Genomic DNA, 57,671 nt, shown 5'->3' with positions numbered 1-57,671 from the left:
AGTGTAGGGAATCACGCTTTCGCCGATGTCAAAGGATGCTTGGGAATTGAGAAAATCAAATCCAAATGCAATCCCCAGTTGCGAGTAATTGGCACTGAGATTGTCCCAAAGAATGGCGATGACAATTATTACTAAAATTAGGGCGATCGCCTGTCCGGCTATTTTCCAGAAGCGATCGTCCCGCAGCAGTTTTGATATATCTTTAAATTTGGGCGATTTCTGCGATTTGCCCGGTTGAGGTTCTGGATTCATAACTTAAATTATATTTGATAAATCTGCTGGCAAATCCAAGCTAGATTGAGCTTTGGTGCGTGATATTGTTTCCGGTTGCATCGGAATGATTTAACCGCAGAGGGCGCAGAGAACGCAGAGGGAGAGAATACAGAGATGAATAATTCCGATGCTACCGGATTTGATATGACTTGATAGTTACTCGATTGGCGATCGGGATTTTTAAAGTCACGCACCCTACATAGCTTTGGTGCGTGACAGTTAACAGTTAACAGTCAACAGTCAACAGTCAACAGTCAACAGTCAACAGTTAACTAAAATTAACGGAATGGCGGCGAGTAAAGCAAACCGCCATCTTTCCAGAGTCTGTTTTGACCCCGTTCTAACTTGAGTGTACTTTTGGGGCCGAGGTTGCGATCGTACATTTCCCCGTAATTCCCTACTTTCTTCACAACGCGGACAGCGTAGTCGTTCGGGAGTCCGAAACCTTTACCTAAATCTCCTTCTTTTCCTAGCAAACGTTTGACGTTTGGGTCTGTAGTGCTTGCCACAATTTGGTCTACATTTCCTGAATTAATTCCCAAATCTTCAGCTTCAATCGCCGCGAAAACGATCCATCTCACCGCGTCAGACCATTTAGCATCGCCGCTTTTCACCGCTGGGGCTAATGGTTCTTTTGACATCACGATCGGCAAAACAACATTATTATCGGGATTCGGCAGAGTGGTGCGCTTAGAAACAAGTTGCGATCGATCGGCAGTAACACCTTGACAGCGACCTTCTTGATAGGTAGCAAAGGTAGAATTCACATCTTCAAACACCACAGGAGTGTATTTAACTCCTATTTTTCGCATTTGGTCAGACAAATTTTGTTCCGTGCTCGTACCTGTCTGCACGCAGATAGATTTGCCCGCAAAATCTTTTAAACTTTTGATGCCGCTGTCTTTTTTGACCATGATGCTTTGAGAGTCATAAAAGATCACCGGGGCAAATTCCAGTCCAGTAGTGCTGTCGCGACTCGCGGTGTAGGTGGTATTTCGGCTGAGAATGTCGATTTCTCCCGCCTGCAAAACTGTAAATCTATCTTTAGCATTCAGTTTTCGGTACTCGACTTTTTCGGGGTCGTCAAATATTGCTGCTGCGACAGCCCTGCACACATCCACATCCAGTCCCGAATATTTGCCTTTTTCGTCTACAAAGCTAAAACCCGGTAGTTCGCCGCTGATGCCACAAATCAGTTTGCCGCGGCTCATAATTGTATCTATCCGGCTGGAACCTTGTTGCGAGTTGCCGCCTGCTGCATTTGTTGCTGTTGTTTGTCCGGTTTGTGCCGATCGATCCCTACAAGACGCCAACGGTGCCACAAATAACACGCTTGCTAGTAGCAGAAATCCCCATTTACGCATAGATTTTAATAGAACGCTTTCCTGACAATCCTACCTTGTAGCTGTCAGAACTGTGGCGATCGGCGATCTACACAGCCTCCGGTTTCAAATTAGCCGTTCTGCATCCGGTACTGCACAGCGGCAAGTGGCCCGACTACCCGCCTGTTTTTTTTGAGCAAGCTGGGAGTCCAGAGTTAGAAACCCGGTTTCTGGCTGGAGGTGTGGTCGTCAAACCTCAGATTTATCCCTGAAACCCGGTTTCTTTTCTGCTATTTCTGCCCAGCGCGAGCGATCGTCGCCCTTCCCTGGAATATTTATCCGATTTTGATTGAATCCCCTCACAGTAGCTCTGGTGCGAGCCGCTGCTCAGCTAAATCGCGGATTAGGGACAGCCGAGACTGGATGTATTCGTCCAACAAATCTGCTTCTTTGCCATTGAGCGCAGAGTTCGTCTTTAACTGCTTCAGCAGCCACTGTACCAGGGTGGCATCGTCTAAATTGACTAACAGAGTAGCTTGGGTGGTCTCAATTAATGACCAGAGTTGGCGTAACATGACTGGAGTCATAAAACCTCGTTGAGCGTAAATACGCACTTAATGGGCGGGCATAGCGAAAAGCTGGTCTTGGTGTCTCAAGCCGATCGACGAAAAGCACCCTCAAGTCGATCGGCTTAATGATTATTTTATATTTGACCACACTAACTTAATGTAGAAGTGTCATAAGCTACAACACACAAGATGTTATAAGAGTTCCCAATTCCTTCACATTGAGATAAATATCTTGATAAAAAATTAAAAATCTTTACATGTGATCGCTCGCAGGGGCTGCCAAGAGCTGTCCGCGATCGGGTACTCCTGCCCGGTTCGCCAGAAAATTAATTAAATTAAAGGGAAAAGCCCGGATAGCCTATGTGGCAGTTCGGGTTTTTGGGTTCTTACTGGCGGAAATTTCGGCGATGGTGCCGATCCTATATCGGAAAAGTCTAATATCCTGACCTAGCTGTAGCGGTTCCTATTTTTTGGTAGCAGCCTGCAGTCGCTTCTGAGCAAGCTTCTCGTAAGACGGCAATTTGTGTTTTTTGAAAAGATTAGCTGCCTGCTGAAAGTCTGCCTTAGCTTTATCAGTGACTCCCATCCTTTCATGGGCATCACCGCGATTTAGATAGGCGATCGCATCATTGGGTGGGAGTATGCCGACTTTTAAGGTTCCGTTAAAACAGTCAATTGCAGATTCCAGTTGTCCTAGCTGTGCGTAACTCTGGCCAATTTTAAAGTTAAATTCTGCCGATTTTTGAATTAGTGGACGATGCTTCTCTCGAAAATCGTCAATCTCATCCTTGCTGTAAAGCGAACTGTCTACGTCCATTTCCTCTGCGCGACCATCTGCAATCGCTTCGTTTAACGCAGAGGCTCCCGCTTCGTTGTACTTCTGAATGGCTTCCTTGTGTTTTCCCGCTGCTGCTAATTTGTCTGCTGAGGCCTCCAGACTATCAGAACTTTCGGTGATTTTTCGCCCTTCGCTTTCGGTTAGCGCATCTGCGTAGCAAGTTTTTTCCAGACCTGGCTCAAGCTGAGTGGTTTCAGCTTCTTTGTCCGAAGTTACTGGAACTGGGAGTGGGACTGGAACGGGAACGACTAAACAGCTATGACAAGTTAGGAGTGCGATCGCGAATGCCGTTGTTTTGCCAAAAGTGGACAGGTTGATGTAGGCGGCCATGTTTTGAGGAGTGATAGGGGGTATCAATATTTTCTCAGAACACCAGACAAAGCAAAATAGCACTCGCAGCCCGCCAAGTATTTTATTTTGGGCTGGCTAAACATTTAAAACCCTATTATTTAATTTGGCTGCATTTAGGATGCCTCCAGCTTACTCAGCCGCCACCAACTTTTGAACCCCCGCCAGAATTATTTCTAATTCAGCGATGATTTTTGTAGCCCCCTCCCAATCATTAGATTCGGCCAGACTTTGAAGCTGATCTGCCAGATCGGGCATTAACCGCACCGCCGCCGTAGCGCTGACACCTTTAATTTGATGAGCGTGGCGGGCCAGTGTCTCCATATCTCCCGAGGCGATCGCCCCCTTAGCAGCTTCTAAATAACTACCAGTATCCACCACGAAAGTTTGCAGTATTTCCCGCTCAAACTCTAAATCAGCGCCCGAAATTTCGTGCAAACGTGCCATATCGACTACCGATTCGATATCTGGCTCAGAATTTTGAAGTTCCTCGCCATTAAACTTGGGAGTTTCAATTTTTAGCTTGGCCGACCAATTTTCTAGTACCGATTTTAACTTTTCGATCGCAATAGGTTTGCTAATATAATCGTCCATGCCCGCCGCCAGACACTTTTCCCGATCGCCCTTCAAAGCATTCGCCGTCATCGCAATCACCACCGTCTTTTGATGCGGCTGCATCTTCCCAGCAGCATCTGCCGCTTCCCGGCGGCGCAATTCCAGCGTTGCTTCGTAACCGTCCAAAACCGGCATCTGACAGTCCATCAAAACAATGTCATACTTTTTCAGAGCAACCATAGATAGCGCCTCTGCGCCGTTATTCGCGACATCGGCAGTGCATCCCAAAACTCTGAGTTGATTGAGACCAACTTTTTGATTGATTGGAGTATCTTCAACTAACAAAATCTTTAAACTTGCTAACTCCCGGTTGTCAATAGCTGAGGCTCGATTCGACGTTGAATTTGCCAGCGGCTCATCCATCAGCGTCATCGGGGCGATCGCATTCGCCAAGCAATCAAATAGTCGGTGAGCTTTAACAGGTTTAGTTAAATACCCGCTAAAACCGCTATTTACCAAGCGTTTAGCCTCGGCAAGCTGATTCATTGAAGTCAGCACCACCCAATGCGTCTGCTGCATTGCCGGCTCAGAAATCCTCAAGCGTTCGAGACTTCCCGCCACCATTTCCGGCAACTGAATATCAACCAAAACGATATCGTAAGGGGTATTAAGGCTGACAGCTTTGTACAGAGATGCGATCGTCATCCAACCGTTCTCAACCTCCTCAACCTCCATTCCCCACAAAACAGCCATTCTCACTAGCACTTTCCGCACTGTCGGCTTGTCGCTGGCAACTAACATTTTTCGCCCCGCCAGCACCGTTTCAAAATTAACTTCGCACGCTGTCCCGACAGCAGTTAAATTTTCCGTAACTGTCGGCACAGTAAACCAAAAAGTCGAGCCTTTGCCAGGGGTACTTTCCACACCGATTTTGCCACCCATTAACTCCACCAACTCCTTAGAAATAGCCAGCCCCAAACCTGTGCCACCGTATTTTCTTGTCGTAGAGGCATCAACTTGAGTAAAAGATTGAAACAGCTTTTTTTTGTCTTCGGGAGCAATCCCAATTCCTGTATCTGTCACTTTAAACAGCAGGAGCATCGAGTCATTGTTTTCTATTTTTACCGGCTCGATATTCTCTAAAATTCTCTGATTATCGCTGGCTGCCAATAACTCAGAATTACTAGCATTAGCAACCTCAATTACCACTTCTCCTGCTTCTGTAAACTTAATAGCATTGTTGATCAAATTAGTGAGTATTTGCCGCAACCGCGCTGCATCACCTTTAATTTGCAGCGGCACGTCGCTGTCAATCAGGGCCACCACTTCTATACCTTTTGCTTGTGCGGGAGTCGCCAACAAATCCAGCACTTCATTCACACAGATACTGAGGTTAAATTCGATTGTTTCTAAGCGCATTTCTCCTGCTTCCAGTTTGGAGAGATCCAAAATATCGTTAATGATGGAGAGTAAATTTTGGCCGCTGAGTTTCAGCGTCTGTACAAAGTCAAGCTGTTCTGGAGTAAGATTCGTTTTCAGCAGCAAATCAGTCATCCCCATCACTCCATTCATCGGAGTACGGATTTCGTGACTCATATTTGCTAAAAATAGCGACTTCATTCGAGACGCTTCTAGGGCTGCTTCTCGTGCCTGCTGCGCTTGTTCAAAAAGAGTAGATTGCTGAATGGCGATCGCCAACTGCACGCTCAACCTTCCCAGCAAATCCATCTCAGAATCAGTCCAAACACGCGGAGCGCTACACTGATGGGCAATCAGCAATCCCCACAACCGATTGTGACTCGTTTCCAAACTCCTTCCCGGCAGTTCACTTCGAGTTTCCGGCGAATATTCTGCTGCCAAACCCTGACTTTCATCGCCTATAAAAATTGGTACAACTACATTAGCCCTTACCTGCAAACTAGCAAGTAAATCTCGGTGTTCCTCGCTCAAATTTGCAGTATAAATATCTGCCATTGCTTGAATTGTTTCTGCACTGTACAGCCATACATAACTTTCCCCAAAGGATGTTCTTTGAACTTTTCTTCCCAGCAGGGGCATCCAATCATCCCCTACAGATTCCACAACCACAATCGCTGTTTCCTCGGAATCAAAACGATAAATTACCGTGCGGTCAGTTGCCAGCAACTGCCGCACTTCTTGTACAGCAGTGCTCAGAGTTTGAGTGAGGTTGAGAGACTGCCGGACTCGCTGGGCGATCGCCGAAACCAGCCGTTCCCGTTCTGCTTGTTCCCGCAGCATTCTCTCAGCTTGCTTGCGTTCGGTGACATCGCGAATTACCGCAGCAAAGCACAGCGGTTCGGTGGTTTGAGGGTGCTTGACCAGAAAAGCATTCATCACAACATCAATGGGCTGTCCGGTGGCCAAGTGCTGCATTTGACCTTCGCCTTGCCACTGGCCCTGACTGATAATTGTTGGTAAAATCTCTTGACTGAATTTCTGTTGAAAATAGGGCCCAATATAATCCCAAATCTCCGTATAAAGCACTGCCGAAAGATTCTCTACACCCACCAGTTTTCGTCCGGCTTCGTTGACAAACAGCGTTTTGCCTTTCAGAGTAGCCATACTGATAAAATCGCTGCTGTTTTCAATCAGCGACACAAATTTTTGCCGTTCTTCTTCTCCTTTTTTGCGTTCGGTAATGTCGCGCTTGACGCAGACATGACAAATTACATCGTCGGCGTTGTTAATCACAGAGTATGCCGCAACGTCGATCGCCAGCGTGTGGCCTTTTTTAGTGGAGTTAATAATTTCGCCCCGAAAACTTCCTGTTTTTGCTAAACTTTGGGCAATTGCCAAAAAGCGATCCCCCGCAACCAGCGGCGAAGCTTCTGCTTCTAATTCCGCGTCTGTGTATCCTAGAAGCGTTTGGTGAGCAAGATTTTGTTCGACGAAAAACCCGTCAGCATCGATAATGACGATCGCATCATTGGAGTTTAAAAATATTTCTCGGTAAAGTTTTAGTTTTTCCTCAGCTCGCTTGCGTTCAGTGATGTCTCTTTTGACACTTACGTAACAAACTACATCCCCAGCATCATTTAAAACCGCAAAAGCCGAAACCTCCACCTCAACTATTCCTTCTTGCACAGCCTTAATACAGGTCATTTCGCCTCGGTAACTCCCTGTTTCTGCCAAGGTTTGCAGCACAGACGTAAATGCCTGTTCTCCCATGTGAGTTGCAGGCGTTTTTCCCCACAATTTAGACGAACTGTAGCCCAGCAAAGCCGTATGAGCTTGATTTGTTTCTAAGTAATAGCCTTGGGGGTCTAAAATCGCGATCGCATCGTTGGATTTCAAAAAGATTTGTTGATAAAGTTGTAGCTTCAGTTCAGCTTGTTTCCGGGCGCTAATATCCGTGAATAAGCCGTAGTAAACTATCTCCCCCGATGCTTGAAATTCTGGCTGGGAAGCTCCTTGCACCCATTTAAGTTTTCCTGACGGAGTGACAATTCTTCCTTCCCACCGCCAAGGCTGCAAATTTTCAGCAGAAAGCGTCACCGAGTTAAGAAAATCATCTCGATCTTCAGGATGAACCATGTCAACAATTACATTAAAATCCTGCTGAGCAGCCTCTGGTTCTATTTCATACAATTCTCGGCAGCCCGCGCTCACAAACGAGAAGGCCATCGAGCCATCTGGATGTAAGTCAATTTGATATACCGTACCCGGTACGCTAGCAGTAATTTTTTGCAGTTTGGCTTGGCTTTGATTCCTGGCTTCCTCTGTGGCCTGCAATTGACCAATCTCTCTAGAAAAACCCAAAACCCCAAATATATTACCATCTGCATCGCACAGTGGCACTTTTTGCGTGTCAAAGATGTGCTGTTTGCCACCTTCAAAGACGATCGCCTGGTAGGGATTGCGAACCCTCTCCCCGGCCAGCACAGCGCGATCGTCCTCGCGGATGCCCCTAATTTTGCCGTTGCGATCGCCAAATACTAATTCGGCACAAAACCCTAATTCAATGTCATCTTTGCCGATAATTTCCTCAACATTTTTGCCCACATATTCAGCAAAACTTTGATTTACAAAAATGTATCTAAAATTTCTATCTTTCGCAAAAACTCTGTCCGGGGCCTCGTCCATTACAGCCCGCAACAATAGTTCTTGACTTGCCGAATCCAGAGCAAAATTATTTTTAATTTTATCCTTGACAAGGGTCGTTTGACGTGCTAATATCATTAACTGTTTTGCACAAATTTGAGCTACTGTGTGGAGCAAACAAAGCTGTTCCAAATTAAAAGCATTTGCCTGCTCTGCACCAATGAAAAATACTCCCAACAATTCTTCACTTTCATCCAGGTTGGCTGGTGCCATCAATACCGACTGAAACTGAGCAATTGGTGGCGGAGTGATGTTGTCCGCCCAGTCCCGATTGCCGGCGAGCCATTCAGCGCGAGCAACCTGCAAGCGCTCTTCAATTTCGGCTGTGGTGCTAGCACTTAACGGCTGTAAGTGTTCCAGGTATATTTGATCGTCAGGTAGCGTCAAAATTGCGATCGCCTCTGTGGGAATGAGGCGATCGAGATATGCCCGACACGCAGACCAAATTTCATCAGCACTGAGACTGGCTTGAACTTTTGCAGTAAGTTCGTTGAGAACTTGCAGTTCCAAGGTACGCTGGCGGACTTTTGCTTTGAGGCTGGCGGCTAGGATTTGCATAGTGCTCACCACACTGGTTTGCTTATATTATAATTATTGATTTTCAAATTTTTGTAAACAATCATCTTAAAATACATCCGGCGAAAAGACAACGGTTTTATATTTATATTACCTTCAATCGCTAAAAAACAATGACGCGATCGGGAGCAAAGAGAGACTGCTCAATGCAAGCTCTCGCTCCCGCTGCTACTTAACATCACACCTAAAGATAGATGCGAGATCCAGACTTCCGTGGGTTAAACCCAAAAAAATTAGACCAAAGTTCAAACCCTCAAATTCATCTGTAGAGTCAATCAAAAATCGAAAATCGAAAATCAATGGACGGTAAAACTACCCCATTAAAATCACATTATCGATCACATGGATGACGCCGTTATCAGCTTCGATATCCGCAGCGACAACTGTAGCATTTTTCACCTCAAAACCGTCAGAACAATCAATTTTAATCGGCGAACCTTCCAAGGAAGTAACAAAACCGAGTTTTGCCAAATCAGCTTTCATAAACTTGCCGGAGACGACATGAAACATCAAAATCCTAGTCAGTTGGGGAACGTTCTGCACTAGGGTTGTGATAGTTCCCGGCGGCAATTTCGCAAAAGCATCGTCATTGGGTGCAAAGACAGTAAAAGGGCCTGGACTTTTGAGCGCATCTACTAAATTAGCTACTTGCACCGCCGTTACCAGGGTTTGAAACGAACCCGCACCTACGGCAATATCAACAATATCAGGCATTGTGTTTTACCTCATCTGGGAAAAAAGTTCTATTAAGTATCCTAAACTGAGGCGGGCAACAATACCTACTGTCTTTTTTGAAAAATTGGTAATTCTTTTGTAATGAGGACTTCAATCCTCAGATTTTTGATGAGGACTTCAGTCCTCATTACCAACTTAATAATATAGGACTTACATATGGGGGCCCACAAACCCGGTTTTTTACGAAAATACTTCGTTAAAACCCACAGATTAGGTAAAAAACCCTTTTTCGAGGAGTCGGAGTGCGTAAGTCCTGTAATAGTTATTTTACCAGATATAATATTACTAACCGCTTGGCTTTTTAACCGCGCGGTGCTTTTAGATTGCTACAAGACTGCTGGCGATTGTGATACCAAAACCTCTGTTTCTAAATCTGCTACTTCAGCATTTAGGTTTTCTCCCTTGTGAATGCTAAAGCTGCCGTACAAAATTGAAATTTCAAAAATATCCGTATGAATCAAAGCTGCTTTCCGGTGCGCGTTTTCACCCAAATGAATGCCAATCAAGTCAGCTTCGGAATCTTTTACATCTTCAGGATGGAACACCTCCCAACTGATGTCTCGGCAGTCGTGAAATACTATACTATAAGGCAATCGATCGCCTGTCGGATCGTAAATACATTCAAATAAAATTTCATTCCCCCACAAAGACACATTGACATTTGCGATCAGGGATGTAAGTCCACCTAAATTAAGCAAGTTGTAGTCATCGGGCATATTAATTACTCACTTTTTCTCCAGTATTGTGCGTCCCAGGAATCTTATTGCCAAATTCATCGCGTGTTTTGACCAAGCTGCCATCTTTGTCAAGACGCAAACCTTTGTTTATTTTTCGGCCATCTGAACTGTATCTGGGAGCTGGGGTGCGTACAACTTCACCATCAGGACGGATATTGACTCGCGAACGATCGGCAAATTCGTATTCAAGATAACCCCCTTCAGTAGTTCTGATTTCGGCACCCAATCCGCGCAAAAAATCATCGACTTCTTGGCGAGTCATCCCGGTTAAGTCTCCAAACTCAGATGCAATTCCATTGCCTCCAACTCCCTGACTCGGCACAGAACTCTCCTCGTCAACCATTGCCTTTTCGAGTTTAGCACATTACCTTTTGCAAGTAGCTACGCAATACGCTTGTGATACCAAAACCTCTGTTTCTCAACTCATTCCCAAGTCTTTTATCTAAAATCTCACAGCTCAAATCGAAATTCCTAAACGACTGCTTGCGCTTGTGATACCAAAACCTCTGTCTCTAAATCTTCAGCATTTAGGTTTTCTCCCTTGTGAATGCTAAAACTGCCGTACAAAATAGAAATTTCAAAAATATCCGTATGAATCAAAGCTGCTTTCCGGTGCGCGTTTTCACCCAACTGAAAACCAATCAAATCAGCTAATGGTTCTTTTACTTCCTCTTCATCATGCACCTCCCACATAATTTCTCGGCAGTCTTGAAAAACTAAAGAGTAAGGCAATTGATCGCCTGTAGGATCGTAGATACATTCCAGTAATACTTCATTCCCCCACAAAGACACATTGACATTTTTCACGAGGGATGTAAGTCCACCTAAATTAAGCAAGTTGTAGTCATCAGGCATATTAATTACTCACTTTTTCTCCAGTAATGTGCGTATCAGGAATCTGATTGCCAAATTCATCGCGTGTTTGGAGTACGCTACCATCTTTGTCAAGACGCAAACCCCAGTTTATTCTTCTACCATCTGAGCCATATCGCGGTGCTGGCAGGCGAACAACTTCACTATTAGTGCGGATGATGACTTTTGACCTGTCAGAAAATTTGTATTCAACATAATTTCCTGAAGAATTTTTTACCTTAGCACCCAGTCCGCGCAAAAAATCATCGACTTGTTGGCGAGTCATCCCGGTTAAGTCTCCAAACTCAGATGCAATTCCATTTCCTCCCACTCCCTGACTCGGCACGCAAGTCTCCTCATCAACCATTGCTTATTGGAGTTTAGCACAGTTGAAGAATCGGAACAAGGAAGTTCGGCAACGGATTCGCTTTCTGAGGATGTAACGGATGGATGGAAGAACGAAGAAGGAAAAAAGAAGAATCATTCCTCAAACTCGCAATTGCCAATTACCAATGCCCAATGCTTTTCGGCCCCATTACCAATTACCAATGCCCAATTCCCAAAACAAATAGGGCGCGCACCGCACGCCCTATCTATCAGCAATTAACCAACAATTATTTATTAGCCGATTTGAACTTTAACCACGCGGTTCTTTTCTGCTTCCGCTTTGGGCAAATTCAGGTTTAAAACTCCATTTTTGTACTCAGCTTCTACGCTGTCATTTTGAACCCGTGCGGGTAGGGGAATCACCCGGCGGAACGAACCGTAGCGGAACTCAGAGCGAGTCATGCCTTTATCTTCACTCTTAGTTTCCTGACGGCGTTCGCCACTGATAGCAACAGCTTCTGCGGTTACTTGTACGTCCAAATCCTTAGCTTCCATGCCCGGAATTTCTAACTTAAGGTGGATGGCTTCGGGAGTTTCTTCGAGTTCGGCGGGGGGTAGAAAAGCAGAACCGTTAGATGCGCGATCGGTTGCCGGTGTCAAGCTATCAAACAACCGATTCATTTCTCGTTGCAAGGAGTCCATTTCCCGCAAAGGTTCCCAACGAATAAGTGCCATAACTAATACCTCGACTATCTGAAGTTTTTAGGGGTTGAGAAACACTTGACTCAACCTGTATTTAATATATTCCAGCTTCCGAAATAGGGGGATTCGGTTTTCCGCAAAAAGGCCGATCGCATTTCCGAACATTCGCGATCGGTATTGTAAAATCATCAAAAGGGGCGGGTATCCGATCCAACCCGAACCCAGCAATTTTAGATTTTAGATTCGATCCAGGAATTCCCATCTAAAATCTAAAATCGAAGCTTCGATTAACTCCACCGCGAATGCTGATAAGAAGCGTAGGTATCAAACAAAGCACCCACCAAACTAAAAGTTAGACCGATCACGAAAAAACCCTGGAGGGGACAGCCGCTGCCGAAAGTAGCTAAGAACTGCAAAATCAGGTCTTCTCCAGAACGACCAACTCCTTGGAGAGCAGGGACGAAGCCAATCAGCGAAAAGCTCGTCAATCCCGCGCCGATTAACAATAAGGGGGCGACAAAGCTCAACAGGCCCGTCAGGAGTACAGAGCGAAGAAAATTGGGAAAAATGCTCATAAGAGTAAGTAAATTCAGCTAAACTGCCGAAAGGTACAAGCAAACAAAACTTGTCCTTTTCTACGATAGGCAGCGATCGCCCTCAGTGGCCGGTTCTGTCAGAAATCTTAAATGTTATAGAAAAAACTTGTTTAAGATTTGTAGATAGATTTCATTTTTGGCAGTTGTTCTACACTCGAAATCCTCTTGAGCACCACTACATCTTCGAGCCTCAGTTTGTGGAGTCAGCGGTTGCTGGCAGCAGCTTTATTGGGCGGCCAAGTCATGCTGCACTTGCTGAAGGGCAAAATTCACCGCCGCAACACCATCGACCAAATGGCAGCAGTCGGCCCGGAATCTCTGCTGATTGCTTTGCTGACTGCGGGTTTTGTCGGCATGGTATTTACTATTCAGGTAGCGAGGGAGTTTATTAACCTCGGTGCCGGCAATGTCGTAGGTGGCGTTTTGGCTTTGTCTTTGACTCGCGAGCTCGGCCCCGTCTTAACAGCGGTAATCGTGACGGGACGGGTAGGTTCGGCTTTTGCGGCGGAAATCGGCACGATGCAGGTAACAGAACAGATAGATGCCCTGCTGATGCTCAAAACAGACCCGATCGACTATTTAGTAATTCCCCGCGTCATTGCTTGCTGCTTGATGCTGCCAATTTTAACCATCATGTGTCTCGTCACCGGCATCCTCGGTGGACTGCTGATTGCTACGACAATGTACGGCATCTCTCAAAGCGTGTTTTTAGAATCAGTCCGCAATTTCCTGAGTCTGTGGGATATTTGCAGCGCGGCAATTAAGGCTTTTGTGTTCGGTGGTTTGATTGCTGTAATCGGCACTAGCTGGGGTTTGACCACCACCGGCGGGGCAAAAGGCGTCGGTCAATCGACTACCACAGCGGTGGTGACGGCTTTGCTGGCTATTTTTATTTTTAACTTTTTGATGACTTGGCTGATGTTTCAGGGGACGGGCTCTAGCGTACTCAAAGGCTTGTAAGCTAAGAAACGGATAAAATATGAATAATTGGCAACATTAGTTTACTACCCTTGATTTAAAACCGTGACTACAACTGCCTCTTCGACTGCGCCGACAAGTACGATCGAACTCGCCCCGAGTTATGCGATTCCCCTAGTCCTGGTACTGGCGGCCCTACCGCTGCTGTTCGTGCAGAAGTGGGCGAGTTTGCCACTTGCGCTGTTCGGCTTGTTTCTGATGTACCAAGCAGCCACCATCCGGCTGCAATTTACCCCAACAGATTTGGACATTTATCGATCGTCCAACTTAATCCGGCGCTTTCCTTACCGAGAATGGCAAAATTGGCGGATATTTTGGCCTGCGGTGCCGATTTTGTTCTATTTCAAAGAAATTAACAGCATTCACTTTCTGCCGGTTCTGTTCGATCGTAAAATGCTACAGACCTGCTTAGAACAGCGCTGTCCCCGTCAAGACTAAAAAAGTTGTTAATTTTAAATTTTTAACTTTTCCGTGCCCCACGCCGAACAAAATTTCCCATGAATTCAGACGAATCTCCAACCCAAGAACCGCAACCACAACCAGCCGCCCCAAGCGGTGACGGCGAAGTCGATTTACCCGTGAATGAGACGGAGTACCAAGTTCTATCTCAAACACAAGATTTGTGGATCGACGAAAATGAACTGCCCGCCCAACTCCCGGCAGAAACAGACCCGCCGCTGGACGAGGAAGATGCCGAAATTGCCCAATTCGTGGACGAAGCAGGCGCAATCGCCCAAATTGCGCCCAACACCGACGATTCCGAATCAGAAAGTCCGATCGCTCAAATCGATCCTCCCACAGACTCCCAGCCAACAGCAACCGCAGAAACGGTAACGCACATCCCAGAAAATGTTACCGAACAGTTGGCCCTGAGAGTCAAAGAATTGCAGCAGCAAGAACAAGCTTTGACTGAAAAAATTGCCGCATTGGAAGCCGACAAAGCCAATGCTATAGAAGCGTTGGGCCAGGCTCAAACATCGATCGGGCGTTTAGTACAAGACGGCTTGATTCAACTAGATCAGCGCAAACAAGCGCTACAAATCGAAGTAGAAAAACTAGAACGTCGGCGCGATCGAATTCAGAAGGAAATGCGAACCACTTTTGCCGGCGTTTCCCAAGATTTAGCAATTCGAGTCCAAGGTTTCAAAGACTATCTAGTAGGCAGTTTGCAGGATTTGGCCGCTACCGCCGAACTCTTAGATTTGACACCGCCGGTGCAAGAGACACCACAGCGAACTGCTGCTGAGGAGTCTCAATCCTCAGCACCGGTAAATCCCAAATTTGCCGAACAGGGATTTCAAGAACAAGCCAAACAAATTCGCCGCACCCTCGATCAATATCGCACTGTCCCCGACTACTACGGCCCGCCTTGGCAACTCCGCCGCACTTTTGAACCCATCCACGCGGAACGAGTTTCTAACTGGTTTTTCACCCAAGGAGGAAGGGGTGCTTTGCGGACTATGGGTTCGCGCTTGCAAAATATCTTGATTACTTCGACAATTATTTCTGTACTCAGAAGCGTCTACGGTGGACGGGTGCGGACTTTGGTGCTCGCGAACAGTCCCGAACGTTTGGGAGAGTGGCGCCGGGGTTTGCAGGACTGTTTGGGCATTACTCGCAGCGATTTTGGCCCGGAAAGGGGGATTATTATGTTTGAGTCTGCGGAGGCTTTGGCTCAAAAAGCCGATCGACTGGTGAAAGATGGCAAATTGCCCCTAATTGTCATTGATGAAACTGAGGATTTAATTAGTTTGTCAATCCTGCAATTTCCGTTATGGTTGGCCTTTGCTGCAGATCCGCAAACTTTGACGACTGCTAAGGATTTTTGATTGGTAATTGGTAATTGGTAATTGCTAATTAGTAATTGGTAATTGCTAATTGCTAATTATGCTAGGGAAAGGTTGCAAATTTTAAAAGTACAGGAAATCTCAAATTAAAAAATGGCTAGCTGGATAATTTTAAATGGCGCATTGCTAATAGCAGCTTATCTGCTTGGTTCTATTCCTACGGGGTACGCCTTGGGGAAATGGATGCTAGGAATTGATATTCGAGAGGTTGGTTCGGGTTCGACGGGTGCGACTAACGTACTGAGGACTTTGGGGAAGTGGCCGGGGTTGGGGGTGTTGCTGGTTGATGTGTTGAAGGGGGTAAGTGCGATCGTCCTAATCCGCTATATTTACTCTCTCACTTTTACCAGCCAGCTAGCAACCGCCGCAGGTTTAGAAAATACTGCAACTCTCCTCCCGTGGATGGCAACTTTGGCGGGTTTCTCGGCTGTTTTGGGCCACAGCAAATCAATCTGGCTGGGGTTTACGGGGGGTAAATCTGTGGCTACGAGTTTGGGAGTTTTGCTGGGTTTGTACTGGCCCGTTGGTTTGGGAACTTTCGGAATTTTCGGGATAGTATTTGCGGTTTCGCGAATTGTTTCTTTAAGTTCGATTATCGGGGCAATTAGCGTGGCTGGATTGATGTTTGCTTTACATCAGCCGCTGGCTTATGTATTGTTTGGAATTGCGGGCGGTGTGTTTGTAATTGTGCGACACCGCAGCAATATTCAGCGGCTTTTGAATGGTACGGAACCGAGGATTGGAGAGAAATTGGAAACAGCAGCTAGCGATTGATATTACCCACAGTCAGGACACGGCACTACAATTAATCGGGTGATGGTTACATCTTATATCTTGCACCATTCTCAATTACTTCTTTAGGAACAGGCTTTTCGGCCTGTTCCACAAGAAAATTTATCTTTTGTGGAACGGGCCGAAGAGCCCGTTAAGCGAGAATGGTGCAAGATGTCAGTTACATCCAAGCCAGGAAGATTGATTATTTTGCGGTAGGGAAACGGCATTGCCGTTTCCTCCGTTGCTGAATTAGTCATATATACAGAAACCTGGTTTTTTACGGAAATAGTGCATTTTAGCCTTTAACACTGAGGAAAAACCCGGTTTTTTTGGTATTGATGCGTAATATTATGTCCGATCAATCGCCCATAATACAATTGCCGGGGCGGGTTTGTGAGATTGTCCGTTTTTGGCAAATATTATTGGTGAACCCGCCCCTACAGGAATCAGGGTAATCGACCGGACATGATATAACTCCTGTAAATGTAAAATGCGATCGCCGTTTTAGAATCCAGACAACTTCGGCGAAGTCGGGGATTTGGGTATAGCGCTTAATAAAATCCCTAAAATTTTTCCGACATCGCTCAGATAATACTCGATCGCATCAATAGAAACAATATTGCCCTCTAGCTTCAAAAATCTCCACACAGTACCCGATGTCACGGCTCCATAAATGATGGGAATCTGATTTCCTTCTTCCTCATTAAATAACTGAGCCGCTAACATCTCCGCTGCACACTGCCCGAAACCAGCCTTAATATCTTCTTTTTTAGCTTCAACAAGGGTAATAACAGGGGCGCTGATAAACAGCCGTTCCGCTGACAAACTCATTAAAAAATCGCAGGTTCCATTTAATCCTTTTTCAGGAGCTACATTAAACTCGGAACCTGAAAATAAACCAATTTGATAATTTAATTGCCGCCTAACTTCAAGTAAAATTGGTGCGATAATTAGTTCGGAACGAGCTTTTTCCGTATTTATATCTACTGCTAATGCTGCGTTTTCTTTCAACGCTAATTTCAGGATTTCGCTAGATTCTACTTCTGATATATCGGCAAATAAATCTTGATTTTCGTTAAGAGTTAAGTCAAATTGCTTGACAAGTTCCTTCAGCTTGAAGTCGCTATAAGCCATCTTAAATTCTCTGTTTTTATTTACCCAATTCTTGAGAACGAAAACAAGCTGCTTTCACTGCTTCGATTAGGGCAGAACGAAAGCCGTTACTCTCTAGTTTAGCAATTCCGGCAATAGTTGTGCCGCCGGGACTCGTAACTTGATCTTTCAATTGTGCCGGGTGCATTCCCGTTTCTTGCATTAGCTTCGCCGTACCGAATACTGTTTGCAGCGCTAATTGAGAGGCGATCGCCCGTGGCAGTCCAGCACAAACTCCGCCATCTGTCAAGGCCTCTATCAAAATTGCTACATAACCAGGCCCGGAACCCGAAAGCCCAGTCACCGCATCGAGCATACTCTCAGGTACTTCTACCACTTCTCCCACGGCCTGAAAGATGCGCTTTACCAATTCTAAATCAGCCGGTTGCACGAGTTTTCCCGGAGCGATCGCACTCATTCCCGCTCCTACCGTCGCCGGAGTATTCGGCATCACCCGCAGCACTCCCCGCCCCGGAAACGCTGGTTCGAGCTTGCTGAGTGGCACTCCTGCCAAAATCGACACTACCAGCGCTTCTGGCTGGGAATTAGCCGTTTCTCCATTATTTCCCTGTTTGCGATCGGCCGCCACCGCCAACTCCAAAGCTACCGTATCAAAAACTTGGGGTTTAATCGCCAAAAACAGCACTTCTGTAGCGGCCGCAACTTCTAGATTGCTGGCTGTTGTTCCAATCCCGTATTTCTCAGTCAAAAACTCGCGGCGCTTTACCCCAGGCTCGCTCACCAATATTTCTGAAGGTAAATAAACTTTTTGTGCTATTAAGCGGGATAAGAGAGCTTCTCCCATTACCCCACCGCCGATCGTACCAAATTTTATGTTTGTCATTAGTTAGTTGTTATTTGTTAGTTGTTATTTGTTATTAGTTATTAGTTATTAGTTATTAGTTATTAGTTATTAGTTATTTTTCAATAGCCAACAGTCAACCGTCAACAGTCAACCGTCAACAGTCAACAGTCAACGGTCAACAGTCAACAGTCAACTGTCAACCGTCAACTGTCAACTGTCAACTGAACTACTGAGCGATGGTAGCTTGTTCTGCCGGCCAGACTGTCGGTGCAGGAGCAGCAGCACGAGGGCGTCCTTGAGCAGGAGGCACTTCGTGAACCACACCAGACTGAGTTCTCACCTGCACGCAGCTAGGCGTAAACAAGAAAATACTTTCACCAATTCGCTCTTGATGACCGTCAAGGGCATAAGTACCGCCCGCCACAAAGTCCACAGCTCTTTGCGCTTGGTCTGGATCCATCACCGTCAGGTTCAAAACCACAGACTTCCGTTCCTTAAGGGCTCGAATTGCTGCCGGCATCTCTTCAAAAGTGCGCGGCTCCATTACTACTACTTCCGAAATCCCGTTCATAGCTCCAGGCATTCCAATCACGTTATTCATTACTGACCCTACTCCCCCGGTTGGTGCAACGACATCCATACCTGTCGATCCTACTACTGACCGCTCTCGCATTCTACGATTTTGACGACGTTCTTCTTCGGCTGCTGCGACGGCAGCGGGGTTGGGTTCAGGCGCTTGGTAAAAGTTCTGATACCGCTCCCCTTCAGTTTCGTCGTATACGTCATCGTACTCAGGCTCATTGTTGATGCCTACAAAATCTCGCAGTTTAGAAAAAATATTCATGATTTACGCTCCTTCACGACTTTGCTGCCCCGACTATACTCGCGTTGCGCGTTAGTCGCGGGTGGCTGACTATTCTATATTTAACCCAAATTGTCTTTATCAGAAGATTTCAATTATTTATCCCCTCCTAGAGCCAAATAAGGTTTGTCCTAGCCGTACCATAGTAGCACCTGCTTGAATTGCCAAATGATAATCTCCCGACATCCCCATCGAGAGCTGCTGCATTTGAATGTAGGGCAAATTTTGCTGCTGGATTTTGTCAGCAAGTTCGCGGGTGCTGTTAAATAATTCTAGGATTTGCGACTCATCTAATCCCAGCGGAGGAATTGTCATCAAACCTTGAATTTTGAGATGCTGACATTTGCTGAGTTCTGGAAGGTCAGCCAGCAGTTCTGGAACGCTCCAGCCGTATTTGTCCGGGTCGGGCAACATTTTGACTTGCAGGCAGACTTGGGGAGAGCACGACTGTTCCCCGGCCAAGCGCGAAAGTCGCTGAGCGAGTTTTAAATTGTCGAGAGAGTGAATCCACTGGAAATGCTCTAGGGCTTTGGCGGCTTTGTTGGCTTGCAAGTGGCCGATCAAGTGCCAGTTGATATCCGGTAAATCTTGCAGTTGGCTTTGTTTTTCGGCAGTCTCTTGAACCTTACTCTCGCCAAAATCCCGGATACCGCCGTCGTATGCTTCGCGGATAGCATCAGTCGATACCTGTTTGGTAACGGCAATTAACCGCACTGATTCCGGCAAGTGTTGGCGAATGCTGTTAATTCGAGAGGCTATGGTCATGGGTGCTCAACGCTCTTGACGGGAGGGAAGGAAAATTTAGACAGTTACCAATTACAAAATTACTGATTGTCGTTATTGAAATGTGCGCTGGTGAATGGTCTGCAATTGGTCGTACTCGTGATATTGACCGCTGCGACGCAGGGTTCGCAGGCGAATTTCGACCATGAGGCGAGCGTCGGAGCGACTGATTGGTTCAAATCTCAGCCCGCCAGGGCCGTTTGTCACCAAAAAAAACAGGCGTTGGGCGTATAGGGTGGTAAATAATTCTTGGCTGTCTTCAACCTGGGATACCCTGAAGAGGAGGCCAAAGTTTGGATGATTCAGGTAAGTTTCGGTAGTCATTCACACTCACAATCTATCAATTTTAGATTAAAGATTTAGATTTTAGATTTTAGTTTCGCTCGATCGCCCGACGGCGTTGTTTGACGGCGGGGTACAAAGGGCGATCGCCGTAGCCGTGCAATAGTCTCCGTCGTGGCTGAGGCTTAATTGCCACTGGCAATTTCCCCAAACAGAGGCTTGTGCTGCTGCGGTTCCGTGCAGTTGCACGTTTGGAGCACCGTTTTCGGAGCGCCGAATTTCCACATCTGCATACCGTATTCCCCGCCATCCCGTGCCTAGAGCTTTGACAACGGCTTCTTTTGCTGCCCAGCGGCCCGCTAGTTGGTTGCAGGAAACTCGATTCATTTTACCTTTAATGCTGCTGTGTTGAGAATTTTGTTGTCCGCAATCCCTTTGTTCGGCGGGCGTGTAAACTTTTTCGAGGAAGCGATCGCCAAACCGGTCTAATGCGGCTTGAATGCGGGGAACATATACGATATCTGTCCCAAGATAGATGTTCAAGGTCTTGGTTCTCTAAATATTTGTCTCCATTACTTTAGCAGGACTGTCGCGCACCAGACAAAACTTACTCAAATGTCAATACGCTTGGGCCCGTGGAAAATTGTAGCGAAAATGTTGGGCGGAGTGAAACGGAGGGTTCGTTCCACGGGCCCAACCTACGCACGATCGGTTTTTTTAGCACTAACCCAAGCGTATTGACTCAAATGTATGCCCGTGCTTCAAAGCCCGCTCGAATCTTTCCTTCCCAATTCTTCAATCTCAAATCTAATCAATCTAAAATCTAAAAACTAAAATCTAAAATCGCAACATCTGTCCCAAGATAGATGTTCAAGGTATTGGTTCTCTAAATATTTGTCTCCATTACTTTAGCAGGACTGTCGCGCACCAGACAAAATTTACTCAAATGTTGGCCTGTACTCCAAACGACGAGCTTCATCAGTCATTCCCAATTCTTCAATCTCAAATCTAATCAATCAATCAATCAATCTAAAATCTAAAATCTAAAATCTAAAATCTCAACTGTCCCAACCCCAAACAAAGCGGGCGCTCCAGAGGAGGAGCAAGCAGCCGAGGGCGATCCAGTCTCTGATTTTCAATTGCAATTGGTGCCATTCTACACGGTGTCGATCGGGACTGGTGAAGCCGCGAACTTTCATGGCGCTGGCAATTTGTTCAGCTCGCAGGAGCAAGTTTTCTAACAGCCGCTCGGCTATCATCAACCACACTTGAGCGGCGCTGCGAAATCCTAGTTTTTTCCAGTTTATCGCTCTGGTTCTGACCGATCGCACTAAATTTTGTATTTCTTCCAATACTAGGGGAATGAATCGCAAAGATAAAGTTAATGTTAAGGCTATTTCGGTAATAGGCCAGTTCAAACGGCGCAAGGGCTGCATTAAGTTTTCAAGGGCGGCGGTAATTTCTTCGCTGGCTGTGGTGAGAAGGTAGAGGTTGGTGCTGTAAATTACTGTGAAAAATAGGGTGCTGACGTTGATAGCTAAATCTAGGGATTTGCGAGTGATTTTAATCGGGCCTTGTTTGAATACAACGTAACGGTAGTTTGTGGGTTGGGGGAGTTGATTTGGGCTTTGGGCTTTGGGATTGGGGATTGGGGAGTTTGAGCCTAAGTTAAAAGATTTGTACCAGGGTTGGGGCTTTTGAGGAGGTGGAAGGGTTGCCGGCTGTTGGGAAAAGGTTAATTCGTCGGCGGGGATGCGGGGCTGGTGTTCTGCGGGGAGTCCGTCGGGGGCGATCGCGCTGAGGCAAAATACTAATAGGCAGAATAGCAGCAGCAGTCCCATTTGCTGTTTCCACACGCGCCAAGGAATTGCTGCTGTTAGTGTCAGTACGATTAACATTCCTACTAGCATCAACCGCCAGATGGGATTGGCGAGTATTGGTGCAATCAGAAATGTCATCAACCACGCTAGTTTGACGCGGGAGTCTAGCCTGTGCAGCCAGGTTACGGGTTGTTCTAGGTAAAGTCCTATGGGGAGCGATCGAAGTAAGTCCATCTTGTCGATTTTAGATTTTAGATTTTAGATTTTAGATTGAGGGATTGATTGATTGAGGGATTGAGGGATTGATTGATTGAGGGATTGAGGGATTGATTGAGGGATTGATTGAGGGATTGAGGGATTGAGGGATTGATTGATTGATTTTTGAATGGGATTATTTGATTGAGCAATTGATTTTTTGAGTGGGGATTATTTTATTGTTTGATTTTTGATAGGAAATTTTTGTTGAATTTTGACATTTTTTTATTTGCGATTTGCTGTTGGGTTTTTAGCAATTAAAGTTTTGATCGACGCAACTGTCATCGCTAAAATCTCATTTGTTTCTGACATGATACTTTTCAATTTAGTGGCATCTACCAATTCAGCTTCAACTATTAACTCCATCCAGTAAAGACTTTCATCCGCTTCTTCTTCCACTATCCTGAGTTTAGAAATTAAGTCTGCTGTTGACTTAGCACGACAAGCCGCTCGATAATTGGCTCCTACAGAAGTTGCTGAACGTATTAACTGCTTGCCAATTACCTGAGAAGCGGAGCCTTTGGGCAGCGCATCTACTAGCTTAATAACTCTCAATGCTAGCTGCTTTGTTCTTCTTTTAAACTCTTGTTCGTCCACCTTGCGATTTGAGATTTTAGATTGTTTGATTTGGAATTGTTTCAAATACCAAGTAATTGAATTGCCAAGAGGCGAAGGAAGACAAAAGAAAAAAATCGCAACTTAATTATACCATTAAACTGCGTTTTCTCTTCAATCTAAAATCCAAAATCTCAAATCTAAAATTACTTGACGCGCAGTGCTCTATTGGTTGTGCTCATTTCGGTGGCACGAACTTTTTTGCCTCTCCAAAGTAGTCGCATTGGTGTACCGGTAAAGCCGAGGTGTTTGCGGAATTGGCTTTCCATGTAGCGGCGGTAATTTTCTGTGAAGCGTTTGGGATCGTTAACAAATAGGGCGATTGTCGGTGGCTGCGATCGCACTTGAGTACCGTAATAGATTTTGCCTTGTTTTCCTTGGCGGGTAACTGGGGCTGAGTGCCAGGTTGTGGCTTCTTCTATGACTTCGTTAATCACGGCGGTAGTGACGCGGCGTTTGTGTTCGTCGGAGGCTTTGTCTACTAATTCAATGATTTTTTCAACTCGCTGTCCACTCATGGCGCTAACAAAAATCATTTCTGCCCAGTCGAGGAAATAAAGTCGGGTTCTTACTTCTCTTTCGTACTCGTATATTGTGTCGGAGTCTTTTTCTACGGCATCCCATTTGTTGACGACTATGATGCAGGCTCGACCTTCTTGGCTGATGCGATCGGCTAATTTTTGGTCTTGATCGGTAACGCCGTCTATTGCGTCAATTACTAATAGTATGACGTTGGCGCGGCGGATGGCTTTGAAAGCGCGGTTGATGCCGAAAAATTCTGCGCCGTATTCGACGTTTTTCTTTTTGCGAATTCCGGCTGTGTCGATCAGGCGGTAGGTTTTACCGTTCCGTTCTACTAAGGTGTCGATCGCGTCGCGGGTTGTGCCGGAAATCGGGCTGACTATGGCGCGGTTTTCTCCGAGAAATGCGTTTAACAAACTCGATTTGCCGACGTTGGGACGACCGATAATTGCTACTTTAATTTCCTCAACTTCGGGTAATACTTCCGTGGGAAGATAAGTAATTAATTTGTCTAGCAATTCGCCGGTGCCGTTGCCGTGAATGCCGGAAACTGGGAAAGGTTCTCCGAGCCCCAATTGCCAAAAGTCTGCTGCTTGGGTAAGCCCTGTATTTTCGGATTCGCATTTGTTGACGGCGAGAATGACTGGGACTTTTTGCAGTCTCAGCCAAGATGCGATCGATTCGTCGCCGCCGGTGAGCCCGGTTTTTCCGTCAACTACGAAAATGGCTGCGCTGGCTTCTGCGAGGGCTGCCATTGCTTGTTCGCGAATTAAAGGCAGAAATTCTGTCTCGTCGTCGAATACTAGCCCGCCGGTGTCTACGACTTGATATTCCCGATCGCCCCAGTATGCTGGTCTGTAAGTGCGATCGCGCGTGATTCCTGGTTCGTCGTGGACGATCGCGTCTTGGGTGTTGGCTAAACGGTTGACGAGCGTCGATTTGCCTACATTGGGGCGTCCAATAATAGCAACTATAGGTAGAGACATAAAAGTAGCAGCAATTAGGCTGCGCCGTGATTTTGAGGTTTAGCCTTTTATTGTAAGCGAAGCTGGCCCAGATTGTATGCGATCGGGCTGCATCGTGTATTATACGCCCTCCGGGGCTGTGCTGCCCGCGCCGCGAACTCATGGCGACCTCTGGAAACGAGATCAAGTACGATCGGACTGTTAATCTGGATTACCAGAGCCTGGTAACGATAAATGCTTGCTGCACCTTCTCTAAAAATTGCTAAATGGAACGACTTATTTCTGTATTCGGGTTAGCTGTTTTTGTCGGTTTGTCCTACGCCTTTTCAGTCGATCGGCGCGCTGTCAAGTGGCCGCCCGTATTGTGGGGAATTGCTTTACAGCTAATTTTTGCTATTTTAATTCTCAAAACTGCTCCTGGTTTGGCTGTCTTTAAATTTTTGGGAGATTTGGTGACGCAGTTTCTGAATTTTTCTGATGCGGGGGCAAAGTTTATCTTTGGAGATAATTTTGCTGAACATTTTATCGCTTTTAAAGTGCTGCCGACTATCATTTTCTTCTCTTCGTTTATCACCATACTTTATCACTACGGCATTTTACAGCGAGTTGTGCAAGCAGTGGCATGGTTGATGATTAAAACCATGAAAACTTCGGGCGCAGAAACGCTTTCTTGTGCTGCGAATATCTTTATCGGGCAAACGGAAGCTCCTTTGTTAATTAAACCTTATTTGGCGGCGATGACGCTCTCGGAACTCCATGCTGTCATGACGGGAGGATTTGCCACAATTGCCGGCGGAGTCATGGCAGCTTATATTTCTTTTGGAGTACCGGCTCAACATTTAATTGCGGCGTCGGTGATGTCTGCACCAGCAGCTTTGGCTATTTCTAAATTGCTGTACCCAGAAACTGAAAAGTCGCTGACTGCTGGGGAGGTGGAGGTGAAGGTGGACCAGGTTTATGCTAATGCGGTGGATGCGGCGGCTTCGGGTGCTAGCGACGGGTTGAAGTTGGCGGCGAATGTGGCCGCTATGCTGATTGCTTTTTTGGGTTTGTTGGCTTTTTTTAATGCGCTTTTGGGGTGGTTTGGAGGGCTAATTAGTTTGCCTCAGTTGTCGCTCGAATTAATTTTTGCTTATTTGATGGCTCCGGTTGCTTGGCTGATGGGGGTGCCTTGGGCTGATTGTGCAGAGGTGGGGATTGTTTTGGGAAAAAAAACGATTTTGAATGAGTTTATTGCTTATTTAGATTTGATGAAATTGGTGAAACAACAGGCGATTTCTGAACGATCGCAAATTATCTCGACTTATGCTTTGTGCGGGTTTTCTAACATTGGTTCGATCGGGATTCAGATTGGGGGAATTGGTGCGATGGCCCCGCAGCGGCAAGGCGATTTGGCTAGGTTGGGCGTGAGGGCGATGATTGCTGGGTCTTTGGCTTGTTTTATGACTGCTTGTATCGCGGGGATGCTGATTTGAAAGTTGTGAGTTTTTAGTTAAGCTGTGCGGTGCTTATGGTGCACCTTACATTAACTCCAGTAAATCTTATTAAATAAAAGTTAAAAAATCCACAAAATTCTTTGATGGGTGGTATTGCTTTGATGATTGGTGAGGCAGGAGATGGAATTTTAGCGATCGGCTATTATTGAAAATAAGCAGGAGTTTAGTTTTTGACGAAAGCTTAAAACAGCAGCTTAAAAATGGAAACTAAATTTCCCTCAAAGCTCAACACATTAGGTGGTAATATGGCTGTTCTGCAACTAGAAGACGGTAGAACATATACGGATATCCGGGCGATCGCCAGTCAACTGGCAGTTTTAAATATTGAGATCGATTCCCTGCCCACCAACGAAAATCCGGCGTTTCAAGAACTGCTAGTTCAAGACATTCTCAATGTAACAGAAAAACAGCAGATTCTCGCAGCATATAATAGCGAGTTTGAACAGTTTAAGCGCGCCAGCGGATATCGGTGGTGCGACTTAAAAGTGCTGCATCCAGGTTCGCAGCAGATTTACGCGCTGATGACTCAAAGCGATCGCACTCACACCCACACCGATGCAGAAGTTCTTCACATTTTAGCTGGGGAATGCGTTTTTGGGTTTGTGTATTCTAACGGCTCTCAGGTACAATTAATGCTGGAAGCTGAAGAATACATTAAAGTGCCGGCTAATACCGAACATTGGTTTTATCTCACTCCGTCGCTGTACTTGAAAGCCTTGCAGTATTACACCAGTGCTCAAGGCTGGGTTCCTAAGTATACCAACAGGAAACTAAAAATTACAAACTAAATCTAGGGTGCGCTTCGGCGCACCTTCCTCTATCAAAATAGGCGATTGAAATGGCGAAACTACAAACAAAGTCTCTCTATAAAAGACGAGGATTAAATGCTTTCTACTTCATTAGGTGCGGCCATTTCAATTTCTTCGCAACGCTGCAAAAGCGCTTCTATTTCCTGAGCTAAAAAAATAACTTCCGGCCAAGAAGAACCGTTAATTAAATCTTGAGCGTGAGCTAATTTGTTTCTCAATGCCTCTGCTGACTTTAAAAAACGCTCCCCGTAGCGTTTGGATTTGAGCCCCAGCCGATCGACTATTTCAGCAGAAGTCAGGATTAAATCTCGCTTGTCGCAGAATTGCAGGTAATCGATCAAGTCAATTGCTTCATTTCGCGATCGCCCCAATTCCCAAAGGTGTTTTGCGGCTAAAATACGATCGCCCTTAAGGAATTTCTGCCAAGAATCTTGGGGAAAGTAAATCCGCACTATCCGCAATAAATTCATTTCCAGAAGCGTCACCAATCCAAACAGCAGCATCCGCACCGGTGCTTTTTGCAAATCGCCACAGGTAACGATCCCGTCGATCCTGTTGCTTTCCAATACAAATAATCTGGGTTTTTCTCGCAGCAGCGGCAGCAATTCCATCAAAGGAGTCGAGGCGGCAATTAATTGGGAGGGGTGAAAAATTTGCTGGTAGTCGCTGCACTTACCTGCGATTAAGTGCGATCGTTCTACATAGCCGCAAACCGTGCCATTTTCTTCGATACCGAGCACGTCAAAATCGCGGGCCTCCATCCACGATCGCAATTTGGCCGCGTCTTCGCAAGCGGGGACAGCTTTCAGCGGTTCCGCGAGGTATTTAACTGTAATGCTGTCTTTGAATAAATCCCGCAAGTCGGCGGAACTTGATTTTAAATGTTTCATCTCATGTCCGGTAATTTCATCGATCGTTGCGCGACAAGAGGACAATTCATATTGTAGCTGCAAGTGAAGACGCCGTATTACCGTGGGAGAATCTCAGTTTTGTAAAAAGGGTTTTTTAGAAGTGCGATCGTTCCCCCTTGCACTCCTGTAAAATCCAAACTGAGATGCTGCTTTACCCAAGGCGTGTCAACTTAACGTTAAACCCTCAGTCCCGCAGCGGTTGAAACCCCTACCTCAAAGCGAAAGTCCTCGCTACGAGGACTAATGAGTTCTTCAGTCCTCTTTGAGAGGACTTTAGCTATGAGACAGGGAATTCATTCCCTGGCGGACTGCCGGTGAGCGGGAGGACTGACAGATTTCATGATATTACTTACTGGCTAATTCCGGGCAATAATGATTGGCGGCAAGGGTGGTAATAATATCGGCATCGGCGAGAAAACTTTCTTTGGCAGTTGGATTTTCGATACTGACAGCTTGCCCGATCGCTCTTAATTTAACTTCCGGCAGAGAAACTCCCGATTTTGCTTCCGCACACATTCTTTTAGCGGCCGCAATTTTTTGACCAGGGGCCCTTCGGATTGCTTGCAGTAAATTGTCCGTTGCTTCGGGAGAGTAGCTTTTTGCTAAGCGTTTGTAGTCTTCGAGAAATTTTCCATCATTTCCTGTCAGCTTAATGTCGGATTCTTGAGGCGAACACAACAAATTTAAGTTAATTACTTCTCCCACTGAATTAACAAGAAAACATCCTTCGCGTTCTTGGGCGATCGCGCTTTGGTTGCTGGGTACAAATTGTATAATAACGGCGGACAGAACAGCAGTTAAACGCGAGTAATTTAGCATGGAAATTATGTGATATATTTGGCATTTCTAACCGCCGAATGCTGAGCAATGCGGGTGTTTTTGAGTTAGAGCGTGTCCGGTAAATTAACCGAAATAATTGTAGGGGCGGGTTTCACCAACCATCTATACTTCTAACTAAAAATCTACATAAACCCGCCCTCCAAGCTGTCGGCAATTCAACAAAAATAATATCACACGAACATTTCGTTGTCTAGGGAAGTTTTCATTAACAGCAAACATCCCCCTTCTGTGAGGGGCGAATGTGTGGAACCGGGAACCGATCGAATGTAGTCGCCTTGATGGCAAATTTCCCCTTCTACAATTAAGTCTCCTTCTAATACAAGCACTTCCTCCGAGGCAGCGTGTCGGTGCATGGGAAATGTTACTCCCGGTTCTAGGCGCATCAAGCAGGTAATTTCGCGCTTTTTTTTGTCAATATAAAGCTTGCCGAACGAAACTCCCGGAACTCCATAAGATTTCCATTTGAGATCGTGCGATCGCACTATTAAAGATGGAGTATTGTTCTCGGTTGGGGAAGTAACAATTGGCTTTATATTGGCTGATTCTGCCGGGATTGACGGCAGTTCGGCTATACGCTGGAACAGGCGGTTTTTGAGGTCGGGGGCGACAGGAACTGGGGGGGCTGTGTAGGCGATCGCGGCAATTGTGGATTCAAAAGCAGCTAATTCACTTGTAAGTTCTGGGGACTCTTTCAATTTCTCTGCAAATGCGCCGCGTTCTGACTCGTCGAGGATATCGAGAGCTTGAAGGGCTGCAAGGATATTAAACTCCTCGTCTGGCATCATTTCCATCTGTTTTCCGCCATTAATTGTAATTCAGCCTAGGTTAATTTTAAACTTGAAATTGGTCTGCTGCCCTCGCACTCAAGATGGATGATGAGAGATGCCACAATTTTAGATTGATGTTAAACAACTTAAATTTTGTTTTTTGACTCTCTAAAATTCTTCGCTCAAAGCTTGACGCAATTTGGAAATACCCAACCGAATTCTGGTTTTGATTGTACCTGTCGGGATACCAGTTTTAGCTGCGATCGCCGCGCAAGTCAGCCCTTGGTAGTAAGCGAGTTCGATCGCCTCTTGCTGTTCCTTTGGCAGTTTTTCTAAGGCTGCTTTGACTTGTTCGCTGCGTTCTTTAAAAATTGCATCTTCCATCGGTTCTGCAACGCTAGAGATGGGTATTTTAGCCTCTTCCAGACAAGCTTCAGCAGCCCGGACTGTTCGCTGCATCGCTCGGAGCCGATCGAGGGAACGGCTGCGGGTAAGCATGAACAACCAGGTATCTGCTCGACTGCGAGAAGGATCGTAAGTTGCTGCTTTTTGCCAAATTTGGGAAAAAACATCGAGTACCACTTCTTCAGCTTCTTCTACCGAACCCAGGATTTTGTAAGCGAGAGCATAACTTGGGCGACCGTAGCGATCGTAAAGTTTAGCTAATGCCGTTTGGTCTTTCCGGGCAATCTGCACTAAAAGCAGCGATTCATCGCCTGACTTCTGGCCTGTCATTTCAGTGTACCCAAAATTTTTGTTTTGACTGCACAGATCCAAAATTAAAAATTCGGCGTATATCACTACAGAACATAATTGTAAGTTTGAAGTTGGGGTACAAACTGGAGTATGCCTTTTTAGGCTAATTTTGTCGTGCTTTGAATTGTAAAAATCCCAAGTCATCTTGGATTTTACCACCTAATTAATTATTTGGTTGAGACTTAGCAATCCGCTTTATGCAGAACAAAAAAATCCCTGAGCGTGAAGAGTCAATCGATTTTCGATTTTCGATTTTCGATTTTCGATTAAAGAATTGAAGCATTGACCAGACGGATAAATACGTTCGGCAAGTTTCATCGGATACAGGTTTTTTATTTCTGGACGGATGAATCACGTGGCGGGTATCCTGGATGCTTGATTGTCAAAACAGCGCCATTCACTCGTTCCCAATCTCTGTCGGCTCGCTCCCAATAAGAGCCGGGAAACCCCTCTAAGCGAGGCTCTGGCTCCGCTCTATCGAGGGAAGCCGTGTCTGGGAGCAGGCATTCCCAAGGATAGTCCGGGAACGAGTAAATCCTCAATTAGCCACTTTTTTACATAAATTAGTCTGGCAGCACAGATCCAAAATTGCCAAACCTTCGTATACCACCAATAGGAGACGGCTCAGCAACAGCGCCAAAGCCCGACAGGTTGACAGATTGCAACCTGTTGCTACAAAAGTCCAACCCGCGAATGCGGGTTATTTACCATTGATTTGTGCAAAATTATCATTGAAATAAAGGTGCTAACTGTGAAGCTCACAAAAAAAATTCGCCGAACCATACTAGCTATTGAAGTAGCTCTAATTGCTCTATTAACTCCAGGGATAATTGTCGCTTCTGACCACGACGACGGCGAAGTAGATATCAAAGGTCGCGCGGTCAATTTAACTGACCTATATGTATATCGCGAAAAAGACCAAAACTCCGGTGCTGCGGACGGGGATTTAGTATTTACCATGAATTCAAATCCCAGGTCTGTCGCCCGTTATCAATATTATTTCAGCACTACAGCCCTCTACCAATTTCACATCACGCAGGTAGGTGACGTGAATTCTACACCTACTGGACGTTCGGATATTATCTTGCGGTTGGCCTTCAGTCCGCCTAACAATAGAGGTATGCAAGCGGTAGCTGTAACTGTTGTTCGCGGTGGCTCGGAGACTGTTGCTAAGACTACAGTTAACGGCGGGCTAATTGCCACAACTCCGCTGAATTCTAATGCTGTTTTGAATACAGTACCTGTGGGCGGTTCTAACTTGACTGTATTTGCGGGTTTACGCGAAGACCCGTTTTTCTTTGATGTGGAACAATTTTTTAGAGTTCGCGCCGCAGCTTTGGGAACGGGGCCGCGCACTGCTTTTAAAGAACCGAGTCAAGCGATCGACTTTACTAAAGGTTACAATGTCAATACAATTGCTGTGCGCGTTCCGAAAGCGTTTTTGCAAGCAGGAACAGGGGCAAATACTTTTGATGTTTGGTCAACAGTTTCGATCCGGGATGGAGCTGGCGGTTTTAAACAATTCGAGCGTTTGGCAAGACCTGCAATTAATGAGGGTTTGATAGTTACTCCCGCTTATCTGGAAGCATTCAATAATATTCCTCCGAGATCGGATTTGAGCGCTGCTGCTGCTCCGGTGCGGCAGGAAGCTGTTGCTACTCTGAATGCTGTCGATCTTTTGGACGGTCGGGATAATGTCGATCCAAATGCGATCGCCGGAGCTTTCTTACCCGATGTCATGCGGATCGATACCACAAAAACCAGCGGCTACGCTAGCGCTACAAATGCTCAAGGAAGCTTGATCGGAGGTCGTATGCTGATGGACGACGTTATTGATATCACTCTGGGAGCTTTGGTGGGTTCTCCGGTTGGCGATAACGTTTCTTATAACGGAACTCCGGGAAATCCGGCTCAAGGACACAAACCTTTAGAACCGACTTTTCCTTATTTGGCTTTGCCTAATTAGTCAGTTGACAGTTGACAGTTGACAGTTGACAGTTGATGGTAGTCAGCTCTATGAATGTAGGGTGCGTCGCTATGAGATTTTTAATGAAACTTGCAGATTATAGATGGCGACGCACCTTACCACAATAGAAAAGGCTTTTTTAAACCGCAGATGAAGGCTGATTAACGCGAATTTATGAAAACAAAAATAGGACAAGGAATAAAATCGGATGTTTTCTCGTGGTGGCTGCTGATAGCAGTTCCTTTATTTGGAATGGTATTAGTGAATTCACCTCCTAATTTGCGTTTTATTTCCGATAAATTTTCTAACAAAAGCCCCGAAAATCTCGATACTAATTACCGCTATCATTTTTCGGAAAGTTTGAGAAATAATCCCAATCAAAAGGAAGCTATTCAGCAAGAGATTGCTTTTTACCAGCAGCGGTTGGCTGTTGATTCCCGCAGCGGTTTGAACCGGGCGTCACTGGCGGGATCTTATTTGAAAATGGCTCGCGCTACTGGGGAGGGAGGTTGGTTTTTATTGGCAGAACAAGCGGCTCAAAGGTCGATCGCCGATTTGCCTTTTGACAACCAAGGTGCGTTGTTAGTTTTAGCTCGAATTGCCGAGGCCAGACACGATTTTGCTACTGCTTTGCGCTTTGCTAAACAGGCGGGTTCTGACAATGAAGATGCGATCGCCCTTTCAGTTACATCTCACTTAGCGATGGGAAAAGTGAGCGAGGCAAATGCAGCAGCAGAAGCCTTAGTTAATCGGATTCCTAACTTGGGTTCTCTCACTTTGAGAGCTTTAGTGAGAGAGTCTCAGGGCCGAGATGCTGAGGTTTTGCAGGATTACCGGCAAGCAATGGCGGCTGAGGAACCGGGAGAGGTTGCGGGTTCGGCGCGGGCCCGATCGCTCTTGGGTCGATTTTACGCGCGTCGTGGGCAGTTTGTGCAGGCGAAAGCGCTGTTTTTGGAGGCGCTGCGGTTGGTGCCGCGATACCCGCTGGCGCTGATTTATTTGGCGGATTTGGAGACGCGCCAGGGCAATTATCGGGAGGCGGAAGGTTATTACAGCAAGGTTTCTGCGTATTCTGGCGGGGTTGAGACTGTGTTCGATCGCATTGTCGATCGCGGTATGGCGAGGGTGAAGGATTTGCAGGGAGATGCGATCGAATCCCGGCGACTTCGCGACAAAGCAGAAGCGGGGCTGCGACAGGAACAGGTTTCTGGCGGTTTTGGCCACCGGCGCGATTTGGCAAGTTTGCTGCTGGAAAAAGGTCGATCGCAGGATGTCACCGAAGCGCTGGCGTTAATGCAGGAGGAGGTGAAAATTCGGCGGGATGCGGTGACGCTGGATACTTTGGCTTGGGCGCTTTCCGCCACTGGGGAATGGCAAAAGGCTGATCGAGTGATGGCCGAAATAATGCGATCGGGGATTCGGGATGCGGGGATGTTTTACCGGGCTGGTGCGATCGCCCGGACTTTAGGTAAGGATGCTGAATCTCGCGCTTATTTTCAAAAGTCCAAGGAAATTGATCCGACTTTTGACGATCGATCTCGCCAAGCATTGGGTTCACAGCAGTTGACATTTTACCTAGATTAACCTAGGTTTTAGTTACTAAATTCTCGGTAAATTGACTAACAGACTAATTAGCGTTGGTGATGTCGATCGAAAGAGAATGTGTAACTTTTGAAAAAGACCTCGCCAGCGACGTTTCGGAAATAAAAAACTCATTGAAACACTTGCAAATCCTGCGCGAAGCGATTAATATACTAGGATGCAACCACATTGAGAGGTCGAATCAATGGCTACCTTAACTTATTGTAAAGGCTTGCCCACGCCAGCAGATGAACTCAACGAACTTGGATTTACAGATTTCGAGATGTTCTTGGAAGCTTACGCCCCAATTTTCAGGGCGGCCAGTATTGAAACAGTCAACCACTTACTTTTAAATACAGAATTCAAGAAGTCCGACTGGAACACACACTTACAGCACACCTACGGCATCAATAAGCGCCATGCAAATGGCGTAATTAGTGCTGCCAAAGGTCGTGTAGACGGCGCTAAAGAACACAGAATTTTACACGTAAAGACTCTTGAAGGAAAGATTAAATCCATTAGTGCGTGGCTCAAGAAAGCCGAGCGTAAGTTGGCATTAGCTCGTAAATTTTATGCCAACAAAAAATGGCATAATTCAAAGACAGGTTGTAATTTACCCATAGCTTGCTCGCTCCCATACAAATCTACCAATTGGCAGAGTTTACGCTTTCAAATACACCATAAAAAGCGTAGACTGACCCGGTTAACGAATAGGCTCGAACACTTAAGAGTCAAGCCAATCAAAGTCTTCGTCCCTCACAGTGATATTTTCGTTGTCGGTTCCAAGGACGAGTCTTTCGGTAATCAAGTCTCCCAGTGGAATGGGAACACAATAACTTTTAGAGTCCCCAAATGCTTAGAGTCACGATTCGGGAAAGCTGTATCTTCCGAGGTTGGTGATTTCAATCGCAACATAAATAGACTACCAGAATGCGGGGCTAAGACCTGGCATTTCTACCGTAAAAACGGAAAGTGGGTTATTGCCTTGCAATTTACTCCCAAGCCTGTGAATCAAGTTTCTAGAAATAGGATGTACGGTTGCATTGGTATCGATATGAATCCTGGTTCTATTGGGTGGGCGTATGTTGATACTGAAGGGAATCTCAAAGCCAAAGGGCAGATTCCATTGCAGATGGGCTTACCGAATGGCAAACAGCAGGCTCAGATTGTTTATGCTTGCCTGCAACTGGCAAAAAAAGCCACCGAGTTTGAATGTTCTGTAGTCTGCGAAGAACTTGATTTCTCGGCAAAAAAGCAATCTCTAGGGGAGGAAGGTAGAAAGTATGCCCGAATGTTATCAGGTTGGGCGTATAGCGAGTTCTACAAACAACTCAATTCTATTTTGTCGAATCGCGGAATTGAGTTAATTGCAGTCAACCCGGCCTATTCAAGTATTATCGGCTTGGTAAAATACTTAAAAATGTATGGATTAGCCAGCGACGAATCGGCTGCACTGGTAATTGCTCGCAGGGCTATGAGATTAAGTGAAAAAATACCTCGCTCCTTAACCGCCTATTCCGAGATGAACCCGGAAAAGCACGTAGGTCGCGAGTGGAGCCAACTGAATAGAAAAATCAAACGTTCCGCTGTAATATCACGTCGTTGTGATTATTATAGCGTTTCTAACTGGAGTTTCTTGGTCAACCTCGACATTGAGGAAGCGTAAGCGCGCTAAGAAAGAACGTTTAAAGCTTATACCGCAGAGCTTACCCAGGTTTGCCTAGGTTTTTATAAGCGGTTTGGGAAGTTATGAATTTTGAGATTAGCTAATAGCAGCCATTCGGCAAAGTTCGCTATTCCGTCAATCCGCCAGGGGTTGAAACCCCTGGCTAAAAGCTTAAGTCCTCTCAAGAGGACTAAAAGATTTCACTAAAAAGTAAAAAATCTTTTAGTCGGTTTCAACCGACTTTCGCTATGAGACGGGGATTTCAATCCCCGGCGGGCTTGCGGGTAAGCGCGCTGGAAAAATCACAACAAACACAAATAATTCATCCGAAAATCACTAAAAAAACAGGGATTTATGCAGTACAAACTGAACCGAATTTCACAATTATTTATCCTATTCTTCCTGACACTTTCCTTGTTACTAACAACCTCAACTCGACCTGTTTACTCGCACTGGTCAGACTTATCCGTAGCAGAAATAGTAGTCAACGATTTGCAAGCCGAAATAACATTAACTTTCCCAACCGGCTTAACAAACTTCGCCGACGACAATCGAGACAGCCAGCTACAACCTGCTGAAGTTCGCAGCCACCAAACACAGCTAGAAAAGTTTTTTAGCCCACAAATCCGCCTCACCAACAGTAGCAACATTCAAGGCTCAGTAGCAGTAAACCCGCTAGAAATAGCAACTGAAACCTCCAGCTTAATACAGCAGCCCAATACCCACAGCACCTTAATTTTAAACTACACCTGGCCCGCACCTTCTCAAGATAAAACTCCCGCTTTACCTGATGCAATTTCCATCTCCAAACCTAATTTTCGGATTAATTACAATCTGTTTTTGCCCGGAGTTCCGACAGCTAGCTGTCAAGCTACGATTGTGCAAGCGGGTGCTGTAAAAAGCTTTGTGTTTACGCCGCAAAACCGGGACTTTTTGTTAGCAGGAAAGGAATCTATCTGGGATTCAGGTTGGAGTTTGCTGCTAGCAGTAGCGGGAGCATTTGCTTGGGGATGTGTGCACGCGATGTCGCCCGGACACGGCAAAACCATAGTCGGCGCTTATTTAGTGGGTTCGCGGGCTACTCCGATACACGCTTTATTTCTAGCAGCGACGACTACAATTACTCACACTGCCGGCGTGTTTGCTGTGGGCGGAATTACTTTGTTTGCTTCTAACTTAATTGACCCAGAAAAATTAGATCCTTGGCTGAGTTTAATCTCTGGTTTATTAGTAGCCTTCATCGGCCTTAACTTACTCTTATCAAAAATTAAGACTAGGTTGGTAGTAAAAAAGGAAGTTCTCAAAAAAATCAAAAGTAAAATTTTTAATAAAAACTGGTTTCTCAGGAATAAAGTCTTTACTGCGGAATGTGAAGAACCAGTGAATCTTTTGAGTAGGGGAAGTTGGGAGCGAGAATTTAAACCTGTAAAACCAGATATATCTCACCACTACCACCATCACGGAGACGGCAGGATTCACTCGCATTTGCCTCCCGGTACTGACGGTTCTGCTATTACTTGGAAAAGCTTATTAGCGTTGGGAATTTCCGGCGGTTTGTTGCCTTGTCCTTCCGCTTTGGTGATGCTGTTGAGTGCGTCGGCTTTGGGCAATGTTGGTTTGGGAATGACGTTAGTGGTAGCCTTTAGTTTGGGATTGGCTTTGGTGCTAAGTGCGATCGGATTAATCTTAGTTTATGCCAAACGGAATTTTGATAAATTGCCAAAACAGATAACAGCAGTCAAATTTCTGCCTGCGATTAGTGCGATGTTTGTAATGTTTTTGGGGTTGGGAATTACCGGACAGGCGATGTTGAAAATATTGGCTACAAATCAATGGGTAATTGGCAATGGATAAGCATAAAATTAGGACTCTCCCTCCTAACTACAAACTTACGAATAAGTCTGATTTTTGATACCCGATTTCTTGAAGAAGCCGGGTATCTGGGTATTCTGTTTTTTAGCCGTTGCTCACTTATCAGGCCGCACTATGTTTATTAATAATTTCGGCTAAACCCGGTACTCCGTTTTCCACGTAATTCTTAGCTGAGGGGCGGAGTTTGGCATAGGCGCCTTTAACCATCGCTCTTGTGCTTTTCTCGACCCTTTTGTCGCTGATTTGGAGCAATTCGTCTGCTACTTCACCTTTTCTTTGGGCTAGATATTCTACTGGGTTGCCATTGTTTACCCCTTCAGCCCACATCGGATCGAGTGCGATCGAGATTTCTGGCAGAAGTTGATCGACGACTTGGGCGCAATAGTCAGCCCGTATCCCTTTGACAGTAGAGTAGGCAGCTTTAAGAGCCAAACCACCCAATCCCGGCGCTGCTGCAACTTGTTGGTCTATCAACTTTACACAGTCATCTACAAAAGTTTCTCTGTTGTTTTCATTCAAGAGAATATCGCTAAGTCCCATTTTCGCTTTCCTTAATTTAATAGTCAATGTGCTTATACCAATTTTTTATGCGGCTGCATAGAATCCGATCACCCTGGCGCCCCCCGCGGGAGGGGGGAACAAGATTCTTATCAAAGTCAACCCCTACTCCCCAACAACCAGGGGGATTTAGGGGGATCGAGATATGTGCAACTTTACAATAAATTGGTATTATTAGCTTCGATCTCAATCTGACATCATATATCTATTTTGAGCCATTACTCAAGGTTTCCCAAGTTTTTTAAGGTTTGAAAGTCTTTACTTGACAAGCTGATGTTGAGATTTGTTTAGTATTTTATGGGAATTAATGTTCTATCTGCTACTCATTATTAGCCTACGGTTTGTAGTCAGGGCTTTAGTCCTTATTAGGTGAGATTAATGAGGACTAAAGCCCTGACTACAAACTGATGAGTTGTGAACAGCCACATAGAAAAGAGGACTGATCGAAAAAAATATTAGAAAGGCTCTGTCTAAGTCCGATCGCACTTGCACGTATGAGCTGGCACGTATCATTAGGATTGGACATTCGGCTTGATGCCTGCAGGTACTGAAACGAGGGGAAGTTTCACGGTTTGAGCCGGGCGATCGCTCGATCGCAATACCAAATTTTTCGGTAATTTCGCGGAAGTGCTTAGTCCGGGAAATATTTGAAGCGATAAGGTTAAGCCGGCCGCTAATAATAATTTTTCTAACATGGCACTCTCTCCACTACATATGCCCTAGGGCATAATTCCTCTTACACCTACAACATATAAACATCCTCAGTCGCTTGGTGCGATCGCATGGGCATAGTTAAGTGACATATATCACCACTGAGGAGGGGGTGATGGGAATAGGGGGTGTGGGCCTAGGGGGTAATGGGCATTAGGGATGTTGGGGAGAGTGGGAAATCTTGACTCGCACTTGAGGCGTCAACATCCGTTGAACGTGTTAAATTCCTTACACTACTTCCTTGCCAAACTTCCCTACAAATCAAGAATTGTCCTAGAGAAAGAAGCCGTTGAGTCTCTCTCAAAGGTAGAATTAGCGCGTAGAAGTTATTTGACACAGCGGAGGTACCGACAATATGCTTGCATACTTTCTGGCGTTAGCGGTCGGTCTAGGCAGCTTCAGTATTTACATGGCGGCCTTCTTTTTTCCAGAAGTGCACCGCAAAAGTGATTTTACCTGGAGCGGGGTAGGGCTTTTTTATGCGTTAATTTTATGGGCTTGTGCGGGACGAATTACTGGTGCTCTCCTGCTTGGTCAAATGGCGGGCGTGGCGATGTTGGGCTGGTTTGCCTGGGAAACTCTGACTTTGCGCCGGCAGGTGACGCCCGTTGCTGAGCAAACGCCGATTCCTCAGTCGGCGAATTTGGCTGCAGCAGGCGTGCCGTTTGCTGGCTTGTTTGCCAAGAAAAAAGAACCCGCTGCAGCGAAAAAACCTAAGTTTGTTCGATCGCCCAAACCGAAAACTGATGTGGTTCCAGCACCCACTCTGGATAAGGGCGAGGTAAAGCTAGAGGAACAGCCAGCGATTCCCCCCATAGCTGAAAGTATTGCTGAAAGTGCGATCGACGAGGCAACGGCAGAAAGTGCGATCGCCCCTGACTTGAAAATTCCCGACTCGAAAGCACCTGCAATTGCAGAAATACCAGTGTTTTCAGTCGAAACTCCTGCTGCTGAGACTTCACAACCTCCAGCAGAATTAGCCAGCAACTTCACTCCTCTACCTCTACCTCTAGAAATTTCAGAAATAGCCGTTGCACCAAGTGTGGAGCCAGCAGAGGCTCAGCCAGAGCCTCAACAGCAGGCAGAAGTCGATGATTTTGACGAGGAAACAGAATGGAGGACAGCCGTTAAAGAGTCGCAGGCGGCAGCGGCAGCGGCTGCCCCAACGGCGGCCCCAAATCCTCCTACTCCTCCTAAACCAGCTAAAAAAGCCGGCGGTTTCGGTAGTCTGTTTGACAATATCAAAAATAGTCTCGGCGGTATGTTGGGACGGGGTGCGGCTAAAAACAAGTCTGATGCAACTCCCCAGACGCCAAAACCTTCAGCGACTCCAGAATCGATCGCACCTGAATCTAAAATAACGGCAACTCCTGCACCGGGTATCGACCAAATTCTCGAATCCGAATTAGCCCAGGCGGCTGCGGAAGTGGCTGCCGAAAGCAGCAACACTGCTGTGGAAACAAGCCTTGGAGTGCCGTTTCCCACCAATGTTGAAGCAATGGCCGCGTTGATGGCCACAGAAACCGCGAGTTCTGACAAAATAGGGGACGGGATGATCGAAGATCGATCGTCCGCTGAAATTCAGACACCGCTGGCTGCAGTTGGTGAACCGGAAGCAGCAGCCCCTGCTGTATCTCTGGAAACCCAGACACCGCTGGCTGCAGTTGGTGAACCGGAAGCAGCAGGCGTACCGGAAGCAGAAGCCCCTGCTGTATCTCTGGAAATGACTGTGGTGGAAATGGCAGCGCCTGTAGAGATAGAAGTACCGGGAGAACCTGGGTTGAGCGTGCAGGTGGAAACGGTTTCAGTATCAGTGATCTCGATCGAATCTACAGGTGAAGAACTCTCTTCTGAGGCAGAACCAACTGAATTGAGTCCCCCGAATCACCCCGATCCGAATCTAGTCGAAACTGCTAAACCGGCCACTGAATCCAAGTCTGAGAATGTATCCGGCGAAGATAAGCAATCATCTTGAGCCAAAAAGCAAAAGGTAGAAACCAGAATTTTTTTGATTCTGCCTTCTGCCTTCTTACTTTTTACTTATTACTTTTTACTTATTACTTCTTACTTTTTACTTCTGCCTTCTGCCTTCTGCCTTCTGCCTTCTTCCTTCTTCGTTAATATTATGAAAGCAATTATGGTCGTGGGAACAACATCTCACGCAGGGAAATCTTTACTCGTGGCAGCTTTGTGTCGAATCTTTTCTCGGCGAGGCTGGCGGGTAACTCCGTTTAAAGGTCAGAATATGGCACTGAATTCCTATGTCACAGCCGCCGGCGGAGAGATTGGCTACGCTCAAGCAGTGCAAGCTTGGGCCGCGGGCGTCGCACCTTGGGTAGAAATGAATCCGATTTTGCTCAAGCCACAAGGAGACATGACTTCTCAATTAATTGTCAAGGGCCGGGCGATCGCCAATGTGCGAGCATCTCAATATTATGAACAGTATTTCGATATCGGCTGGCAAGCTATTCGGGACTCTTTAGAATTTCTAAAGCAAGAATTTGACATGATTGTGTGTGAGGGAGCCGGTAGCCCTGCTGAGATTAATCTCAAACACCGCGATTTAACAAATATGCGGGTAGCTAAATATTTAAAGGCTCGAACTTTGCTAGTAGTTGACATCGATCGCGGCGGTGCTTTTGCTCACATCATCGGTACTTTGGAATTGCTCGATCCAGACGAACGAGCTTTAATTAAAGGATTCATTATTAATAAGTTCCGAGGGCAAAAATCGATCTTAGATCCGGGCCTGACTTGGCTAGAAGAAAGGACGGGAATCCCGGTAGTTGGGGTGATTCCTTGGATAGACGAAGTGTTTCCCTCAGAAGATTCTCTCGATTTGCTCGATCGGCGTTCTCCCAATTCTCAAACCGACATAAATATTTCGGTCATCCGCCTGCCCCGAATTTCCAATTTTACCGACTTTGACCCCCTAGAGTCGGAAACTTCCGTCACCGTCAAATATGTCAGCCCAAAAGACAATTTAGGCCATCCAGACGCCGTGATTTTACCAGGCTCTAAAACTACAATTTCCGATTTGCAGGTGCTGCGCCAAACAGGTATGGCAAAAGCTATTCAAAATTATTTAGTAGCTGGCGGTACAGTCATGGGAGTTTGTGGCGGCTTTCAGATGCTGGGAGAAAGTATCACCGATAAAGAAGGCATTGAGGGAGAAAAGGGAGAATTTCCCGGATTGGGATTGCTACCTTTAAAAACTGCGATGGCACCGAACAAAATTGCGCGCCAACGAATCGTAACATCTAACTATCCTCAACCGGGTTTGCCAGTTTCCGGTTACGAAATTCATCAAGGAAAAACGCAAATCCTAGAGTCAGATTTGACTCAACCGCTATTTGACGATGCTAGTTTAGGCATTGTCAATACTTCTCAATCAATTTGGGGTACATACCTGCACGGCATCTTTGACAACGGAGCTTGGCGGCGAGCTTGGTTAAATCACTTGCGGCAGCAGCGGGGACTCCGCGCATTGCCTACAGGTATTCCTAATTACCGAGAACACCGCGAAACTCTGTTAGACTCTCTAGCAGATACAGTGGAAAAGCATTTAGATATAAAGCATATTTTAGGTTAATTAGTTAACTGTTGACTGTTGACTGTTGACTGTTGACTGTTGATTATTGTTTATTAGAGTTGAGGTTCAAATTCAATGACAAAAGTTTGTTTTTTACCTGATAACGTGACAGTTGAAGCTGAACCAGGAGAGCTTTTGCTAGATGTAGCCAAACGTGCAGGGGTTTCTATTCCTACCGGCTGTCTCATGGGTTCTTGTCACGCTTGCGAAGTAGAAATTGATGGCGGAGATACGATTTGTGCTTGTATTTCCGGCATCCCTTCGGGGAAAAAGCAAGTGACAATTAATCTGTATGTTGACCCGACTTGGTAATTTGTTAGTTGACGGTTGACTGTTGACGGTTGACTGTTGACGGTTGACTGTTGACGGTTGACTGTTGACGGTTGACGGTTGACGGTTGACGGTTGACGGTTGACGGTTGACGGTTGACGGTTGACTGTTGACTGTTAACTGTTGACTGACAACTGACAACTGACTAATTCTTTTGCCATTCTTGCTGTTTCTTGCGAGCAGATTGCAGCCATTTTTGGGATTCGGGATAAACAGTTGTGCCGGGTTTGACGGATTCTAATTGATTGATAATTTCTTGCAATTGGCCGAGGGCGTAAGCGGGATTTTGACGGGGAGAATTTACATTATTTTGCAAGGAAGCAAACAAGCTCTTAGCCTGGTTCAAAGCTTCCACTGACTCTCTCTCTGCTGTCAGTCGAATCTTTGTAGTACCTAAATTATTTTGATATTCAGCTAGTTTTGTTTGAGCGTCAAGATAGCCCGGATTATCAAATGTAATTTGGCTGAGTCTCTCAATGGCAGCTTGCCACAAATCTGCTATTTTTTGCCAAGTTTCTGCTGAATGAGGCGGTTTCTGGGATGCTACAGCCGCAGTTAATGCAAATTCTTTTGCTGCTTCGATTAAGTTGTCCGCACGCACCGATCCGGTGGCTACACCGCCCATTGCTTTAAAATCTCTCTCTGCTGCTTGGAGTTTCTGCTTAGCCGTTTCTCCCGCGAGGGTTTCGGCGGGAATTTGATTGAGTTGGTCGATCGCACTTTGCCAATTTACCGTCGCTTTTTGTCTATCTGCAGCGGTTTTGGCTTGCTGATACTCCTGTTTCGCGGCCTTTAGCGTTTGTTCGACTTGATTTAACTGAGTAAAAGCATTTTTTTGCTGGAAAATCTGAGCCTCCATCCGCCCCACATTTTTGCGGGCGGCTTCAAATTCATCGACTGTAAACCGCCAACTGCAGCGGAAAAAAGAGCAGTACCTCTGTGGGTAATAGCCGAGGAACCACACTGGTAAGGCGTCGAGGTGTTTTTGCGCTTGTTTTGCTTTAATTTCGCCCAAGTCAAAATCAGCGACAGCCGTCGCTTTATTCACCAGTTGATCGGATTGTTCCACAAGGGCGATCGCCTGCCGATAATTGTGATCCATACTCATAAAACTCGGCAGCAACAATATCGGCATTGTTTTGGCCACGGGCCAGCGAATCATCGGAAAAGGTAGGTTAATCAGCCAAATTATCCCCGCAGCACTTCCCAACAAACTCCCAGCAAAGATGATTTTACCGAACAATCCGGGCGGGCGGTTGGCTTTGACGGCAGCTTTGAGAGCTTGTTCGCTGAAGTTGGGAAATTCGTCTTTGAAGGTATCGCGGATTTCTTCTCTTGAGGCGAATGTGCCGTTTTGCAAGCGCAACTTCTCCAACCGCTTGATTACCATCCGTCGGTAGACATCACCGGCTAGACTATCAGCCGCCGCGCACTTGTCAACTTCGGCCCGCAAAATTTCAAAAGCTCGATCGGTAAGACGCGCCATAAAACTCACCTATTCCCTTTTAATTATTTTACAGGCTCCAGTCAAAATAATTGTTAAAATATATAAACTTTATATCAAATAATCCGAATTAAGTTCATGCCCACTGCTTTAATCACCGGTGCTTCTGGCGGAATTGGTGCAGCCTTTGCCGCCGAATTAGCCAAACGCCAGCACAATCTAATCTTGGTAGCTCGTTCCGAAGACAAATTGCAACAGCTAGCTGCTCAACTGCAACAGGAATTCAATATTTTGGTCGAAATTATCGTTCAAGATTTGACGGCACCAGGAGCCACAAATGCTGTATTTGACGCGGTTGTTAAAAAAGGTTGGACGGTTGATTTGTTGGTGAACAATGCGGGTTTTGGCGATTACGGTGCTTTTGCTGATCGCCCGCTTGCGAAACAACTAACCATGGTGCAACTAAATATTGTAGCATTAGTTGAACTATCGCACTTATTTTTGCAGGGAATGCGGCAGCGAAAATCAGGAAGTATTATCAATGTTGCCTCCATCGCAGCTTTTCAACCGATGCCGTACTTGTCGATGTATGCAGCGACTAAAGCCTTTGTTTTGAGTTTCAGCGAGGCACTTTGGGCGGAAAACAAAGATTTAGGAATTCGCGTTTTGTGCCTTTGTCCAGGGCCGACAGAATCGGACTTTTTCGCAGTAGCTGAATTTCCTCAATCAATGGCATCCAGCAGCGGGCAAAAACTCGTTCCCGCAGCGGAAGTAGTGCGAGATGCTTTGAAAGCTTTAGAAAAAAATGAGTCTAATGTTGTAACAGGGGGAATTCCCAATCAAATCATCGCCAATCTGCCTCGATTGATGCCGCGAGAACTGTTGGTGAAGTCGGTAGAAAAGGTGTTTCGGGCGAAAGAGGAATAGTCCGCCGGGGGTTGAAACCCCCGTCTCATAGCGAAAGTCCTCGCTCAAGAGGACTCAATAGCAAATTAAATAAACCATCGAGTATGTGTCACCATCATCGAGTATTGTTCACCATTCTTCAGTCGGTTTCAACCGACTTTAGCTATGAGACAGGGGTTTCAACCCCTGGCGGAATCGCGGAATCGCGGACAAACAAACGGCCCCGTGGACAAATAATCGCACCCACAAACAAATGAACCTCCCAAAATTTTACCAAAAGGTCGATCGCACATTCGGGCCACCAAAATCCCCGCCACCAAAATCCCCGACGCTACCCCACAAGTCCGCCGGGGGTTGAAACCCCCGTCTCATAGCGAAAGTCCTCGCTCAAGAGGACTCAAAAGCACATTAAATAAACCATCGAGTATTTGTCACCATAATCGATTATTTTTCACCATATTCTTCAGTCGGTTTCAACCGACTTTAGCTATTAGACAGGGGTTTCAACCCCTGGCGGACTCGCGGACAAACAAACGACCCCCAGGACAAACCATCGCACCCACAGATAGATGAAGGTTCTCCAATTTTGCCAAGCGTCCAGGACTACCACAGAAACCAAAGAAACCGGGTTTTTCGCAGTTTTTACGCGGTGTATCCATATTCTCGGAAAAACCCCGGTTTCTGGGCTATAAATTACAAATATCGAGTTAACTGGACTCGATAGCGTTCCTTCTTAGTAACAGCAACTTCCCCAATTTCCAATCTTCCCTTGCCCGTAACAGCAATTAAATCTCCAGACTTGACATTATAACTAGCTTGAGTAACGTCTTTCCAGTTAACTCGCACGTCGCCGCTGCCAATCAAATCGGCCATCTTGCTGCGAGACATTGCGAACCCAGCCGAGGCGACAGCATCCAATCTCATGGATGCTTCAACGGTTGTCATTTCTTTCTTTTTGGGTTCTCTAATTTTGAGTTCGCTCAACTCAATGCGCCGCGTTTGCACAGGAACCGATCGCACTTGCTGCAAACTCATCTCCAAATACTCTACCATCTCCGGCATGACAATCGCTTGCGCGCCGCGTTCACCCAAAACAATCACATCGCCAGTTTTCTCGCGGACAATTCCCGTACCCAACATCGCCCCCAAAAAGTCGCGGTGAGAAGCTGTATCGAACAAGAAATTGCCAGCGATTTCTACCGCAGCAACGTTAACGCTAGCAGAGTCGATCGGGATATCCGATCGCGCGATCGCAATTCTTTGTCTTTCAGCTTGCGGGTAGCCGCCCCAAGCCACTAATTCCACGTCTGTTAAGCGTTTAAATACCGTCAGAGTGTCCGCCAATTCTGGAGGCGACAGAAAATCAGTCAGAGTAATTTCCCAAGTTTTAATTGCTTGTTCCGCTTGGTCGATCGCCCGCGCCACACATTCGCGGTTTTCAATGCCTTTTAACAGTTCTTCTCTTGGTAACATCAGTCAATTTTAGATTCTAATTTGAAATTGCCAAAGCTTGCTGTAACTAAAAAGTCTACTTTTTTAACAGTCGCACTAATTTAATTATAGTCTAAAATCATCAAATAACCATCGTATGATTTTAGTTGCTGGTAAAGCTGATATGATGAGCACGATTATTGTACCAAATCTATGAAGTCTTCGAGTTAAAGTTTTTGCAAGAGATCGATCGAGTATGGCAGCAAAATTGTCCACCCAACTACTTATTCTTCTTCACCCGCAAATACAGTTCTTCCATCGCCTCAATAAACGAACCATCCTTGTGCCAAAACTGTGGAAAATCTCCCTGTTTCTTCACCACGATCGCACTTACCCCACTTTGCGCTGCCACCTCAATCGTCTGCGGCAACCGCTTCGCACCGTGCCAAAACTCTTTCAGGCTGACCGTTTGCGCCTCACTGGCGATCGCCCGCGTGTAATAGGAATCCACCGCCACAGGGGCCGCTGCATCCGCCGTCAACTCGGCAGAAAGCGCCAAACCCAAAGGCGTTTTTGCTAATTCGCGGTGCAGCACTTCCTTAGAAAGCCCCCGTAATTCAAACAGTAAAAATGGATCTTTGTCCAATTCGGCCGCCACCAAATAATAAACTCCGGCAATATGTTTGCAGGGATTGCTATAGTCTGGGCAAGAGCAAGTAGTCTTAAAGTCCTCGCGGCTGCTGGGTAAAAGGTGCAATCCGAGGGGTGAGAAAGCATTTTCAATGTTGTCGGGCATTTCGTTTATTAGCAGCCGAGAAATGAAGCTGGCTTTTGATGCCATTTGGGCGATCGCCACTTTCCACTTTGCCTGACTAATCGGCTCAAACTCAATTTGAGTTGTGTACAGAGGCTCCTTATAAACCCCAAAATAAGGATTAACCGAGCCTCTCACCTGTGCCATCACTAACCCATCATTCATGCCAAAGCTTTTTACCTTGCCGTTTCGTGCATAGGCACGTCCCCGCCCAAGTCGCCCAGAATCTGTAAATCTTTCTAACGCATCGATAAATTTATTGCCCCACCAAGTCCGAGTAAATTGTGACATAAGCTGTTCTGCATTTAAATTGTATATTTCGATGACAATCAAAAATCCTCTCCCTCTCTCCCCCTCTCTCCCTCTCCCTCTCTTATGTTGTTTCTCCTAATCTAGAACCGCATTTTTATTGAGCCTAATTAATTTCTTAAATGCCTCATTATCCAACTCAGTCAACCACGACTCATCCGCACCAATAATTGACCCTGCCAATTTCTTTTTGTCCTCAATCATTTGGTCAATTTTTTCTTCCAAAGTGCCAATCGCCACAAACTTATGCACAAACACATTTTTTTCCTGTCCGATCCGAAACGCCCGATCCGTCGCCTGATCTTCCACTGCCGGATTCCACCAGCGATCGAAATGGAACACGTGATTGGCTTTTGTCAGCGTAATTCCTACACCGCCGGCCTTCAGTGACAGAATAAATACCGACGGTTCAGACTCTGGATCTTGAAACTCTGAAATCATCCGTTCCCGTTTTTCGCGACTGGTTCCCCCGTGGATGTAGTAAGTGTTGTAATGTAGCGTTTGTTTAATGTATTTTTCCAAGGCGCTTCCCAGTTCTGTAAACTGCGTAAATACCAATAAACTTTCGCCCTCTGCTTTGACTTCCTCAATCATCTCGATCAGCCGTTCCAGTTTGTGCGATCGCTCTGGTGTAAACTCACTTTCATCTTGCAAAAACTGGCGCGGATGGTTACAAATTTGCTTCAGCTTCAGCAGTGTCGCCAAAATCATCCCCTTGCGCTTCATCCCTTCCGCCGCGTCAATTTCTTGTTCTACCTCTTTCACAATCGCTTCATAAAGCGAAGCTTGCTCGCGGGTGAGATTGCAGTAGAGTTTTTGCTCAACTTTGTCGGGGAGATCCTGAATAATCGACTTATCGGTTTTCAGACGGCGCAGGATAAAAGGTTCTACTAATTTTTTGAGCGCTGCTGATTGTGTGCGACTCCCATGTTTTTGAATCGGTAATTCAAACAACTTCCGAAACTGCGCCTCTTTACCCAAATATCCGGGATTGAGAAAATTAAAAATTGACCATAAATCCAACAATCGATTTTCCACGGGTGTTCCAGTCAATGCTAGTCGATGGGTAGCGGGTAACTTTAAAATCGCCTTTGTTTGCGCCGCTTTCGGATTTTTAATATTCTGGGCTTCATCAATTACCACGCGATGCCACGCTACGCTGCTCAACAGCTTCTCATCTTTTCGCACCAAGGTAAAGGAAGTGATCAACATATCACAATCTTGGACGGCGGCTTTGAATGCTTTGGCATCTTGCAAACGTTGAGGGCCGTGGTGAATCAGCGATCGCAATTCTGGAGCAAATTTTTCCATTTCCTTTTGCCAGTTACCAACTACGGATGTAGGCGCAATTAGCAGCGTGGGTAAAACCGAAGGTGCGATCGCTTTTTCTGTCTCTTTTTCTGTCTCTTTTGTAGTAGATAAAATTTTCCGCTCTTGCAATAATCGAGCAATTACCTGCGCCGATTTACCCAAACCCATATCATCGGCAAGACAGCCATTTAATCCCAAACTTTCCAAATAACTCAACCAAGAAACGCCGCGCTTTTGGTAATCCCGTAACTTGCCCTGAAAATTTGCTGGATCTGCAATTAACTCTAACCGACTCTTATCGTTCAGCTTCTCCAACATATCCGATAAAGCCCGATCGCGCTCAACCTCCAACTGTTCGCTCGCTTCTCCTTCTGCCGTCAACTTCATAAAGTCAATCAGGCTTAAATCGGGGTTTTCTTGGCGATGTTTTTTCCAAAACTCCAGCATCTCCTGCATCTTGTCTTTGTCCAGTTCCATCCATTGTCCTCGGAACTGCACCAGCGGTGTTTTGCTATTTACTAACGCCTGCCATTCTTGTTCGCTAACCCGTTCACCCCCGATCGCCAATTCATATTGATATTCCACCAAGGAATCCGCCGAAAACAATCCTTTGCCCTTGATTGCAGCGCTCTTGCTGCCCTTCCCTTTGACTTGCAGGCGAATCTTCGCCCGTTGTCGTCCCTTCGGCGTCCACCAAGCGGGGACAATCACTTTGTATCCAGCATCTTCTAATACCCAAGCGGACTCACTAAGAAAGGTGAAAGCATCATCTAAGCTGAGGGTAATGTTAACGGGTTTGTCGGTTTCTAGCCCTTGCCAAAGTTGGGGATAAATGCGGGCAGCGTAGCCGAGATTTGTCAGCAAATGTTGCTCAAAGTTGTCTCCGAATTGTGTTTGCAACTGTTTTTGTTGAGTCGATCGCGATCGCCAATAATCCTGCAACGGCATCCGCAGAGATGGGTCTTTTTTCGCAGCCACCTGAAACTCTAAAACCCAAGGCTGTTCGGGGTTTTCGGGGGATTGTAGTTGAAAGCAGAGGGAGAATGAGTCAGCAGATTGATTGCGCGTAATGCGATCGCGCCAGGTTTGCCATTGCCGGTATTGTTCAAGGCTTACTCGCGCGATTTTTCGTGTTTGGTTGAGGCAGATTTGGAGTAAAGAATCCGCAATCTTATTTTCAAACGATGCTGGGATGGGGGTTTGAGTGACAATTTCCGCGATCGCACACTCGGAAAAATGCCGCAGCAACCGTTCGCGATCGTAGAACTTTGGTGTATCTTGTAGCTGGATCTTCCGAAAACCGGACACACAAACTAAAGGCATCCATTCAACATAGCGTTGTAAATCAGTTTCGTACTGTGTTGAAACAATTTCCCATCCCGGATAAATCTCAAAGCTGGGTGCAATTTTGGGAGGTATTTTTGGAGTTTTTGCAGTTGTTTTGGTTTTTGTCTCGCCCGCTTTCTTACGCCCGCGCGTGGCTTTCTCAGCGGGTTCGGATGTTTCGATGGGTGCGAGCGCGATCGGAGCAGTTTCTCGATAGCGCAACGCCGGAATATAATGATCTTTCAGAACAATTTGCTTAAAATTTTGGGTGTAGTGATACCAAAATAGCAAGTCTGAACCAAACTGAACTTCTGCTAAATCGTAGAGGGCAAAAAAATGCAGATCGTTCAATACTTTAGTCAAAGTGTGGGTGGCGATGCACACACAATCAACTTGCCAATACTCCAACTCAAATGTTTCGGGTAATTCTGTCTCTAAATATCGCGCTAGTTCTAAAGATGGTAACGGCTGGTTGTCGGCAGTGGGCAGTAAAAAATACCGAGGGACGATCGCGTATTCTCGCCCCATCGCACTTGTATTGCTGACTGCTGACAGTTGAATCCCGGCTTCTTTCGTTAGAAACTCTCTTAACTGTGCCGTCTCCAATTGTCGGGGATGAACCTTAGCAGGCTGTTTTTTCTTTTGAGTGGTTTCAACCCACAGACAAAAAGTTCCACCTTGAACAAAACTCTCTTCTGCTTGAGGAATCCAAGTCCCGTGGAGGATTTTCATAGGTTATACCAAACGCAACCTTTGGCAGCCTATCATATCATCAATGAGTGGGAAAAGATAAGACGGCGGTTGAAAGCAGGTTTATACAAACCATGTCTGCTGGATGCCGAATAACGTAATTTTACCCCAGTTGTCCTCTTTAACCACCCTCTGCGGGTTTGGACTTGATAGATGCGGTTTCAACCGCCGAGTCTTCTTACAAATTTAGAAAATATCTGTTAAATCCAACACAAAACCGGGTAATACATCTTCGCCTGACAGAGTTGCAGGCGAGTCTAAAATTTCCACATCTGAACCTTGACGGGAGATTTCTACTTTTCTATTTTTGCGATCGAGCAACCATCCCAACCTCGCTCCATTTTTCACATACACTTTCATTTTAGCCCGCAATTTTTCTAGAGAGTCAGTTGTCGATCGCAATTCCACCACAAAATCGGGACAAATCGGCGCAAATTTCTTTTTTTCTTCAGCAGTTAAAGCATCCCACCTATCGCGCCGAATCCAAGCAGCATCGGGAGAAATATCTGTACCGTCGGGCAGTTTAAATCCAGTGGAAGAATCAAAAGCAATTCCCAAATGCTTATTTTGTCTGCTCCAAGATTGAAGTTGATACGATAAGTCAATGTTGAAATTACCAGTCTCGCTACCTGTAGGTGGCATAATAATTAATCCTCCACTAGCAGTCCGCTCAAATCTTAAATCCCGGTTGTCTATACACAACTGAAAAAACTGCTCGTCAGTTAATTCGAGCGTTAATTCTAGTGGAGAATGTAGGGGGATAGTTTGTAATTCCATAACTGCCTTCAAATATTACACGAGTTGAATGTCAACAGTCAACAGTCAACAGTCAACTGTTAACAAACAAATAACTAAGTCTCTGTATAACCTTGGATATTTTCCGGTTCAAACTGCTGCAAAATCTTCGCAGCTTTCCCAGTCAAATCATCAGTACCCTTAACCGCAATCAAAAATTTACCCGCATTCAAACGGTTGCGGTAGGGCAAAGCATCGCCGCTACCAAAAGCCATACCGCCCGCGCCTCCAACAAACACACTGCCCATTGCAGCGGCGATCGCACCGAGTACACCACCGATCGCGTGATCGCCAATTTCCCCCGCCCAGGCAAAAGTCTTCAACTCAGTAATCAAGCTGAAAGTAACCCCAGCAATAAAGCCAAAGGGAATCAGCCAAATAGCCATGAGTTTAGCTTGTTTCTTCGCTTGCTGGTTCGGGTCGATCAAGCCAAATTCATCAGCAGTTTTGTAGCCACGGCCCAAAATGCTCACTTGCTTCATAGGCAAGCCTTCTTTTTCCAGAGCACAGTAGGCAGCTTCGGCTTGCATTCGATCGGGCAGTACGGCGATAAGATAATTCATTGACAATAATTCCTGATAGTTAGGCTGGAATAGCCAAAGTCTATTATAGACCGAAAAGACATACTAGCTAAGCACTTGGGGGATTTTCAGACGGTCAGAGAGTCCGATCGCCCGCAAAGCTAAAATATTTCATGCAAAAAACGGCCGACCTTGACCGAATACAGATACAATTCAAACTGCACAAAGGCAAGCTTGAGCTGAGCTGTTAGATACTGCTCTAAGTGTAAGTCTCAACTTTGAGCTCGCCAACGCTCGGTCTATTTTTACTATTGCACTCAATTGCTTGCTATGCCTAAAGTTCTAGTATCCGATCCGATCTACCAAGCCGGAATTGACATCCTCTCCCAAGTCGCGCAAGTTGACGTAAACACAGGACTCTCAGCCGAAGAACTGGTACGAATTATTCCAGATTACGACGCTTTAATGATCCGTTCTGGTACCCAAGTTACCAAAGAAATCATCGAAGCTGGCAATCTACTCAAAATCATCGGCAGAGCCGGCGTCGGCGTAGATAATGTCGATGTACCCGCCGCTACCCGCAAAGGAATTGTAGTCGTCAATTCCCCCGAAGGCAACACGATCGCCGCCGCCGAACACGCGATCGCCATGATGCTCTCGATGTCCCGCCACATCCCGGAAGCTAACGAATCCGTCAAAGCGGGTAAATGGGAACGCAACCGCTTTCTCGGCGTAGAAGTTTACAAAAAAACCCTCGGCATCGTCGGTTTGGGCAAAATCGGCTCGCACCTCGCCGCCGCAGCCAAAGCAATGGGCATGAAACTGCTGGCTTACGATCCCTTCATTTCGACCGAAAGAGCCGACCAGTTGGGCTGCCGCTTGGTAGAACTCGAACTGCTGATGCGCGAATCTGACTACATCACCCTGCACATCCCCAAAACGCCGGAAACCCTGCACTTAATTAACGCTGAAGTGCTGTCGAAAATGAAGCCTACGGCCCGCATCATAAACTGCGCCAGAGGCGGCATCATCGACGAAGCAGCCCTCGCAGAAGCCATCAAAGAAGGCAAGATCGCCGGCGCAGCTTTGGACGTTTACGAACACGAGCCGCTGGAAGCTGATTCCCCGTTGCGGAGTGTCGGTCAAAACATCGTGCTGACGCCCCACTTGGGAGCATCCACAGCGGAAGCTCAGGTGAATGTGGCGATCGATGTGGCTGAACAAATCCGCGATGTACTGTTGGGGCTGCCCGCGCGATCGGCTGTTAACATACCAGGAATTTACCCAGACTCGATCGAAAAACTCAAACCCTACCTGCAACTCGCCGAAACCCTCGGCAACCTCGTCAGCCAGCTAGCCGGAGGCCGAGTCGATTACCTCAACGTTCAACTGCAAGGCGAATTGGCCAGCAACCAAAGCCAGCCCGTAGTCGTCGCCGCCCTCAAAGGCCTGCTCTCCCAAGCCCTGCGAGAGCGCGTTAACTACGTCAACGCCAGCATTGAAGCCAAAGAACGCGGAATTCGCGTCGTCGAAACCAGAGACGCCTCAATTCGCGACTACACCGGATCCCTGCACCTCTCGGCCAAGGGAACTCTCGGCGAACACACAGTGACAGGTGCAGTGCTCGGCGAAAGCGAAATTCGGATTACCAGCGTTGACGATTTCCCGGTCAACGTTTCCCCCACTCACCATATGCTGTTTACCCTGCACCGCGATATGCCGGGGATTATTGGCAAAATTGGTTCCCAATTGGGCAGTTTTAATGTCAATATTGCCAGTATGCAGGTAGGCCGTAAAATCGTGCGAGGCGATGCGGTGATGGTTTTGAGCCTCGATGACCCTCTACCAGAAGGGATACTGGCGGAGATCCTAAAAGTTCCGGGAATTCGGGATGCTTACACGGTAAATCTTTGACGGATTTTGGAGTTTAGATTTTGGATGCCAGGGCTGATAATTGGTAATGGGTAATTGGTCATTGGTAATTGGCCTGAAAGCGGGAATTTTTCTATTAGCCAATCCTCCTTCCTCACTCCCCACTTCCCAGTCTCCAGTTCCCCTGGGCCAATCTAAAATCTAAAATCTAAAATCTAAAATCGTTATGGCACATAGCTGGTGGGAAATTAGAATTCTTTGCGATCCGGCGCTGGAAGATATCATCTTTTGGCGTCTGGAACGGTTTAACTGTCGGGGAACTGCTACGGAGATCAAAAGCAATTCCTGCCTGATGTCGGCTTATTTGCCCGAAGAACAGGCAGGATTGCTGGATTTGGCCGCTCTGTCTCTGTGGCTGCGCCAAGATGCTCTGTGTGCAGGTTTGCCCCTACCTGCGATGCAGTGGGATTTGATTGAAGACGAAGACTGGGGCAGCACTTGGAAGGAGCACTGGCAGCCTCAAGAAGTGGGCGATCGCTTTTTAATTAATCCCGCTTGGCTGCCCCCACCGACTGATACCGATCGCATTATTTTGCGTTTAGATCCCGGTGTGGCTTTCGGTACTGGTGCTCACGCTACTACTCAACTGTGTCTGGAGTCGCTGGAAATGCGGCTCGGTTTTGATGACAGCAAGTGCGTAGTTGCCGATATCGGCTGCGGATCGGGTATTTTGTCGATCGGCGCGGTGTTGTTGGGCGCTACAAAAGTTTATGCTTTGGATACTGATCCTTTGGCTGTGCGATCGACCATTAGCAACAGACTACTCAACCGCGTTAATTCTCAGCAGTTGGTTGCAGAGCTCGGAAGTATCGATCGCCTGAAAGAAATGGTCGATGAGCCGATCGACGGTTTGATATGCAACATTTTAGCAGAAGTAATCATTGATTTAATTCCGCAATTCACTGCAATTAGCAAACCGACTACTTGGGCCGTGCTCAGCGGCATTTTGCTAGAACAAGCTAAGCCAATTGCTGACACTCTCGAACAGCATGGCTGGATTGTCGCTACTCTGTGGAAGCGCCAAGATTGGTGTTGTTTTAATATTCGGCGTAGTTAACAATATGGTAATTGCTAATTCCTAATTGCTAATTGGTAATTTTGAATTCATGTTTCATCTTTGGGAAGTGAATTTATTTAAATAAATGTCGCACCTGAAAATAAACCGCGCCAGCCCAGTAAAAACCATTCACCAAAATCAACAACGTTTTTCCAACATAAGAATTAACAAAACCCAAAACGCGGTAAGTTGACAGCAGCACTAACAACATTTCCACCACAGAAACAATTGACCCGTAGTGCTTCCTATCCCAATAAGAAAACGGACTGATAAAACGGTAATTGCTGAACGGAAAAAAGTGCCTGTGAGCGTCGTCATTGTGGACGGGCAAATCCCCCAGAGAGTGTAGTATCATACTGATAAACAAAATTTGCACACTTTGCCAGCCAAAGTAATAAGCAATTAGCAAACCAATAACCGCAAGGGGAATTGAATGAAACAGAGCCACAATATCTTGCACAAAAGGCTCATAATATGCTTTTGACCAAATTGTAGCTGCGGGCAAGCGAGCAATGTATTTCGCCCAAACGTAAAATAAAAATATCGGAATATCCGGCAAAATTCCGCCGATCGCAATAATGAGATTAGCTTGCGGCAGTTGCGGTTTGCCAAGAATTGCCAGATTGATAATAGCGTGGCTGGGAGTCTTCATCAGTAGGGAGCGTCAACTAGGATTATCTTATTCATAATGAATCAGATATTAGACATCTCCCATAATTGTTGTGGAACAGGCATCCTGCCTGTTCTTGAATATCATTTTGGGAAATGTCTATTGGCTGACGCACCCTACGTGTGAGATAATTGGCTCCGGTTACAAGAAAGGTTGCACTCGATCAATCAACTGCGCCGCTTGCACCACTCCCTCAATGCGATCGACCTCAGCGCCATTTTTGAACAACACCAAAGTCGGCAAAGCATAAATGTGATGCTGCGACGCCAACTGTTCGTACTTATCGGTGTCAATTTTGACAACCATCAGCTTGTCTTTCATCTGACCACTCACTTGTTCCAAAATCGGTGCCATCATCTGACAAGGCCCGCACCAAGTAGCGTAAAAATCTACCAACACCGGCAAGTCAGAGCCCGATAGTAACTCTTCAAAACTGCTGAACTGTTTTTGAACTGCCATAAGACAAAATAATTTTTTGGGTTCTGGCTCGATTTTAGTGCAAAATTCTCTGGTAGATTGCGAGGATACAATTATGGAACTATTACCAGAGACTTTTCAGAGATTGCGGGGTCAAGTTGCTGTCGTGACCGGTGCGTCGCGGGGAATCGGTCGCGCCGTTGCTTTAACCCTAGCAGCAGAAGGCGCTAAAGTCGCCGTCAACTATGCCAGTTCGAGTGCTGCTGCTGATGAGGTGGTAGCAGAAATAGTCGCTGCTGGAGGAGAAGCTGTCGCACTTGCAGCAGATGTCTCGAAAACTGACCAAGTAGATTTACTCACCAGTAATGTCATGCAAAAATGGGGACGAATTGACATTTTGGTGAACAATGCCGGCATTACTCGCGATACTTTGCTGCTGCGGATGAAGTTGGAAGATTGGCAAGCGGTAATTGATTTGAATTTAACTGGCGTGTTTTTGTGTGCGAAAGCTGCCAGTAAAATCATGCTGAAACAGCGAAGCGGCCGAATTATTAATATTGCTTCGGTTGCTGGGCAAATGGGCAATCCGGGACAAGCTAATTACAGTGCGGCGAAAGCTGGGGTAATTGGGTTTACTAAAACTGTGGCGAAGGAGTTGGCGAGTCGCGGGATTACTGTGAATGCGGTTGCACCGGGTTTTATCACTACAGATATGACTAAGGATGTCAAGTCTGATGAGATTTTGAAGTATATTCCGCTGGGGAGATATGGGGAAGTTGAGGAAGTTGCGGGGATGGTGAAGTTTTTGGCGGCAGATGCGGCGGCGGCTTATATAACCGGGCAGGTTTTTAATGTGGATGGGGGGATGGTGATGGCTTAGATTTGGGGATTTTTTTAACCGCAGATATCGCACAGGTAAGATGCCCAGATATCGCACAGGCAAGATGCCTGTGCCACGATGAAGGCGGATATCTGCGGTTAATAATTACTTTAAGGCGGCACGCAACTGACTGAGGACTTTTTTGTATTTGGCAATGCGTTGAAAATCTGCCTCTGTCGGATGGGCGATGCGACGCAGATCGAGATTATGAGTAACATCAACGATTTTGACTTGCAGTGCGATCGGGTTGGCAATCACACGTTCTAAATAAGCTGCATAAGGTTCTCCTTCTATTTTGGTAATCGCCTCGATCGCCGAGACTAGAACTTCAGGAAAACCTTCGCTTCTAAGTTGCTCCAGTGTCAGTTCAGAATCTTCGACCGCATCGTGTAGAACCGCTACGATTTTTTGCTCTAGAGAATTTACATTGTCCATCACAAATAGCGAATGAGCGATATAGAGATTGCCTGCCTTATCAACCTGCCCCTCATGAGCTTTTGCGGCGATCGCGATCGCCCGCTGTAGTAATGATTCGTAATCTGAATTCGTATTTGACAACATCGTCAAAGAAGTTCTCTATTAAAGTTTCATTCCCCTCGCGGGGAAAACGTAGTGTAGGAGTTTTTATTTTAAATATTCCTGCAACAATTTCCAAGCCCTTTGAGTACCTTCCCCTGCGTTGACTTTTTCAAAATCTACATCTTTTCTCAAAACTACCAAACCCACACCTTCTTTGATTTCTATTTTATCACTCTCGCTCACTCTCGCCAAAAAAAGATGGTTTTTTTTGTAAAATTTTTCTCTCATCTTGAGTCTTTTGGTGAGTAAAAGTTGTGCTCAACTCCATTTTGTAATAATTGGTTGTGAGGCAAGTTTCTTCCTCCATTTCTCGCAGGGCTGCCTGCTGTGGACTTTCTCCAATGTCCACGCCACCACCAAAAGTAGAAAGCCTTCCTTGACTGGCCATAGCTGGTAAAAGTATAGTCATTTATAGGCATGGGAGGCTTCAAGTCCCTCCCCCTTCACTTTTACTTTCAGCGG

The 57,671-nt window shown here is 46.1% G+C and carries 57 protein-coding genes (1 of these 57 running past the window's edge); 18 read left to right on the top strand and 39 right to left on the bottom strand.

Annotated features, from left to right (window positions below; all coding sequences use genetic code 11):
- From QUB24_RS20965 to QUB24_RS20920, 10 genes are all read right to left on the bottom strand, one after another.
- Positions 1-252, bottom strand: the beginning of a protein-coding gene (locus QUB24_RS20965; protein WP_333155147.1) for an ABC transporter permease subunit. Its footprint begins 963 nt before the window's first position; the window shows 252 of its 1,215 coding nt (coding positions 1-252); it begins with the start codon at positions 250-252; its stop codon lies off the left edge, out of view.
- 299 nt (positions 253-551) lie between these two features.
- Positions 552-1,637: an amino acid ABC transporter substrate-binding protein gene (locus tag QUB24_RS20960; protein WP_333155146.1), complete on the bottom strand. Its 1,086-nt coding sequence runs from the start codon at positions 1,635-1,637 to the stop codon at positions 552-554.
- Positions 1,638-1,954: 317 nt separating this feature from the next.
- Positions 1,955-2,182, bottom strand: a complete 228-nt coding sequence (locus QUB24_RS20955) for a hypothetical protein (protein ID WP_015178453.1) — start codon at positions 2,180-2,182, stop codon at positions 1,955-1,957.
- Positions 2,183-2,627: 445 nt separating this feature from the next.
- On the bottom strand, positions 2,628-3,359 hold the full coding sequence (locus QUB24_RS20950; RefSeq protein ID WP_333155145.1) for a tetratricopeptide repeat protein: 732 nt from the start codon (positions 3,357-3,359) through the stop codon (positions 2,628-2,630).
- 123 nt (positions 3,360-3,482) lie between these two features.
- Complete coding sequence (locus QUB24_RS20945; RefSeq protein ID WP_333155143.1) at positions 3,483-8,585, bottom strand: PAS domain S-box protein; 5,103 nt, start codon at positions 8,583-8,585, stop codon at positions 3,483-3,485.
- A gap of 330 nt (positions 8,586-8,915) precedes the next feature.
- On the bottom strand, positions 8,916-9,317 hold the full coding sequence (locus tag QUB24_RS20940; RefSeq protein WP_015178455.1) for a fasciclin domain-containing protein: 402 nt from the start codon (positions 9,315-9,317) through the stop codon (positions 8,916-8,918).
- Positions 9,318-9,664: 347 nt separating this feature from the next.
- On the bottom strand, positions 9,665-10,054 hold the full coding sequence (locus QUB24_RS20935) for a hypothetical protein (protein WP_333155142.1): 390 nt from the start codon (positions 10,052-10,054) through the stop codon (positions 9,665-9,667).
- Between the two features lies 1 nt (position 10,055).
- Entirely contained in the window at positions 10,056-10,418 is a 363-nt protein-coding gene (locus QUB24_RS20930; RefSeq protein ID WP_333155141.1) for a hypothetical protein, read from the bottom strand.
- A gap of 128 nt (positions 10,419-10,546) precedes the next feature.
- Positions 10,547-10,930, bottom strand: coding sequence for a hypothetical protein (locus QUB24_RS20925; protein ID WP_333155140.1), 384 nt, complete (start codon positions 10,928-10,930; stop codon positions 10,547-10,549).
- Between the two features lies 1 nt (position 10,931).
- Entirely contained in the window at positions 10,932-11,294 is a 363-nt protein-coding gene (locus QUB24_RS20920) for a hypothetical protein (protein WP_333155139.1), read from the bottom strand.
- Positions 11,295-11,300: 6 nt separating this feature from the next.
- Between QUB24_RS20920 and QUB24_RS20915 the strand changes: the two genes are divergently transcribed.
- Positions 11,301-11,534 (top strand): hypothetical protein, encoded by a 234-nt coding sequence (locus QUB24_RS20915; protein WP_333155138.1) that lies wholly within the window; start codon positions 11,301-11,303, stop codon positions 11,532-11,534.
- 14 nt (positions 11,535-11,548) lie between these two features.
- Here QUB24_RS20915 and QUB24_RS20910 read toward each other — a convergent pair whose 3' ends face one another.
- Entirely contained in the window at positions 11,549-11,989 is a 441-nt protein-coding gene (locus QUB24_RS20910) for an Hsp20/alpha crystallin family protein (RefSeq protein WP_333155137.1), read from the bottom strand.
- 254 nt (positions 11,990-12,243) lie between these two features.
- The gene (locus QUB24_RS20905; RefSeq protein WP_333155135.1) at positions 12,244-12,531 is read right to left on the bottom strand and encodes a hypothetical protein; all 288 of its coding nucleotides are present in this window, start codon (positions 12,529-12,531) and stop codon (positions 12,244-12,246) included.
- 186 nt (positions 12,532-12,717) lie between these two features.
- On the opposite strand from QUB24_RS20905, the gene QUB24_RS20900 reads away from it, so the two are divergent.
- The 4 genes from QUB24_RS20900 (at position 12,718) to plsY (ending at position 16,151) form a co-directional block, all read left to right on the top strand.
- Positions 12,718-13,512, top strand: a complete 795-nt coding sequence (locus QUB24_RS20900) for an MlaE family lipid ABC transporter permease subunit (protein WP_333155134.1) — start codon at positions 12,718-12,720, stop codon at positions 13,510-13,512.
- 63 nt (positions 13,513-13,575) lie between these two features.
- Positions 13,576-13,968, top strand: coding sequence for a DUF3119 family protein (locus QUB24_RS20895; protein WP_333155133.1), 393 nt, complete (start codon positions 13,576-13,578; stop codon positions 13,966-13,968).
- Positions 13,969-14,027: 59 nt separating this feature from the next.
- Positions 14,028-15,359: a DUF3086 domain-containing protein gene (locus tag QUB24_RS20890; RefSeq protein WP_333155132.1), complete on the top strand. Its 1,332-nt coding sequence runs from the start codon at positions 14,028-14,030 to the stop codon at positions 15,357-15,359.
- 111 nt (positions 15,360-15,470) lie between these two features.
- On the top strand, positions 15,471-16,151 hold the full coding sequence (gene plsY, locus QUB24_RS20885) for a glycerol-3-phosphate 1-O-acyltransferase PlsY (RefSeq protein WP_333155130.1): 681 nt from the start codon (positions 15,471-15,473) through the stop codon (positions 16,149-16,151).
- Positions 16,152-16,234: 83 nt separating this feature from the next.
- Here the strand turns inward: plsY and QUB24_RS20880 are convergent, their stop codons facing one another.
- From QUB24_RS20880 to der, 10 genes are all read right to left on the bottom strand, one after another.
- A complete protein-coding gene (locus tag QUB24_RS20880; protein ID WP_333155129.1) occupies positions 16,235-16,408 on the bottom strand; it encodes a hypothetical protein in 174 nt (57 codons plus the stop codon).
- Between the two features lie 247 nt (positions 16,409-16,655).
- Positions 16,656-17,285: a hypothetical protein gene (locus tag QUB24_RS20875; protein WP_333155128.1), complete on the bottom strand. Its 630-nt coding sequence runs from the start codon at positions 17,283-17,285 to the stop codon at positions 16,656-16,658.
- Between the two features lie 16 nt (positions 17,286-17,301).
- Entirely contained in the window at positions 17,302-18,147 is an 846-nt protein-coding gene (gene proC / locus QUB24_RS20870; RefSeq protein ID WP_333155127.1) for a pyrroline-5-carboxylate reductase, read from the bottom strand.
- A 187-nt stretch (positions 18,148-18,334) separates the two neighbouring features.
- Positions 18,335-18,952 (bottom strand): cell division protein SepF, encoded by a 618-nt coding sequence (locus QUB24_RS20865; protein ID WP_333155126.1) that lies wholly within the window; start codon positions 18,950-18,952, stop codon positions 18,335-18,337.
- A 117-nt stretch (positions 18,953-19,069) separates the two neighbouring features.
- Positions 19,070-19,735, bottom strand: coding sequence for a YggS family pyridoxal phosphate-dependent enzyme (locus QUB24_RS20860; RefSeq protein WP_333155125.1), 666 nt, complete (start codon positions 19,733-19,735; stop codon positions 19,070-19,072).
- A 72-nt stretch (positions 19,736-19,807) separates the two neighbouring features.
- Complete coding sequence (gene pipX, locus QUB24_RS20855) at positions 19,808-20,077, bottom strand: transcriptional coactivator PipX (protein WP_333058020.1); 270 nt, start codon at positions 20,075-20,077, stop codon at positions 19,808-19,810.
- Between the two features lie 42 nt (positions 20,078-20,119).
- The gene (gene acpS, locus QUB24_RS20850; RefSeq protein ID WP_333155124.1) at positions 20,120-20,578 is read right to left on the bottom strand and encodes a holo-ACP synthase; all 459 of its coding nucleotides are present in this window, start codon (positions 20,576-20,578) and stop codon (positions 20,120-20,122) included.
- Positions 20,579-21,093: 515 nt separating this feature from the next.
- Positions 21,094-22,089 carry an energy-coupling factor transporter transmembrane protein EcfT gene (locus QUB24_RS20845; RefSeq protein WP_333155123.1) on the bottom strand — a complete coding sequence of 332 codons (996 nt, stop codon included), beginning with the start codon at positions 22,087-22,089 and terminating at the stop codon, positions 21,094-21,096.
- Positions 22,090-22,335: 246 nt separating this feature from the next.
- A complete protein-coding gene (locus tag QUB24_RS20840) occupies positions 22,336-22,752 on the bottom strand; it encodes a four helix bundle protein (protein ID WP_333057887.1) in 417 nt (138 codons plus the stop codon).
- A 119-nt stretch (positions 22,753-22,871) separates the two neighbouring features.
- Positions 22,872-24,233 (bottom strand): ribosome biogenesis GTPase Der, encoded by a 1,362-nt coding sequence (der, locus tag QUB24_RS20835; RefSeq protein WP_333103879.1) that lies wholly within the window; start codon positions 24,231-24,233, stop codon positions 22,872-22,874.
- Between the two features lie 245 nt (positions 24,234-24,478).
- Here der and QUB24_RS20830 point away from each other — a divergent pair, with 245 nt between their 5' ends.
- Together QUB24_RS20830 and QUB24_RS20825 are read left to right on the top strand one after the other, a co-directional pair.
- Positions 24,479-25,687 (top strand): NupC/NupG family nucleoside CNT transporter, encoded by a 1,209-nt coding sequence (locus QUB24_RS20830; protein WP_333155122.1) that lies wholly within the window; start codon positions 24,479-24,481, stop codon positions 25,685-25,687.
- A gap of 221 nt (positions 25,688-25,908) precedes the next feature.
- Positions 25,909-26,496, top strand: a complete 588-nt coding sequence (locus QUB24_RS20825; RefSeq protein WP_333155121.1) for an acireductone dioxygenase — start codon at positions 25,909-25,911, stop codon at positions 26,494-26,496.
- 92 nt (positions 26,497-26,588) lie between these two features.
- Here the strand turns inward: QUB24_RS20825 and QUB24_RS20820 are convergent, their stop codons facing one another.
- From QUB24_RS20820 to QUB24_RS20805, 4 genes are all read right to left on the bottom strand, one after another.
- A complete protein-coding gene (locus QUB24_RS20820) occupies positions 26,589-27,407 on the bottom strand; it encodes a hypothetical protein (protein ID WP_333057883.1) in 819 nt (272 codons plus the stop codon).
- 366 nt (positions 27,408-27,773) lie between these two features.
- Entirely contained in the window at positions 27,774-28,247 is a 474-nt protein-coding gene (locus tag QUB24_RS20815; protein ID WP_333155120.1) for a DUF732 domain-containing protein, read from the bottom strand.
- 191 nt (positions 28,248-28,438) lie between these two features.
- Positions 28,439-29,059: a cupin domain-containing protein gene (locus tag QUB24_RS20810; RefSeq protein ID WP_333155119.1), complete on the bottom strand. Its 621-nt coding sequence runs from the start codon at positions 29,057-29,059 to the stop codon at positions 28,439-28,441.
- Between the two features lie 144 nt (positions 29,060-29,203).
- Positions 29,204-29,770: a sigma-70 family RNA polymerase sigma factor gene (locus QUB24_RS20805; protein ID WP_333155118.1), complete on the bottom strand. Its 567-nt coding sequence runs from the start codon at positions 29,768-29,770 to the stop codon at positions 29,204-29,206.
- 772 nt (positions 29,771-30,542) lie between these two features.
- On the opposite strand from QUB24_RS20805, the gene QUB24_RS20800 reads away from it, so the two are divergent.
- The 4 genes from QUB24_RS20800 (at position 30,543) to QUB24_RS20785 (ending at position 36,858) form a co-directional block, all read left to right on the top strand.
- On the top strand, positions 30,543-31,757 hold the full coding sequence (locus tag QUB24_RS20800; protein ID WP_333155117.1) for a DUF4331 domain-containing protein: 1,215 nt from the start codon (positions 30,543-30,545) through the stop codon (positions 31,755-31,757).
- Positions 31,758-31,931: 174 nt separating this feature from the next.
- On the top strand, positions 31,932-33,341 hold the full coding sequence (locus tag QUB24_RS20795) for a hypothetical protein (protein ID WP_333155116.1): 1,410 nt from the start codon (positions 31,932-31,934) through the stop codon (positions 33,339-33,341).
- Positions 33,342-33,543: 202 nt separating this feature from the next.
- Positions 33,544-35,004 carry an IS200/IS605 family accessory protein TnpB-related protein gene (locus QUB24_RS20790; protein WP_333155115.1) on the top strand — a complete coding sequence of 487 codons (1,461 nt, stop codon included), beginning with the start codon at positions 33,544-33,546 and terminating at the stop codon, positions 35,002-35,004.
- A 354-nt stretch (positions 35,005-35,358) separates the two neighbouring features.
- Complete coding sequence (locus QUB24_RS20785) at positions 35,359-36,858, top strand: HoxN/HupN/NixA family nickel/cobalt transporter (protein WP_333155114.1); 1,500 nt, start codon at positions 35,359-35,361, stop codon at positions 36,856-36,858.
- Positions 36,859-36,978: 120 nt separating this feature from the next.
- Here QUB24_RS20785 and QUB24_RS20780 read toward each other — a convergent pair whose 3' ends face one another.
- Positions 36,979-37,416: a DUF6918 family protein gene (locus QUB24_RS20780; RefSeq protein WP_333155112.1), complete on the bottom strand. Its 438-nt coding sequence runs from the start codon at positions 37,414-37,416 to the stop codon at positions 36,979-36,981.
- 530 nt (positions 37,417-37,946) lie between these two features.
- Positions 37,947-38,129 (bottom strand): hypothetical protein, encoded by a 183-nt coding sequence (locus QUB24_RS20775; protein ID WP_333155111.1) that lies wholly within the window; start codon positions 38,127-38,129, stop codon positions 37,947-37,949.
- Between the two features lie 371 nt (positions 38,130-38,500).
- On the opposite strand from QUB24_RS20775, the gene QUB24_RS20770 reads away from it, so the two are divergent.
- The 3 genes from QUB24_RS20770 (at position 38,501) to QUB24_RS20760 (ending at position 42,049) form a co-directional block, all read left to right on the top strand.
- Positions 38,501-40,120, top strand: a complete 1,620-nt coding sequence (locus QUB24_RS20770) for a Ycf66 family protein (RefSeq protein WP_333155110.1) — start codon at positions 38,501-38,503, stop codon at positions 40,118-40,120.
- Between the two features lie 150 nt (positions 40,121-40,270).
- Entirely contained in the window at positions 40,271-41,737 is a 1,467-nt protein-coding gene (cobQ, locus tag QUB24_RS20765; RefSeq protein WP_333155109.1) for a cobyric acid synthase CobQ, read from the top strand.
- 75 nt (positions 41,738-41,812) lie between these two features.
- Positions 41,813-42,049, top strand: a complete 237-nt coding sequence (locus tag QUB24_RS20760; RefSeq protein WP_006634188.1) for a 2Fe-2S iron-sulfur cluster-binding protein — start codon at positions 41,813-41,815, stop codon at positions 42,047-42,049.
- A 163-nt stretch (positions 42,050-42,212) separates the two neighbouring features.
- Here the strand turns inward: QUB24_RS20760 and QUB24_RS20755 are convergent, their stop codons facing one another.
- Positions 42,213-43,553: a hypothetical protein gene (locus QUB24_RS20755; protein WP_333155108.1), complete on the bottom strand. Its 1,341-nt coding sequence runs from the start codon at positions 43,551-43,553 to the stop codon at positions 42,213-42,215.
- Positions 43,554-43,649: 96 nt separating this feature from the next.
- On the opposite strand from QUB24_RS20755, the gene QUB24_RS20750 reads away from it, so the two are divergent.
- Positions 43,650-44,438 carry an SDR family oxidoreductase gene (locus QUB24_RS20750; RefSeq protein WP_333155107.1) on the top strand — a complete coding sequence of 263 codons (789 nt, stop codon included), beginning with the start codon at positions 43,650-43,652 and terminating at the stop codon, positions 44,436-44,438.
- A 672-nt stretch (positions 44,439-45,110) separates the two neighbouring features.
- On the opposite strand, the gene QUB24_RS20745 is transcribed toward QUB24_RS20750, so the two are convergent.
- From QUB24_RS20745 to QUB24_RS20725, 5 genes are all read right to left on the bottom strand, one after another.
- Positions 45,111-45,890 carry a photosystem II S4 domain protein gene (locus QUB24_RS20745; protein WP_333155105.1) on the bottom strand — a complete coding sequence of 260 codons (780 nt, stop codon included), beginning with the start codon at positions 45,888-45,890 and terminating at the stop codon, positions 45,111-45,113.
- 238 nt (positions 45,891-46,128) lie between these two features.
- A complete protein-coding gene (locus QUB24_RS20740; RefSeq protein ID WP_333155104.1) occupies positions 46,129-46,953 on the bottom strand; it encodes an SWIM zinc finger family protein in 825 nt (274 codons plus the stop codon).
- Between the two features lie 96 nt (positions 46,954-47,049).
- Positions 47,050-50,340 (bottom strand): DEAD/DEAH box helicase, encoded by a 3,291-nt coding sequence (locus QUB24_RS20735; RefSeq protein ID WP_333155103.1) that lies wholly within the window; start codon positions 50,338-50,340, stop codon positions 47,050-47,052.
- A gap of 204 nt (positions 50,341-50,544) precedes the next feature.
- A complete protein-coding gene (locus QUB24_RS20730) occupies positions 50,545-51,135 on the bottom strand; it encodes a Uma2 family endonuclease (protein ID WP_333092042.1) in 591 nt (196 codons plus the stop codon).
- Positions 51,136-51,209: 74 nt separating this feature from the next.
- Positions 51,210-51,716 (bottom strand): hypothetical protein, encoded by a 507-nt coding sequence (locus tag QUB24_RS20725; protein ID WP_333155102.1) that lies wholly within the window; start codon positions 51,714-51,716, stop codon positions 51,210-51,212.
- A gap of 288 nt (positions 51,717-52,004) precedes the next feature.
- Between QUB24_RS20725 and serA the strand changes: the two genes are divergently transcribed.
- Positions 52,005-53,588, top strand: coding sequence for a phosphoglycerate dehydrogenase (gene serA / locus QUB24_RS20720; protein WP_333155101.1), 1,584 nt, complete (start codon positions 52,005-52,007; stop codon positions 53,586-53,588).
- 184 nt (positions 53,589-53,772) lie between these two features.
- The gene (gene prmA / locus QUB24_RS20715) at positions 53,773-54,663 is read left to right on the top strand and encodes a 50S ribosomal protein L11 methyltransferase (RefSeq protein WP_333155100.1); all 891 of its coding nucleotides are present in this window, start codon (positions 53,773-53,775) and stop codon (positions 54,661-54,663) included.
- A gap of 73 nt (positions 54,664-54,736) precedes the next feature.
- On the opposite strand, the gene QUB24_RS20710 is transcribed toward prmA, so the two are convergent.
- Both QUB24_RS20710 and trxA read right to left on the bottom strand, forming a co-directional pair.
- Positions 54,737-55,315 carry a hypothetical protein gene (locus tag QUB24_RS20710; protein ID WP_333155099.1) on the bottom strand — a complete coding sequence of 193 codons (579 nt, stop codon included), beginning with the start codon at positions 55,313-55,315 and terminating at the stop codon, positions 54,737-54,739.
- Positions 55,316-55,474: 159 nt separating this feature from the next.
- A complete protein-coding gene (trxA, locus tag QUB24_RS20705) occupies positions 55,475-55,792 on the bottom strand; it encodes a thioredoxin (RefSeq protein ID WP_333155098.1) in 318 nt (105 codons plus the stop codon).
- 73 nt (positions 55,793-55,865) lie between these two features.
- Between trxA and fabG the strand changes: the two genes are divergently transcribed.
- Entirely contained in the window at positions 55,866-56,630 is a 765-nt protein-coding gene (gene fabG / locus QUB24_RS20700; RefSeq protein ID WP_333155097.1) for a 3-oxoacyl-[acyl-carrier-protein] reductase, read from the top strand.
- A gap of 105 nt (positions 56,631-56,735) precedes the next feature.
- On the opposite strand, the gene QUB24_RS20695 is transcribed toward fabG, so the two are convergent.
- The 3 genes from QUB24_RS20695 to QUB24_RS20685 form a co-directional block, all read right to left on the bottom strand.
- Positions 56,736-57,191: a GTP pyrophosphokinase gene (locus QUB24_RS20695; protein WP_333155157.1), complete on the bottom strand. Its 456-nt coding sequence runs from the start codon at positions 57,189-57,191 to the stop codon at positions 56,736-56,738.
- 63 nt (positions 57,192-57,254) lie between these two features.
- Positions 57,255-57,392, bottom strand: coding sequence for a hypothetical protein (locus QUB24_RS20690; protein ID WP_333155096.1), 138 nt, complete (start codon positions 57,390-57,392; stop codon positions 57,255-57,257).
- Entirely contained in the window at positions 57,379-57,618 is a 240-nt protein-coding gene (locus QUB24_RS20685) for an NUDIX hydrolase (RefSeq protein ID WP_333155095.1), read from the bottom strand. Before QUB24_RS20685 ends, QUB24_RS20690 begins: the two co-directional genes overlap by 14 nt.
- Positions 57,619-57,671 lie beyond the last annotated feature (53 nt).

Origin of the sequence: Microcoleus sp. B9-D4 (assembly GCF_036705105.1) — a bacterium.
In the GTDB taxonomy this organism is placed as follows: domain Bacteria; phylum Cyanobacteriota; class Cyanobacteriia; order Cyanobacteriales; family Microcoleaceae; genus Microcoleus.
The sequence above is the reverse complement of the archived record's forward strand: the minus strand, read 5'-3'. Positions and strand labels throughout refer to the sequence as shown.

Bases quoted from the DNA above. Each gene is read 5' to 3' on its own strand.
- QUB24_RS20960 (WP_333155146.1), bottom strand. From the start codon at position 1,637: ATGCGTAAATGGGGATTTCTGCTACTAGCAAGCGTGTTATTTGTGGCA.
- QUB24_RS20955 (WP_015178453.1), bottom strand. From the start codon at position 2,182: ATGACTCCAGTCATGTTACGCCAACTCTGGTCATTAATTGAGACCACC.
- QUB24_RS20945 (WP_333155143.1), bottom strand. From the start codon at position 8,585: ATGCAAATCCTAGCCGCCAGCCTCAAAGCAAAAGTCCGCCAGCGTACC.
- QUB24_RS20940 (WP_015178455.1), bottom strand. From the start codon at position 9,317: ATGCCTGATATTGTTGATATTGCCGTAGGTGCGGGTTCGTTTCAAACC.
- QUB24_RS20935 (WP_333155142.1), bottom strand. From the start codon at position 10,054: ATGCCCGATGACTACAACTTGCTTAATTTAGGTGGACTTACATCCCTG.
- QUB24_RS20930 (WP_333155141.1), bottom strand. From the start codon at position 10,418: ATGGTTGACGAGGAGAGTTCTGTGCCGAGTCAGGGAGTTGGAGGCAAT.
- QUB24_RS20925 (WP_333155140.1), bottom strand. From the start codon at position 10,930: ATGCCTGATGACTACAACTTGCTTAATTTAGGTGGACTTACATCCCTC.
- QUB24_RS20920 (WP_333155139.1), bottom strand. From the start codon at position 11,294: ATGGTTGATGAGGAGACTTGCGTGCCGAGTCAGGGAGTGGGAGGAAAT.
- QUB24_RS20910 (WP_333155137.1), bottom strand. From the start codon at position 11,989: ATGGCACTTATTCGTTGGGAACCTTTGCGGGAAATGGACTCCTTGCAA.
- QUB24_RS20905 (WP_333155135.1), bottom strand. From the start codon at position 12,531: ATGAGCATTTTTCCCAATTTTCTTCGCTCTGTACTCCTGACGGGCCTG.
- QUB24_RS20890 (WP_333155132.1), top strand. From the start codon at position 14,028: ATGAATTCAGACGAATCTCCAACCCAAGAACCGCAACCACAACCAGCC.
- plsY (WP_333155130.1), top strand. From the start codon at position 15,471: ATGGCTAGCTGGATAATTTTAAATGGCGCATTGCTAATAGCAGCTTAT.
- QUB24_RS20880 (WP_333155129.1), bottom strand. From the start codon at position 16,408: ATGACTAATTCAGCAACGGAGGAAACGGCAATGCCGTTTCCCTACCGC.
- QUB24_RS20875 (WP_333155128.1), bottom strand. From the start codon at position 17,285: ATGGCTTATAGCGACTTCAAGCTGAAGGAACTTGTCAAGCAATTTGAC.
- proC (WP_333155127.1), bottom strand. From the start codon at position 18,147: ATGACAAACATAAAATTTGGTACGATCGGCGGTGGGGTAATGGGAGAA.
- QUB24_RS20865 (WP_333155126.1), bottom strand. From the start codon at position 18,952: ATGAATATTTTTTCTAAACTGCGAGATTTTGTAGGCATCAACAATGAG.
- QUB24_RS20860 (WP_333155125.1), bottom strand. From the start codon at position 19,735: ATGACCATAGCCTCTCGAATTAACAGCATTCGCCAACACTTGCCGGAA.
- pipX (WP_333058020.1), bottom strand. From the start codon at position 20,077: ATGACTACCGAAACTTACCTGAATCATCCAAACTTTGGCCTCCTCTTC.
- QUB24_RS20845 (WP_333155123.1), bottom strand. From the start codon at position 22,089: ATGGACTTACTTCGATCGCTCCCCATAGGACTTTACCTAGAACAACCC.
- der (WP_333103879.1), bottom strand. From the start codon at position 24,233: ATGTCTCTACCTATAGTTGCTATTATTGGACGCCCCAATGTAGGCAAA.
- QUB24_RS20830 (WP_333155122.1), top strand. From the start codon at position 24,479: ATGGAACGACTTATTTCTGTATTCGGGTTAGCTGTTTTTGTCGGTTTG.
- QUB24_RS20825 (WP_333155121.1), top strand. From the start codon at position 25,909: ATGGAAACTAAATTTCCCTCAAAGCTCAACACATTAGGTGGTAATATG.
- QUB24_RS20820 (WP_333057883.1), bottom strand. From the start codon at position 27,407: ATGAAACATTTAAAATCAAGTTCCGCCGACTTGCGGGATTTATTCAAA.
- QUB24_RS20815 (WP_333155120.1), bottom strand. From the start codon at position 28,247: ATGCTAAATTACTCGCGTTTAACTGCTGTTCTGTCCGCCGTTATTATA.
- QUB24_RS20810 (WP_333155119.1), bottom strand. From the start codon at position 29,059: ATGGAAATGATGCCAGACGAGGAGTTTAATATCCTTGCAGCCCTTCAA.
- QUB24_RS20805 (WP_333155118.1), bottom strand. From the start codon at position 29,770: ATGACAGGCCAGAAGTCAGGCGATGAATCGCTGCTTTTAGTGCAGATT.
- QUB24_RS20795 (WP_333155116.1), top strand. From the start codon at position 31,932: ATGAAAACAAAAATAGGACAAGGAATAAAATCGGATGTTTTCTCGTGG.
- QUB24_RS20790 (WP_333155115.1), top strand. From the start codon at position 33,544: ATGGCTACCTTAACTTATTGTAAAGGCTTGCCCACGCCAGCAGATGAA.
- QUB24_RS20785 (WP_333155114.1), top strand. From the start codon at position 35,359: ATGCAGTACAAACTGAACCGAATTTCACAATTATTTATCCTATTCTTC.
- QUB24_RS20780 (WP_333155112.1), bottom strand. From the start codon at position 37,416: ATGGGACTTAGCGATATTCTCTTGAATGAAAACAACAGAGAAACTTTT.
- QUB24_RS20775 (WP_333155111.1), bottom strand. From the start codon at position 38,129: ATGTTAGAAAAATTATTATTAGCGGCCGGCTTAACCTTATCGCTTCAA.
- QUB24_RS20770 (WP_333155110.1), top strand. From the start codon at position 38,501: ATGCTTGCATACTTTCTGGCGTTAGCGGTCGGTCTAGGCAGCTTCAGT.
- cobQ (WP_333155109.1), top strand. From the start codon at position 40,271: ATGAAAGCAATTATGGTCGTGGGAACAACATCTCACGCAGGGAAATCT.
- QUB24_RS20760 (WP_006634188.1), top strand. From the start codon at position 41,813: ATGACAAAAGTTTGTTTTTTACCTGATAACGTGACAGTTGAAGCTGAA.
- QUB24_RS20755 (WP_333155108.1), bottom strand. From the start codon at position 43,553: ATGGCGCGTCTTACCGATCGAGCTTTTGAAATTTTGCGGGCCGAAGTT.
- QUB24_RS20750 (WP_333155107.1), top strand. From the start codon at position 43,650: ATGCCCACTGCTTTAATCACCGGTGCTTCTGGCGGAATTGGTGCAGCC.
- QUB24_RS20745 (WP_333155105.1), bottom strand. From the start codon at position 45,890: ATGTTACCAAGAGAAGAACTGTTAAAAGGCATTGAAAACCGCGAATGT.
- QUB24_RS20740 (WP_333155104.1), bottom strand. From the start codon at position 46,953: ATGTCACAATTTACTCGGACTTGGTGGGGCAATAAATTTATCGATGCG.
- QUB24_RS20735 (WP_333155103.1), bottom strand. From the start codon at position 50,340: ATGAAAATCCTCCACGGGACTTGGATTCCTCAAGCAGAAGAGAGTTTT.
- QUB24_RS20730 (WP_333092042.1), bottom strand. From the start codon at position 51,135: ATGGAATTACAAACTATCCCCCTACATTCTCCACTAGAATTAACGCTC.
- QUB24_RS20725 (WP_333155102.1), bottom strand. From the start codon at position 51,716: ATGAATTATCTTATCGCCGTACTGCCCGATCGAATGCAAGCCGAAGCT.
- serA (WP_333155101.1), top strand. From the start codon at position 52,005: ATGCCTAAAGTTCTAGTATCCGATCCGATCTACCAAGCCGGAATTGAC.
- prmA (WP_333155100.1), top strand. From the start codon at position 53,773: ATGGCACATAGCTGGTGGGAAATTAGAATTCTTTGCGATCCGGCGCTG.
- QUB24_RS20710 (WP_333155099.1), bottom strand. From the start codon at position 55,315: ATGAAGACTCCCAGCCACGCTATTATCAATCTGGCAATTCTTGGCAAA.
- trxA (WP_333155098.1), bottom strand. From the start codon at position 55,792: ATGGCAGTTCAAAAACAGTTCAGCAGTTTTGAAGAGTTACTATCGGGC.
- fabG (WP_333155097.1), top strand. From the start codon at position 55,866: ATGGAACTATTACCAGAGACTTTTCAGAGATTGCGGGGTCAAGTTGCT.
- QUB24_RS20695 (WP_333155157.1), bottom strand. From the start codon at position 57,191: ATGTTGTCAAATACGAATTCAGATTACGAATCATTACTACAGCGGGCG.
- QUB24_RS20685 (WP_333155095.1), bottom strand. From the start codon at position 57,618: ATGACTATACTTTTACCAGCTATGGCCAGTCAAGGAAGGCTTTCTACT.